This window comes from Flavobacterium hydrophilum, assembly GCF_003202405.1.
In the GTDB taxonomy this organism is placed as follows: domain Bacteria; phylum Bacteroidota; class Bacteroidia; order Flavobacteriales; family Flavobacteriaceae; genus Flavobacterium; species Flavobacterium hydrophilum.
Genome location: NZ_QJHL01000001.1, coordinates 922,600 through 980,270 on the forward strand (window position 1 = coordinate 922,600; position 57,671 = coordinate 980,270).

Genomic DNA, 57,671 nt, shown 5'->3' on the forward strand with positions numbered 1-57,671 from the left:
AGAAATGTAATCACTTTTAATCTGGATGAATATTATCCAATGTCAAAGGAGAATAATCAGAGCTATCACTATTTCATGCATCAGCATCTTTTTAATCATATTGATATCGATCCGGAGAATGTTAATATTCCTGATGGTACCGTTGCAATTGATGAGTTGAATCAATATTGTATCGACTATGAAATGAATATCAAACAAGCCGGAGGCCTTGATTTTCAATTATTAGGTATCGGACGTACAGGTCACGTGGGCTTCAATGAACCGGGATCGCACATTAATTCCGGAACCAGAATTATTACACTGGATCATATTACAAGGGTAGATGCTTCATCTGACTTTAATGGTATAGACAACGTTCCAAAAAGAGCAATCACCATGGGGGTTTCGACCATTATGAGATCGAAGAGAATTGTACTAATGGCCTGGGGACAAAACAAAGCAGATATCATCAAGAGAACCATCCAGGGTGATATCAGTTCTGAAGTTCCTGCCACATTTTTACAAAATCATCCTAATGCAACTTTCGTTTTAGATCAGTCTGCAGCGGTAGAATTGACACGTTTCAAAACGCCTTGGTTAGTTGGAGAATGTATCTGGACACAGGAATTAAAAAGCAAAGCGATTGTTTGGTTGTGCCAAAAAACAAAACAGTCGATTTTAAAATTAACAGACCGTGATTACAACAACAACGGAATGTCTGATCTTCTCGCACAGGAAGGTTCTGCGTACGATTTGAATATTAACATGTTCAACGTATTGCAGCATACTATTACAGGATGGCCTGGAGGAAAACCTAATACGGATGATTCACATCGTCCTGAAAGAGCCAATCCTGCAAAAAAACGAGTGATTCTTTTTAGTCCGCATCCTGATGATGATGTGATTTCTATGGGAGGAACTTTTTCAAAATTAATTAAACAGGGGCATGATGTACACGTAGTATATCAAACCTCAGGAAATATAGCGGTTACCGACGATGAAGCACTAAAATTTGCTGAAGTATGTAACGATTTTGTTGGAGATATTGATGCTAAAATTAATTTCAAATCAGTTATTAAATTTTTGAACAACAAATCTGAAAATCAGGTAGATTCATTAGAAGTTCGAAAATTAAAAGGATTGATTCGCAGAAGAGAATCGTATGCAGCCACAAGATACATCGGACTAAAAGATGAAAACACCCACTTTTTAGATCTTCCTTTTTATGAAACCGGACAGGTAAAGAAAAACCCGTTAGGTCCTGAAGATATTGCAATCGTAAAAGATATTATTGCTCAAATAAAGCCACATCAGGTGTTTGCAGCAGGTGATCTTGCGGATCCTCACGGAACGCATGAAGTTTGTCTGAATGCCATATTTGCTGCAATGAAAGAACTGAAACCACAAAAATACATGGATGACTGCTGGTTATGGTTGTACAGAGGTGCATGGCACGAATGGGACATTCACGAAATTGACATGGCTGTTCCGCTTTCTCCATCTGAAGTATTACTGAAGCGTCATGCGATTTTATATCACCAGTCTCAAAAAGACAGGGTTATGTTTCAGGGGAATGATTCAAGAGAGTTTTGGGTTAGGGCAGAAGACCGAAACAAAAATACAGCCATTCTGTATGACGAATTAGGTTTGGCAGAATATGAAGCTATTGAGGCTTTCAAACGTTTTGATTACTAAGATTATTTTTAGGATTTGATTTATAGCGAATCAAATTACCAAATTCAGATTGATTTCATACTGATAGTGAGGATCAATAGAGAGATCATTCTGGATTTTTTATCTATTTATTAATGTTGTCTCAGGATAACCATTTTTCAAGCGCCATAAAATGAAATATATATTAGTCCTACTATTAGCAGGTTTAACTTCTAGTGCTCAGATTAAAAAAGAGCAGCTAAATCTTATGCCCTGGCCGCAAAATGTTGTTTTAAATGACGGAAGTTTTACTTTGAGTAAAAATTTTAAAGTAAATATTACCGGCAATCCAAATCCGAGAATTTTTGGAGGGGTAACTCGTTTTTTACGCCGCTTAGATGGCAGAACAGGTCTTTTTTTCGGACAGGATTTTGTTACAAAACTAAACGAAGTTCCAACAGCAGAACTTCAGATAAATTGTACCAAAAGCGGAAAAATTGGTTTGTATGAAGACGAAAGTTACCATTTAGATATCAAACAAAACAAAATTACAATAGAGGCAACCAGCGATCTGGGAGCTTTACACGGTCTTGAAACGTTATTGCAGCTGTTGCAGAATAATAATAAATCATTTTATTTTCCGAAAGCACAAATTTCAGATTTTCCAAGATTTACATGGAGAGGTCTGATGATTGATGCCGCAAGACATTTTCAGCCGGTAGACGTAATCAAAAGAAATCTTGACGGATTGGCTGCTATGAAAATGAATGTTTTTCACTGGCATTTAGTAGATGATCAGGGCTGGAGAATCGAAATGAAGAAACATCCAAAACTAATTGAATTAGCTTCGGATGGAATGTATTATACACAGGAAGAAATTAGAAATATCGTAAAATATGCTGATGAACGCGGTATTTTGATCGTTCCGGAAATTGATGTTCCGGGTCACGGAACTGCGATATTGACGGCTTATCCTGAAATAGGAAGCAAAGTCATCGCACTAAAAGGCGGAGCAGAAAAAAATATTCAGGGAACAGCAATTACAACCTATACAGTTGAAAGAAACGCAGGCATTTTTACGCCAACATTAGATCCCACAAACCCAAAAACATATCAATTACTAAGCGAGATTTTTGATGAGGTCTGCCCATTGTTTCCAGGAGATTATTTTCACATTGGAGGAGATGAAAATGAAGGGAAAGACTGGGATGCAAATCCTAAAATTCAGGAATTTAAAAAGAAAAATAAGTTAGCCACAAACCACGAACTGCAGACTTATTTCACTATGCAGCTGGCTCCGATGCTTAAAAAACACGGAAAACAATTAATGGGCTGGGAAGAAATTTTAACCAAAAATCTTTCAAAAGAAGCAATCGTTCATTCGTGGAGAGGACCAAATGAAGGTGTTCTGCCAGGCCAGTCTTTAGCAGAAGCAGTAAAAAAAGGATACAAAACAGTATTGTCAAACGGATATTATATCGATTTGATGTATCCAATTGAAAGTCATTATCTAACTGATCCAATGCCGAAAGGAGTTGAGTTGACAGTAGAAGAAAAAGCAAGGATTTTAGGTGGAGAAGCCCCAATGTGGACAGAATTGGCGACTCCGGAAACAATAGATTCCAGAATTTGGCCAAGAACCGCTGCAATTGCAGAAAGACTTTGGTCAGCTGAAAATATTACAGATGTTGCCGATATGCGCAGACGTCTTGAAACCATTTCATTCCGATTAGAAGAACTTGGTCTGACACACATTCGTAACAAAGATGTGATTCTAAGAAATATTGCCAACAACCAAAATGTAAAATCTCTTAGCGAATTCTCAAATGTTTGCGAACCGTTAAAAGGGTATACACGAAATAAGGACGGAACCGAATATCAAACGTATTCTCCGTTCACACTTTTTGCAGATGCCTGTACACCTGATGCAAAAGATGCATTGGCTTTTGATGATGCCGTAAAGCAATATTTAGCAAGCAAAACACCTGAAAACAAAGCAAAGGTTGCCGAATTTTTCAACAAATGGATTACCCTGAATAAAGAATTAAATGACTTAAGTGCCAACGCGCCATTAGTACAGCCAATTCTGCCCCTGGCTAAAAAGCTGAGCGATGCATCTCAGGAATTGTTGCAGGTTTTAGATAATAAATCAACTTTAAAATCACAGGATTTGAAAAGTTTGATCGAGCAATGCAATACAAAAGACCATGCCGATGTAGAGCTGGCAGTGTACGCAAGCCTAAAAAAAATGATATGAAGTTAATTTTTGAAGTAGTTAAGTTAAGTTAGTCACGATTGGTTTAGAGTATAATTATCTCTGCCGGAAATTCTGGTAGAGATAATTATCAAACTTTACAAAACTTTTTCAGCATTCAGATAAAAATAAATTATTAAAAAATAGCCAATTAGAGAGTATTAACCTTTTAAAACCAAATAACAGAATAAGAAGAATGACAAAAAAATAGAATTTTAGATTGATGAATTAGCGCCCCAAATTTATCGGTTTTTATTTAATACAATTTTTTAAAAAGAATTATACATAAATATCAATCACATACTATTTGCTAATGATTATGGACAATCAGTAATAGTATAATATTTATTTATAGAAGTAAAAATTAAATTTCCAGTGAGCTGCAGAATTTTCAATTTGCAGTTTATTGAACCCCAGCTGTTCTGTTTGTATGTTGGATTCTGACATGTAATGCAGTGCAATTGGAATATTTATTTTCTATTAACCAATATTAAACAATTATGAAACATTATTACAGATTACTTTTTTTGTTACTGTTTCCCTTGCTCGTGTCAGCCCAGCCTGCTCACGGTAAAAAAGTAGTGGGATACTATGCACAATGGTCTATTTATGCACGGGATTTCAATGTCCCCAAAATAGACGGAAACAAATTGACGCATTTGAATTATTCTTTTTATGGGACAACTTTCGATCCTGCCCATCCGGAGAATACAAAGCTTAAATGCCTGGATACCTATGCTGACTACGAGCATATGGAAGGCGGAATTCCGTGGGATGCTCCTGTTAAAGGTAACTTTTATGACTTAAAAAAATTAAAAGAAAAGTATCCGCACCTTAAAATTTTAATTTCTGTTGGAGGATGGACCAAAGGTCAGGATCTTTCTCCAATTGCAGCAAGTCCGGTGGCAAGAGCTGCTTTGGCTGCAGATATGGCCAACTTTATTACAACTTATCCTTTTATTGACGGATTCGACATCGACTGGGAATATCCTCTTTCAGGTGGAACTGATGGAACTGAGATTGTTAATGGCTCTCCTGTTCCACCACAAAAATACAGTCCGGATGACAACAAAAATTTGGTTTATTTATTGAAAGCAATGCGTCAGGCAATGCCAAATAAACTAGTTACAATTGCAGCTGGAAATAACGTTCGTAAAGTGGGTTCTCAGTATTTAGGTCCGAATAACAGATCACAATTCGGAATGACAGAAGACATTTCGACTTACTGTGATTATATTACCTATTTTGGATATGATTTGGGAGGTAACTGGTATGACAAAACATGTTACAATGCACCATTATATGCAAGCGGAAATCCAAATGATCCGTTATATGGCGCAACACAATCAGAATCATTAGACGAGTTAACGAATCAATTTCTAAATGTAGTCGGTTTCCCTGCGAATAAATTAATCATGGGATTGCCTTTTTACGGAAAAAAATTCGATAATGTTTCTGTAAATTCAACCAACGGATTATTTGTTTCGGCACCAAGATATGTAGTTCCCGGATGTACAAATCCTCAAAATCCAACTGGAACATGGGATGGTTCCGGAGCCTGTGAAAAATCAGGAAGTATTGAGATTTGCGATTTAGTTGGTAATCCGGTTACCAATTCACATGCTTATTTAGATCCAAATACGATGTTGGTAACCCCAAGTGCTGCTGCTGCTGGATGGGTTCGTTATTTTGATAATACAACAAAAGTTCCTTATCTATATAACAATACACTGAAACAGTTTATTTCTTATGAAGATAAACAATCTACGGATTTAAAAGTACAATACATTAAATCAAGAAATCTTGCCGGTGGTATGATTTGGGAATTATCCCAGGATACAAGAGGTGCTGTTCCTAATTCGTTATTAAATCAGGTAGATACTTCATTTGGAGGCGCTGTTATAGGATCTGTAAGTATTGCAGGTTCCGTAAAAAACGGTTCGACTTTAGTTCCGGATGTTACAGTAGAGTTACGTAATTTAAGCAATGTTGTATTACAATCTATTGTTTCTACAGGAGGTAATTTTACTTTCGCAAATTTACCTTCAGGACAAAATTATACACTAACGGCCTTAAAATCGACCTATACATTTGCTCCGGTAACTTTAACCAATGTTACGGTTAACCAAACAGCAGTTGTTATTAATGGTACTCAACCTTTGTATACTGTAAGCGGAACAGTTCTTGACGGAACAACTCCAGTTTCAGGAGTAATGGTTTCAGCAACTTCAGGAGCAACAGTTTTAACAGCTGTTTCTAATGCAAGCGGCGTTTACAGTGTTGCAGGTTTAGCAGCAGGATTGAATTTTACAGTTACAGCAGCAAAAACAGGATTCTCTTACACGCCTGCATCAACAGTTTATAATACAATCGATGCAAACAAAACGTTGAATTTTACTCAGGGTGCGGCAGTTGTTAATTACACAGTAAGCGGAACTATTTTAAATAATACAACTCCGGTTTCCGGTGTAACTGTTACAGCATCTTCAACAGGTGGAAATTTCACAGCTGTTACCAATGCGAGCGGTGTTTATTCACTTAGTTTGCCTTCTGCTGGAAATTATACAGTTACAGCTGCTTTAGCTGGACAGACATATACGCCGGCTTCGACAGTTTATTCTAATTTAAATGCCAACAAAACATTAAACTTCTCTCAGGATGTTGTGGTTATTGGGACCAATAAAATTAGCGGAACAGTTAAAAACGGAACAGCTCCGGTATCAGGTGCAAAAGTAGAATTGGTATTACCATGGACTGATAATACACATAGCTGGAAAAGTGTTTTTGCCACTACAGATGCACAAGGAAAATACAGTTTTGATAATGCTGTAGTAAATGGATACATTACAATTTCAAGTTTAAAATTAAATGCCTGGGAAAACGGAGATGTTACTTATTTACCATCAAATCTAACTAACTTTCCGGTTCCTACGAATCCGACTGTTTATGATTTTAATACTACAACTGTAACCCCAACATATTATACGGTAAGCGGAACAGTTTTAAACGGAACAACTCCGGTTTCAGGAGCAACAATTTCAGTAGTTTCAGGAGCAACAACTCTTACAGCTGTTTCAGATGCTTCGGGAAATTATAGTGTTGCTAACTTAGTTTCAGGATCAGATTATACGGTAACCATTACAAAAACAGGAGTAACATTTACTCCGGCGTCAACGGTTTATACGGCTATAAATTCTAACAAAACGTTAAGTTTTACTCAGACAGTTGTTAATCCAATATACTATACTGTAAGCGGAACAACCAAAAATGGAACAATAGCAATTGCTGGTGTTATAGTTTCAGCCACTTCAGGAACTACAACTTTAACAGCAGTTTCAGATGCTTCTGGAAATTATAGTATTGCCAATCTTGTTGCAGGATCAGATTACACTATAATGGCTTCAAAAACAGGAGCGAGTTTTACTCCGGCTTCAACAGTTTATTCTGCAATCAATTCAAGTAAAACATTAAACTTTACGCAGAATGTTGCCAATGGGTATTTAATTAGCGGGACTGTTAAAAATGGAACGGCTCCAGCAGTTGGAGTAAAAGTGGATTTAATTTTACCTTACACTAATGATACTCACGGATGGGTTAACTTATCAACATTATCTGATGCGCAAGGAAATTATCATTTTGAAAATACTGCCATTAGTGGTTACAATACTTTTTTAAGCCTGAAGATTAATGCATGGGAAAATCAGGATGTAGTTTATTTGCCATCTTATCCGCAAACAAACCTTCCAACGTCACCACAAGTATTTAATTTTAATACTCAAACCGTAGTTGCTACAACTCCAGTGGTTACAATTACTGCACCAACAAGTTCAGCGATTTCTTTAAATTTAGGAACAGCAGTTAATTTTGCAGCAAGCGTTGGATTAAGTGCTAGCGATGCCACTACAATTTCATCAGTTGTATTTAGCTTAGATGATCAGAATTTGAGTGTTACAAATGCTGCAGGCAATTACAATGCAAGTTGGACACCAGTTGCCAGTCAATTTTCAGCTAGTCATACGTTAACTGTTACGGCTACTGCATCAAACGGAACAACAGATTCAAAAACCTATAGTTTTACATTAAGTTGTTCAGGTGCAAACTGCCCTAATGCATTGCCGGTAATTACCTGGAATTCACCATCGAATACTACTGTAAACCAAAGTTCTTTCCAGGTTGTGCCAATTTCAGTTACAGCTGTTGATAGTGATGGATCGGTTTCAGGTGTTACCATTACAATTAATGGAGGCACTTTTAACATGGCAGCAGGTGCAAATAATATCTATACATATAATTTTACACCAACTGCTTATCAGGATTATGCAGTTGTAATAAAAGCAACCGATAACAAATCCGGCATAACTACTTTAAACAATACCATAAAAATTGCTACTATCAGCAGTAACAGGTTTATCCCGCTTCCTGCAAAGGTACTTTTGGGTTATGCTCACTCCTGGGAAAATTCTTCTGCTCCATTTTTATATTTTTCTCAAATGGTAGGAAGCAAGTTTAACGTCGTTGATTATTCTTTCATAGAAACCGTTAATCGTGATGGTTACACTCCAGTACTGACTACAAATGATACCCGATATTTAACCAATGGTGTTTTCAACAAACAATTGCTGAAAAATGATATTCAAAGTTTAAGAGCCAGCGGCGTTCCTGTTATCATTTCTATTGGAGGTCAAAATGGTCATGTTGTTTTAGATAATGTAGCTCAAAAAAATATTTTTGTCAATGGTCTAAAAGCCATTATTGACGAGTATCAATTTGATGGAGTTGATTTAGATTTTGAAGGCGGATCGATGAATTTTAACGCAGGAAATTTAAGAGATATTTCGTATGCGGGAATCTCAGCTTATCCAAGATTAAAAAACATAGTAGATGCCTGTAAAGAATTAAAAGCGCATTACGGAACTGGATTTTTATTAACTGCAGCTCCGGAAACGCAATATGTACAAGGTGGATATTCAACCTATAATGATACTTTTGGATCCTTCCTGCCAATCATTCAAAACTTACGTAATGAATTGGATTTGCTAGCAGTACAATTGTATAATACAGGCGGAGAAAACGGATTAGATGGTCAGTACTATGGTTCAGCTAAAAGAGCAAATATGGTGACTGCCCTAACGGATATGCTTGTAAAGGGATATAACATTGGTACAACGGGAATGCGTTTTGATGGTTTACCACCTTCAAAAATCCTTATAGGATTACCCGCTTGTCCAAGTGCAGCAGGTAGTGGTTATATCACTCCGGCTGAAGGAATTAGTGCATTGCATTATTTAAGAACAGGAACCACTTTTACAGGAAGAACGTACACGATGCAGCCTGGAGGTCCTTATCCTAATTTGAGAGGTTTAATGACATGGTCTGTTAACTGGGATGCATCTTCGTGTGGTAATTCGTCTGAATTATCTAAGGCTTATGCGGCTTATTTTGCATCACAATCCACAGCAAAAAAGTTTGCTGAAAAAATTGAAGCAAATAGCAATACAATTGTGTATTTCAAAAACAACTCTTTATCTGTTACAAATGAAACTGAAGATATTACTCAGGTAGATGTTTTTAATACAATTGGACAAAGTCTGGTAAGTCATAGAAACTTCCAGAATAATAAAGAAATACTGCTTCACAGTCAGAGTTTCGCTGTAAAACAATTGTTTATAGTGGTCGTAACATACAAAGCAGGAAGCAAAAAATCATTCAAAGTAATCAATTTCTTAAACTAGAATGTAGGTTACAATGATTAAAATAATTTAGAAATAAAATTGGGATGGTTAAAATTGAGTTTGGTTATTTATTTTTTAATCTGATTTTATATTTCTAATAAATGTGTCGAGTTGAGGTGATTTGTTATTTGGTTTTCACCTGAAGGAGCGCATTATAGACCCGGCAATTTATTGTCGGGTTTTTTTGTCACTTAAATGGAAAGTGAAATAATAATGATTTTCAGGAGCTGTTTCCTGCTATTCGCTTAATCTTTTATGTTTTTAAAGAAAAAACACAAAAGGATATCGCTGCTATCAGGGCTAGGTCTCTAGTTTTTCATAAGAATATTTACAATAATTTATCAAATAAAAAATCTGCTTAAATCCCCATAATCTGCGTGAAACATTATTTTTTAATTACTTTTGAATCCTAAATTATTCGATAAAATTCATGAAGAAATTCATCTGCTTACTAATACTTCTTTTTATTTTTTCTCTAAGTTCGGCCCAAAACAAATTCGGAAATCCCGAAGTCGATCCAATTCAAATTCAGAAAACCTTCAGTGATTGGTCGGCTTATAACAAAAAGATAATGTTATCCAGAGATTTTACCGCTCTGGATTCTCAGTCAAAAGAGATCTCAAAAAAAGCATTTTTGAATGCCTTAACAAACGAAAATTTCATCCCAATCCGATTAAAATCAATTGATTCCGTTTACTATTATAAGCTGTTTGAAATCCTTCCAAAATCAGATACCAGTATCAAAGCAACCATTAATCAGGAAGCTTTTGATGCCTTAAAAAATTACGAGATGGAAGGAAAGCCTTTTCCCGAATTCGCCTTTAAAGATTTAGACGGAAATATAGTTTCAAATGAATCCATCAAAGGTAAAATTATTGTAATCAAATGCTGGTATATTCACTGTGCAGCCTGTATCAAAGAATTTCCACAAGTCAATGCCCTAGTTTCAAAATATAAAGACCGAAAAGATATTATTTTTATAAGTCTTGCCGAAGATACTCCCGAACAATTAAAAACATTTTTAGCAAGAAAACCGCTTTCGTATTCTGTTGTTCCAAACATGAAGGGGTATATGAATGAAAAACTGGATTTGAATGCTTTTCCGACGCATTTTATTTTGGATAAAGCAGGATTAATCAAAAAAGTGGTTTCTAATTTCGAAAGCTTAGAAATAGCTTTAGAGAAAGAAAGTAAATTGTAATATGGTTAGAAGTTAAAAGTGAGATGTTAGATGTTTACTTGTTTGTAGTGAAAAAGCATTTTACAATTCACATTTTACATCTTACAAAATCAAAAAAAACTTAGCCCCTTAGTACCTTTGCAACTCTGAACCTTTTTCCGTACTTTTGCACCAAATTAATAAAAAAGACATTCATGTTAACAGTCAATAATTTATCAGTACAATTTGGCAAACGAATTTTGTTTGACGAAGTAAATACTACATTCACACACGGAAATATTTACGGCGTTATTGGAGCCAATGGTGCTGGAAAATCTACATTTCTAAAAATCATTTCAGGCGATATGGACCCAACTTCGGGGCATATTCACTTAGAACCGGGAAAACGTATGTCAGTTTTAACCCAAAACCACAATTTGTTCGATGAACATACTGTTTTGGAAACCGTTTTGATGGGAAATAAAGTTTTGTACGCTGTTAAAAAAGAAATGGATGAACTTTATTTAGACTACAACGACAAAAATGCCGACAGAATAGGGGAGCTTCAGGTTCAGTTCGAAGAAATGAACGGATGGAACGCCGATTCTGATGCTGCAGCGATGTTATCTAACTTAGGAATCACAGAAGCAGATCATTACACTTTAATGTCAGATATGGAAGGAAAAATGAAAGTACGTGTGCTTTTGGCGCAGGCACTTTTCGGAAATCCTGATGTATTGATTATGGATGAGCCTACCAACGATTTGGATTTCGAGACAATCGCATGGTTAGAAAACTTCTTAGCAAACTACGAAAACACTGTAATTGTGGTATCTCACGACCGTCACTTTTTAGATGCGGTTTGTACACATATTTCTGATATTGATTTCGGAAAAATAAACCATTACTCAGGAAACTATACGTTCTGGTACGAGTCCAGCCAATTAGCGGCAAAACAACGTGCTCAGCAAAACAAAAAAGCAGAAGAAAAGAAACAGGAATTAGAAGAATTTATTCGTCGTTTTAGCGCGAACGTTGCAAAATCAAAACAAGCAACTTCCCGTAAAAAAATGATTTCGAAACTGAATATTTCTGAAATCAAACCATCCAGCCGTCGTTACCCTGCGATTATTTTCGATCAGGATCGTGAAGCTGGAGATCAAATCTTAAACGTAGAAAACTTGTCTGCTTCTGTAGATGGAGAACTGCTGTTTAAAGATATTAATCTGAACATGGCAAAAGGCGATAAAATCGTGCTGTTCTCTAAAGATTCACGTGCAACAACCGCTTTCTACGAAATCTTAAACAACGAACAAAAAGCAGATGCTGGAACTTTCGACTGGGGAATTACAACCAATCAGGCATATTTACCGGCTGAAAATCATAAATACTTCGAAAATGATTTAACCTTAGTAGACTGGTTACGTCAGTACGCTAAAACGGAAGAAGAGCGTGATGAGGTATTTATTAGAGGTTTCCTGGGGAAAATGATTTTCTCCGGAGAAGAAGCTTTAAAAACAAGCCGTGTGTTATCCGGAGGAGAAAAAGTACGTTGCATGTTATCCAGAATGATGATGGAACGCGCGAATATCTTAATGCTTGACGAGCCAACAAACCACTTAGATTTGGAATCTATTACCGCTTTCAACAATTCATTGAAAAACTTCAAAGGATCTGTGATTTTTACCACACATGACCACGAGTTTGCACAAACTGTCGGTAACAGGGTTGTAGAGCTTACACCAAATGGAGTAATCGACCGCTACATGACATTCGACGAATATCTTGATGATGAAAAGATTCAGGAACAGAGAAAAAAGATGTACAATCTTTAATAGTTAAGACACACAGCTATGTTTTTTTGTAAAAAAGTGAAACGCCTTTTTTAAGTTCAAAAAACTATGTCCCTATGTGTTTAGAAAACAAATCCCCGTTATAATGATAACGGGGATTTTTTATGTTTTACCTTTTGAAGACTTTGGCAAAGATCCAGATAATGATTGCTATTATGAAAATCACGATAAAGATCCCGACTCCCATTCCGGCTTTAAAAATGTCTCCAACTAATTCGCAGCTTGTAAATGAAAATAGTATAAACAATACCATTAACAATTTTGTAATTTTATTTTGCATGATTTTGAGTTTTTAAGTTCAGGAATAAAATTACTTAAGCAATAAAGAAAATATGTTATACAATTTTTGGGAAAAGTTTTAGGATTTGGATTTGATTTAAAAAATTGAAAAAGACTGACAATAAAGCCATCGGCTCGGTCAAATATTGTAGGGACGGATTTTAATCCGGTTTATGAATACGGGAATAGGAATAAAGAGCTGTAGGTTCGATACATATTACGCGTTTACATGAACCGTTCCAATGGAACTTTTTTTATGGTCATTCAATTTTATAACGGATTGAAATCCGTTGCTACAAAATATTTATTCCTACGGAATTTTTAAATTACAATTGTTGCTTTATTGTCTTTATTTCCAGAAAAACAATCCCGGCAATTACTGCTATTTCTCCTAGAAAGTAAGCAATTCCATAAATCGAAATGATTTGATAATGGTAAAATAGAAGCCCAATTGTTAAAACACAATAAAGGATGTTTGCAGTGCAGATTATTTTTAAAAACAACTTCCAATTATCGCTTACTAAGAAATAACAGGAAACAGAATAGATTGAAAATATCAGCGCTAATGCAGCAAGATATTCCAAAATGTTTTGTGATAAACCAAAGAAGTCATTGAAAGTCCTAAGAACAAAAAAAAGCAATAGAGTAGTAAATAAAGCACCAAAACCATCTAATAAAAATATGTTTTTAGGTTTAATTATAAAATTTAGGATACTTTCTTTCATTACTTTTTAGATTTGGTAAATACTTTTGATCATGAATAATTCCAGTCTTCACTTCACCAGCCCGTTTATAACTAACAGCAATTACACCGCTTGGCGTAGCCGTACTTTCAATTAATGTAAATGCCGAAGGAACCGCACCATCATCAAATAATTTCTTGCCTTTGCCCAAGATAACAGGATAAATTAAAAGTCCAAGTTCATCAACTAAATCCTGCTGAAGCAAAAGCTGAACAAGTGTGGCGCTTCCCCAGACTTTAATATCGCCGCCTTCTGAATTTTTGAGTTTTTTGATGTCTTCTATAGTCGAAAGGAATTTGGTGTTTTCCCAATCAGAGTTTTTTCTGGTGGAAGACAAAACGTATTTGGTAACCTCATTAATTCCCGGCCAGCCTTCTGCATGTTTGGGCCAATAGTCTTCAAAAATATCAAATGTTTTTCTGCCTAAAAGAATATCGGCCGGTTTCATTTGTTCCTGCATGACTTTGCCATATTCTTCATCTCCAAAAGGTGCCACCCAGCCTCCATATTCAAAACCGCCTGAAGTATCTTCTTCAGGCCCTCCCGGTGCCTGCATTACACCATCAATGGTAATCATGGTTAAAACGATTATTTTTCTCATGATGTTTGGTGTTTTTTTGTTTTACTCAAATATAAGGAAAAATCGTGTACGGAAAGAATTTCCTCGCAATCGTTGCGTATATCCGTGTTATTGGGTACAAATGATTAATAGAAGCACAAAACCCGACATTTTTTCAAACTGACTATTGCACGCTTGCATTTTTTGAACAAATACAAACTACGATTCTTCATCAATATTAAAGTCCTTTACTTGGAGCTTCAAATTTTTAATCCATTTTGTCCACATTCTTAAAGATAATAGAATAAATTGAATCGCAACAACTACACTAAATATCAATATTAGTCCTTTTTCTTTTGTAAAATTTATTATTGACGTAAAAAAAATAACTATTGAGATGCTATATAGAGATGTGATAATTACTGAAGAAATTGATAGTAGCTTTATTCTCATCAAATAATTCTGGAGGGATAGTTTTAAATTAGCCTCTCTGATAGGTCTTGTTATGGAAATATAACCAATGACATCATTGAAAATGTATAATAATAAGCCAACTACTAATGACAGATTCGCATAAAATGGTTTTTTGTCTCCATCGAACCAGTCATAATAAATAAATAAAAAGAATGATAGGACAATTACCTCAATAATCAATTTTGTTCTTATTTTTTTTATTGATGGGTGATTGACAATCTTAGTCATTAGTCGCAAGTCTGCTTCGCTTTTGAAATCTTCACCAGCGTTTTTCCAGTCTGATTTTAAGTCATTTAGTTCCATGATTTTTATTTTAGTATTTGTTTCAATTTATTTTTAATTCTGTTTAATCGTACACCTACATTAGTATCACTTAGTCCTGTTATTTCTGCAATTTCCTTATAATTGAAGTCTTCCAGATAAAGAGATATGACCGCTTTCTCCGAATCATTTAATTTTCGCAAAGCCCAAAACAATCGTTCCTCATTTTCTGAAATTGTCCTTTCGGAAGAAGGATGAATATGTTCGGGGAATTCTTCATAATAATCAATAGATATTTTTGATTTTCGATAAGTAGCGATAGCAGTATTTAAAGCAATCCTGTATATCCAAGAACTTACTTTAGATTCTCTTTTGAAGCCTGGATAAGATTTCCAAAGTTGATAAACGATCTCTTGAAATAAGTCTTCTTGGTCTTCTTTACTATCCCGATATAATTTGCAAATCTTATATATTATTTTTTGATTTTCATGGATCAGTCCTAAAAATTCCGTTTCCATATTATCGTTTTTTTTTTAGTCATTAAGAATTTCTTCATACCGTTTTGAAATTAAGTTATATAATGCATAAGTTGCTTAATTTGCGGAAAATATTACAAGGGTTATAAAATAAATTTTAGTGTCTAAAAATGAGAGTGAGCAATTTTACGTCCACTACAACTATGTGAGTCAATTAATGAGACTTTTTGGCGAAGACTTTATTGAGGTGCAGGGTGACAGTTTAAAATAGTCTGCAACTTATATCTGTATGATAAAGTCACACATATTCAATTTTTTTTAAAATAACTTTGGATGACATATTTCAGTTCAGCTAAAATAGAAAAGTTTTCATTGATTAAGAGAAACTTCCAACCATAGATACGTACCAATTTCAAATAAAAATATTTCCAGCTACAACACCCCAACAAATAAAATCAGATTCCGTATATTTGCCCAACCAAACATCACACTTAATTATGAGCCAAAAAGTATTACTTAATTCAAAAGAAGTTACTATCATACTCCATCGTTTGGCTTGTCAGTTAATCGAAAAACACCTTGATTTTTCAGACACTATTTTAATCGGGATTCAGCCGAGAGGTGTCTTTCTTGCGGAGCGTTTAAAACAAATTTTAGAGAGCGAATACCAAACACCTGAAATTTCACTGGGTTATCTGGATATCACCTTCTTTAGAGATGATTTCCGCAGAACCGATAAACCGCTTGAAGCCAATAAAACTCAAATCAATTTTATAGTCGAAAACAAAAAAGTCATTTTTATCGATGATGTATTGTTTACCGGAAGAAGCATTCGTTCTGCCTTAACCGCAATTCAGTCTTTCGGGAGACCTTCAGAAATTGAATTATTGGTATTAATCGACAGACGTTTCAGCCGTAATTTACCAATTCAGCCCGATTACCGCGGTCGTCAGGTAGATGCGATTAATGGCGAAAAAGTAAAAGTGAGCTGGAAAGAAAATGATGGCGAAGATGTGGTACATTTGGTTACCAATTAACTGAATTTTAAAAAATTGAAAATACAATCATGACAGAAAACGAAGCGTTTATTTATGAGTCAATTTTTAATCAGGTAAGAATGGGATTTCTTTCTGTTGATGAAATCAAAGAAAACATTATAGAAGAAATTGAAGATAACGAATTCGAAGACGAAATTTCAGAAGATTGGGCTTTCGAAAAAATAGATCAGGAATACAAAAAATTACTTTTAGAAAGTAAACAATGGAAAACTCCAACAGATACTGAAAAGCTTATAAAAGCGTTTGATGAATTAGCAGACGAAAACATCATTGCGCTTCATAATGCAGGATACACAACCAGCGACGGTGAATATGAAGTGGTTGAGGTTGAAAGAGAACTTCAGGAAAACGAAGTAGAATCTGATGGGTATTGCTTTTACCATGAACAGGATTTAGCGAGAGCTATTGATATTGAAGATCCCGGTTTGTATATCGCTTTTCAAAAAGTGGATAATTCAGATGAGGAAACTACAATTAGCGTTGGGAAAAAAGTTGCTGAAGTACTAAGAAACAATGGTTTTGAAGTAAACTGGAATGAATCTGCCAAAACGAAAATTGAAATTCCGGGTTTCAGATGGCAAAAGATTTTTGATGAAGATGCCAGAGATTTGCAGGATTATAGTGAAGTCGTAGACAGAATGATCCAATAGAGTAGCTGCTCTTTAAACAAGCGTTGGATGCCGAACATTTCGCCATTCAGAAATTGACCAATAATATTAAAGAAACAAAAATGAAAGAATTAAGCGTAAATCATTTATTAGGAATTAAATATATCAACGAAAATGATATAAACCTGATTTTTGAAACGGCAGATCATTTTAAAGAAGTCATTAACCGACCAATTAAAAAAGTTCCTTCATTACGAGATATTACCATTGCCAATATTTTCTTTGAAAACAGTACCAGAACCAAACTTTCTTTCGAATTAGCGCAGAAACGTTTATCTGCTGATGTAATCAGTTTTTCTGCGGCTCAGTCATCGGTTAAAAAAGGGGAAACACTTATTGATACTGTAAATAATATCCTTTCGATGAAAGTGGATATGGTTGTCATGCGCCACTCCAATCCCGGAGCAGCTTATTTTTTATCTAAAAATGTCAAAGCCAGTATTGTAAACGCAGGAGACGGAGCACACGAACACCCAACTCAGGCTTTGTTAGACAGTTATTCGATCAGAGAAAAACTGGGCGATGTTGCCGGAAAAAAAGTAGTTATTGTGGGTGATATTCTGCATTCCAGAGTTGCTTTATCCAACATATATGCTTTGCAGATGCAGGGCGCAGAAGTTAAAGTCTGCGGGCCAAAAACACTGATTCCAAGATACATTGAATCGCTTGGTGTTACGGTCGAACCGAATTTGCGCAAAGCGCTGGAATGGTGCGATGTTGCGAATATGCTTCGCGTACAAAACGAACGTATGGATGTAAACTTCTTCCCGTCAACTCGTGAATACGCACAGCAATACGGAGTGGACAAACCGCTTTTGGATTCGCTTGGAAAAGAAATTGTAATCATGCACCCGGGACCAATCAACAGGGGAGTAGAAATCACTTCTGAAGTTGCTGATTCAGATCACTCTGTAATCTTAAATCAGGTAGAGAACGGAGTAGCAATCAGAATGGCAGTTATTTATCTTTTGGCTTCTAAAATTCAGTAGTTTTTTAGTTTCAAGTTTAATGTTTCAAGTTGTTGAAATGTGATGTCACCCTGAGCGGAGTCTAAGGGCTTTTGATTGAGAACGTAATTAGTAACGAGGACTTCGACTCCGCTCAGCCTGACAAACGTGCAACTTCAAACGTATAACTTCAAACGTATAACTTCAAACCTGAAACCCGAAACATCAAGCCCAAACCCCAAACAACAATAAAAAAAACTTCGTACCTTTGCGTTCAGAAATATCAATTTTTATATAAGCCCCACAAATTATAAAATGAAAGTAGATCAAAAAGGACATACCGTTACTATTAAAGATACTCAGGGAGATTTTAAATCTTTCCTTGATAAAGTCACGCAGCAGTTTAAAACCTTTGAAAAACAAAATATTATTATCGATTTAACTTCGGATTCCAATTTATCTGAAAGTGATGTGAAGCTTTTTTTACCGCTTTCCAAACAGCAAAAAAAAGCAAAGAAATCATTTGTAATTGTAGCTTCTGAGCTTGATTTCAATGCCATTTCTGATAAATTAACTGTTGTGCCTTCTCTTTTAGAAGCACACGATATTATCGAAATGGAAGAAATAGAAAGAGACTTAGGCTTCTAAGAATTCGTTATTCTTGTTCATTCGTTTATTTGTTTAGCTGTTTAACCGATTCCGGCTGATTTGCATTTGTTGATTAACCAATTTCCTAAATAAATTAATATGCTAAATTTATTTAGCTGTTTTATCGATTTTTATCTAATTTAGTCCTTGGCGATTAAATAATTTACCCCAATAAACGAATAGATAAAAAATTGAAGCTAACTATACTTGGCTGCTACGCGGCTACTCCCAGAACAATTACCAACCCGACTTCGCAGGTTTTAGAAATTAAAAACAGATTGTTCTTAATTGACTGCGGCGAAGGAACCCAGGTTCAGCTTCGGAAAAATAAGATTAAATTTTCAAAAATTAATCACATTTTTATTTCCCATCTTCACGGAGACCATCTTTACGGATTAATTGGAACTGTTTCGACTTTTTCCCTTTTGGGAAGAACTACCGATTTACATATTTATGGTCCAAAGGGAATTAAAGAACTTATTCTTCTTCAGTTGAAATTGACCGAATCGTGGACCACTTACAGTTTGTTTTTTCATGAATTAGAGTCAAAAGAAAGTGAAGTTATTTTTGAAGATAAGAAAGTTGTAGTAAGAACGATTCCGTTAAAGCATCGTGTTTATACCAATGGTTATCTCTTTACAGAAAAACCGGACGAAAGAAAATTAAATGTTGAAGCGGTTCAGCGTTATGATATTCATGTTGCTTATTATCAGAAAATAAAAAATGGAGGGGATATTACGCTTGATGACGGAACTGTAATCGAAAACGAAAAACTGACTTTTGATCCAATTCCACCAAAAAGCTATGCTTTCTGCTCGGATACTGTTTACAATGAAAACATTCTTCCGATTATTGAAAATGTCGATGTTTTATATCACGAATCTACTTTTTTAGAGTCAGAAGCAACTTTAGCCCAAAAAACATTACATTCGACAGCGAAAGAAGCAGCAACAATTGCCTTAAAAGCGAATGCAAAGCAATTGGTTTTGGGACATTATTCAACAAGATACGAAGGGATTGAGTCTTTTAAAGAAGAAGCTGAAACCATTTTTTCAAATGTACTTTTAGCAGATGACGGAGTTTCGTTTGAGTTTTAGTGATGGAAAGTAAAAAGTAAAAAGTAAAAAGTAAAAAGCGAAATGTAATATTTTTTTAGTTTTACTGTTATTATTTTGCATTTCACATCTTACAATTAACTTGTAATAAAAATAAAAAATGAATGATTTAAGCAATTATAGGAAATCTTATGAGAAAAGTGAATTATTGGAAGATTCTATTCCTGATGATCCAATTAATCTTTTTAACCGATGGTTTCATGAAGTAGAAAATTTTGGCGGAAGCGGAGAAGTAAATGCCATGACCGTTTCGACCATTGGCTTAGATGGTTTTCCAAAATCAAGAGTAGTTTTATTAAAGAAATTCTCTGAAGAAGGATTTGTTTTTTATACCAATTATAATTCTGAAAAAGGAAAAGCGATTGCAGCAAATCCGCATGTATGTCTGTCTTTTTTCTGGCAGGAAATGGAACGTCAGGTTATTATAAAAGGAATTGCTCAAAAAACTTCTGAAAATATATCAGACAATTATTTCGATTCACGTCCTGACGGAAGTAAATTAGGAGCTGTAGTTTCTAATCAAAGTGAAGTGATCCCGTCAAGATCTTTTTTAGAGGAAAATTTAAAAAAGCTGGAAAATGCTTTTGAAGGCAAATCGATATCAAGGCCTGAACATTGGGGAGGTTATTTAGTCACTCCATTAGAAGTTGAATTTTGGCAGGGAAGAGCTAATAGGCTGCATGACAGAATTAGTTATAAAAGCCAGTCTGATTTTAGCTGGTCGATTCAAAGATTAGCGCCTTAATTGTAAGAATTTTATATATTAATTAAAAATAGTAGTGCATTTCATCGATTAAATTTGTCATTTAAACGATAATTTTGTTTTTTTGAAGTGTAAATTAATAATGTTCCAATATTAAAACGAATTTGTCCCAAATTCTGCTTTGTATTTAACCTGATTATTTTATGAAGAAATTGCTTCCGACAATGCTGCTTTTAGCTGTTGTCTATTTTTTTGGTTCTTGTTCATCAGATTCAGTTGAAAACAGTAATGTCTCTAAATCTGAACTTGTAACAGAGTATAATTACAATGTTTCTGAATTAGAAGTGTTGCAATTAATAAACGAATATCGTGTGAGTATTGGATTGAATGCCTTAGTAACAGTCAATCACATCTCTTTTAAATCAGAGGAACACGATAATTATATGATTACAAATAAAGTTGTAAATCATAATGATTTTGTAGCCCGCTCAGAGAATATCATTGCTGTTCTGGGGGCCAAAAAAGTCGGAGAAAATGTTGCATATAACTATCAAACCGCCGAAGGTGTTTTAAGAGCCTGGTTAGATAGCCCAACCCATAAACAAAATATCGAAGGAGATTATACTCATTTTGGTATTGCTGTTAAAATTGATGCAGAAACCGGTAAAAAGTATTATACCAATATTTTTGCAAAAATTTAAAAAGAGAGTTAGTATTCAGGTTTAGTTATTAAGTCGTTGTAAAGTTCATAATATTTACAACGACTTATTTTTTTTAAAAAAAAGCTACCCCGAAGGGTAGCAAAGGTGAATTGGTTTTTGGTATTTTAATTTTTACAAAGCTGTAATAATAAATTCGCTTCTTCTGTTTTCCTGATGTTTTTCTTCACTACATTTTACCCCATCAGAGCATTCATTTACAAGTTCAGTCTCACCGTAGCCTCTGCCGGTTAAACGGTTTTTTGCCACACCATTCGTAATGAGCCATTCTATGGTAGATTTAGCTCTTCTGTCTGACAAAGCTTCGTTGTATTTATGACTTGCTCTGCTGTCTGTGTGTGAACGAATGTCCAGTTTCATTTTCGGATTTTCATTTAAAACGTCTAGTATTTTTTCTAAATCCAAAGCAGCTTCTTCCCGGATATTGGATTTGTCAAGGTCAAAATAAATCATTTTTATACCGAAACATTTTCCTAAATCATCCCCAATGGTGACTTTGCATTTAGCACTTTCTAAAGCAATTGGAAGATTTGTTTTGCCGGTTTTGTCAGGAATTTCAATGCTTACTTCTTTGGTATTATATTCCGGTTTTTCTGCCCTTACATAATACGTTTCTTTACATTCAACCTTAAAATTATAATTTCCTGTGTCGTCAGCATAGATGGTGCTTTTCAGATTTAATTCCCGATCATATAAACTAACTTTTGCTCCGGGTAAAATTATTCCTGTAGCTTCATCAGTAATAAGACCGTATAGTTCCTGACTGCATTTTAATCTTCGTGTTTCCAGAAATTTATAAATATCGTCAGAACCCCGGCCGCCATCTTTGTTGGAACTAAAATAACCTTCTCTTGTGGCAGTATCAATTGTGTAAGCAAAATCATCTTTAGGTGAATTGATGTCGGTACCTACATTTTGGATATCACTGATACTTCCGTCAGGATCAATCTGACCTACAAAAACATCCAGTCCGCCAAGTCCGGGATGACCGTCTGAGGCAAAATAAATTTCGTTTTCATTGCTCACATACGGAAATGTTTCTTTGCCTTCTGTATTAATTGATTTACCTAAGTTTTGCGGTTTACCATAATCACCGTTTTCATTGATACTAACCTTAAATATATCAGACTGACCAATACTTCCGGGCATATCAGAAGCAAAATATAAAGTTTTTTCATCAGGGCTAAGTGCAGGATGAGCAGTACTGTAATTGCTGCTGCTGAAGGGAAGCTCTCTAATATTAGTCCATTTGTCATTTTCAAGAGTCGCTTTGTATATTTTGATAAAAGTAATTTTGTCTTCATTTTTTCCTTTTTTTCCATCTATATAATTATTACGTGTGAAATAAATTGTTTTTCCGTCTTTAGTAAGCACTGGAGAAGATTCATGAAATTTAGTGTTTAAGGCAGTTTTGAATTTTTTGACTTTTGCTGAATCTCCATCTGTAACATACAAATTGGTAAAATATTCGCCTGTCCATTTGTGTTTGCGTTGTGAAAAATTACCGGTATCCCTTGCTGAAGCAAAATAGATTTTGTTATTGGATACAAAAGTGCTGTAGTCAGAATATTGAGAGTTGATTCCGGCATCCTCAATATTATAGCGGCCTGAATTGGCTTTGATCTTATCCAGGTAATTTGTGTTTTCTTTGTAAAGTTTACCACGGTTGTCATTCGGATATTTAGAGTTAAATTCGTTAAGAATTTTATTAGCCTGATCCGCTTGTCCTGTTGATTTTAGAGATTGGGCATATCTGTAATAAAATTCAGGTTCAGGATTTTTATTCATGGCAAATAACTCGCCGTACCATTTTGCAGCCCCTTCAAAATCTGAATTAAAATAATAGGAATTTCCTAGTTTTTTAAACATATCTTCAGACTTGTATCCTTTCCGGGCTACTCTCTCATAGGTCTTTATGGCATCGATATAAGCATAGCCATCGTATTTTTTATCAGCAGCGTTTACTTTCGATTGTTGGGAATAACATTTGAACGAAAAAACACTTACTATTGTGAAGCAAAGGAGTATAAAACTTTTCATAATAACTATTTTTAAAAGAAACGAGGAGTTGTCATTTTACCATTTTTAGTAACGAATTCATAACGCAGGAATATTTCATGGGATCCTGAGTTGTAATTGTTTAAGTTGGTGGTTTCACGATCGTAGCCATATCCCAGATAAAGACCGTCAGAAATTTGAAATCCAACCATAGCGCTTAATGAAGCACTCCATCTGTAAGCAACACCTACTACAAATTTGTCGATAAACATAAAATTGGCTGATGCATCTACTTGTAGTGGAGCTCCTTCTACCATTTTGGTCAAAATGGCAGGTTTGAATTTTATATATTCATATTTGTCCAGATCGAAAACATAACCGGCCATAAAATAGTAATTGATTTTATCTTTATAAATGACAATATCATTGTCGTTATAACGATTCGTTTCAATAAAATTCGGTACTGATAAACCTAAATATGCTTTATCTGAATGCCAGTAAACTCCGGCACCTACATTTGGAGAGAATTTATTGTTGAAATCCTGAAATTGCGGATCTCCTGAAACATCCGGATTTAGTTTATTCACATCCAGATTGAACATGTTTGCTGTTCCTTTGATACCAAAAGATAATTTAAAATCTGCCGATGTCTGAACGGTATAAGAAATATCAACAGAGAAGTTAGTCTCATTTGTAGGGCCAATTTTATCATTGACTAACGAAGCACCAATTCCTAAATTACTGTTGTTTATTGGTGTATTGACAGACAGGCATCCTGTTTCCGGGGCACCATCTAATCCAACCCATTGTGTACGGTATAAGCCGAAAACGCTTAAAGCTCCACGGGAACCTGCATAAGCAGGATTGATGTTTATGGTATTGTACATGTATTGCGTAAATTGAGCATCTTGTTGTGCAAAACTTACCATGGATACAAACATAAGGGCGAAGGAAAATAATTTTGTTCTCATAGTAGCTATTTTTTTGCAATTATTACTAATGATTTTTATCAATGAAAATCCTTAACAATAAGCCCTATATTCACTTACTCAAACAAGGATTTTTTTATTAATTATTGTAATTCGGTGTAAACAACTTACACCGAATTACAAATTGTATTTATTTTGATAAATAAAGAAAACCGTCTTTTTTGTTAGATTGAGAGTTATTATTACCATCTAAAGATTTGTAAGTGATAATGTAGAAATAGGTTCCTGTAGGCAGTCCTTCAGATTGCTTAATAGTGGTTCTGCCTCTGGAAGTTCCGTCAAAAGCGTTTGTAGTGTTATTGTAATTAGTAGTTTCAAATACCAATATTCCCCAGCGGTTATAGATTTCTACAGTATTTGTAGGATAACAGGTTGTCAGATCAATATTGTCAATTTTGAAAAAATCATTGATACCGTCACCATTAGGAGAGAAAGCATTATGAACTAATACATTTTCGCAGGCTAATACTCTGCAATCATCATTTACAAGCAGGTTCAATGAAACACTTTTTGGACAATCTTCGTTAGTTGTTTTGTATTCAAAAGTATAACTGCCTAATGCAAGACCAAAAACATTCAGAATACTTCCCTGTAACGCATTTGTACTATTTGTATCAGTCCAGATTCCTGTTGTAGAAATGTTTTCCGGCAATAAACTGGATAAGTTTAGAGGTGATGAATCAGCATTACACGCTTCATCATTAATGTTAATAACAACATTTGAAGGTTGCGTGATAGTCACGGTTGCTGTTGCTGAACATACCAGATTGTTATTGTTTACTGCTGATGTTGCTGTAAGGGTATAGACTCCGGCACGTAAACCGGTGCTACCCACAACTTCATTGTTTGCATTTGTAATAACTACTACAGAACCAGGGCTGTTCGTTATTAAAATAGAACCGTTATTGCCTTCAAAACAGCTAACATTTGAAGCCGTCCCCATTACAGAAATTTTATTTTCAACAGTAAATTTTTGTACCAATTCAGTTTTATTACCAGCACAATCTGTTAAGGTATAAGTTCTGGTTAAAACAAATGCATTTCCTTCGCAGCCGCTTCCTCCATTATTCGAATCACTTATCGAGATGTTTACGCTTTCACTGCAGTTGTCTGATGCATTTATTATGTCTTGAGGGCTTCCGGCAGGAATAGCAGCTACATTTTGTAAGTTTGTTACATCTGCAGGTGCTGTACCTGTTGGAGGTGTTGTATCTCTTACAGTTATAACCTGAAAATGAGAAACTGTATTTCCGCTGCAATCACTTGTTGACCACGTACGTGTTAATGTGTAATTGCTTGCACATTCATTCTCAATACCAGTTTTTACTTCTGAGAATACGATTGGTAAATTTCCGTTGCAATTATCAGAAGCTTCCATAACTGCCGGTTCAGGAACAGCATCGCAAGAAACAGTAATATCTGTTGGAAGAGTTCCTGTAAACATAGGAGGTGTTGTATCTTCGATAGTGATTACCTGATTGAAAGTATCGGAAGTGTTTCCACAATCGTCTTTTACAGTCCATGTGTTGGTGTAAGTTCCGGCATTTCCACAACCTTCAGAAGCCATAAACTGACCGCTTACTTTTACGATATTGGATACATCGGTATCACAAAGATCAGAAGCTGTTGGAAACATTGCCTGAGCGTTTTCCAATCCTGAAAGGTCGCTGCATTGTAAAGTCACATTCAAAGAAGCAGTTTCAGTAGCCCAAGTAGGTGCAGTGGTGTCTTCGATTGTTATTACCTGAGTGAAAGTATCGGAAGTGTTTCCACAATCGTCTTTTACAGTCCATGTGTTGGTGTAAGTTCCGGCATTTCCACAACCTTCAGAAGCCATGAACTGACCGCTTACTTTTACGATATTGGACACATCGGCATCACAAAGATCAGAAGCTGTTGGAAACATTGCCTGAGCGTTTGCCAATCCAGAAAGATCGCTGCATTGCAAAGTCACATTCAAAGAAGCAGTTTCAGTAGCCCAAGTAGGCGCTGTGGTATCTTCGATAGTAATTACCTGAGTGAAAGTATCAGAAGTGTTTCCACAATCGTCTTTCACGGTCCATGTGTTGTTATAGGTTCCGGAATTTCCACAACCTTCAGAAGCCATAAACTGACCGCTTATTTTTACGATATTGGATACATCGGTATCACAAAGATCAGAAGCTGTTGGAAACATTGCCTGAGCGTTTGCCAATCCTGAAAGATCACTGCATTGCAAAGTTACATTCAAAGAAGCAGTTTCAGTAGCCCAAGTAGGCGCTGTGGTGTCTTCGATAGTGATTACCTGAGTGAAAGCATCAGAAGTGTTTCCACAATCGTCTTTCACGGTCCATGTGTTGGTATAGGTTCCAGAGTTTCCACAAACTTCAGAAGCCATAAACTGACCGCTTACTTTTACGATATTGGATACATCGGTATCACAAAGATCAGAAGCTGTTGGAAACATTGCCTGAGCGTTTGCCAATCCAGAAAGATCGCTGCATTGTAAAGTCACATTCAAAGAAGCAGTTTCAGTAGCCCATGTTGGCGCAGTGGTGTCTTCGATAGTGATTACCTGAGTGAAAACATCAGAAGTGTTTCCACAATCGTCTTTTACAGTCCATGTGTTGGTGTAAGTTCCGGCATTTCCACAACCTTCAGAAGCCATGAACTGACCGCTTACTTTTACGATATTGGACACATCGGCATCACAAAGGTCAGAAGCTGTTGGAAACATTGCCTGAGCGTTTTCCAATCCTGAAAGGTCGCTGCATTGTAAAGTCACATTTAAGGAAGCCATTTCAGTTGCCCATGTCGGAGCAGTGGTATCTTCGATAGTAATTACCTGAGTGAAAGTATCGGAAGTGTTTCCACAATCGTCTTTCACGGTCCATGTGTTGGTATAGGTTCCAGAGTTTCCACAACCTTCAGAAGCCATAAACTGACCGCTTACTTTTACGATATTGGATACATCGGTATCACAAAGATCAGAAGCTGTTGGAAACATTGCCTGAGCGTTTTCCAATCCTGAAAGGTCGCTGCATTGTAAAGTCACATTTAATGAAGCCATTTCAGTTGCCCATGTTGGAGCAGTGGTATCTTCGATAGTAATCACTTGAATGAAACTATCCGTAACATTTCCACAATCATCTTTTGCAATCCATCTATTGGTATAAGTTCCTGCATTGGCACAGCTTTGAGAAGCTGTGAATTCGCCGATGGTTTTAATATAAGTAACTATAGTACAATTTGCAGTTGCAGTTGGAGCCTGATTTTGAGCAGCTAGTAATCCAGAAGTGTCGCTGCATTGTAAAGTAACATTTAAATCACCTGTCTGTGTAATCCATGTTGGTACTGCATTATCTTCAATGGTGATTACTTGTGTAAAAATAGTAGAAGTATTTTGGCAAATATCTTTTGCTTCCCAGGTATTGGTATAAGTTCCTGTACTTCCACAGTTTCCTTTTTGTAATTCTCCGCTTGTTTTGGTATAAGTTACAGTTCCTCCGCAATTATCGGTAGCTACCGGAGCCTGAGCCTGAGCTGTTGCTAAGCCTGCAGTGTCACTACATTGTAAAGTAATATTCAAGGAAGCTGCAACTGTTGTCCACATTGGCGCAGTTGTATCCTGAATAGTAATGGTTTGTGTAAATATGGTTGAAGTATTCAAACAAATATCTTTTGCTTCCCATGTATTGGTGTAAGTTCCGGAGTTGATACAGGAACCAGCCATAAAGCTTCCGCTTGTTTTGGTGTAGGTTACAGTTCCTCCACAATTATCAGTAGCTATTGGCGCTGCTGCCTGAGCAGTTGCTAAAGCGGAAAGATTACTACACTGCAAAGTCACATCTAGAGAAGCTGCAGCAGTTGTCCATGTTGGTGCTGTGGTATCCTGAATAGTTATGATTTGCGTAAAAGTTGTAGAAGAATTGTTACAAATATCTTTTGCAACCCAGGTATTGGTATAAGTTCCTGATTTTACACAAGATCCTGCGGTAAATGCTCCGCTTGTTTTGGTATAAGTCACAGTTCCTCCGCAATTATCGGTTGCGATTGGAGCAGTAGCCTGAGCGTTTGCCAAAGCAGAAAGATCACTACATTCCAGAGTTACATTCAAAGCATTAGCAGCAGTTGTCCACATTGGCGCAGTTGTATCCTGAATAGTGATGGTTTGTGTAAATAAGGTTGAAGTATTCAAACAAACATCTTTTGCAACCCATGTATTAGTGTAAGTTCCAGAGTTTACACAGGAACCAGCCATAAAGCTTCCGCTTGTTTTGGTATAGGTTACAGTTCCTCCGCAATTATCGGTTGCGATTGGAGCAGTAGCCTGAGCGTTTGCCAAAGCAGAAAGATCACTACATTCCAGAGTTACATTCAAAGCATTAGCAGCAGTTGTCCACATTGGCGCGGTTGTATCCTGAATAGTGATGGTTTGTGTAAATAAGGTTGAAGTATTCAAACAAACATCTTTTGCTTCCCAGGTATTAGTGTAAGTTCCGGAGTTGATACAAGAACCAGCCACAAAGCTTCCGCTTGTTTTGGTATAAGTCACGGTTCCTCCACAATTATCGGTAGCTATTGGTGCAGCTGCCTGAGCGGTAGCCAAACCTGAAAAATCACTACATTGTAAAGTTGCATCTAAAGAAGCTGCAGCAGTTGTCCACATTGGCGCAGTAGTATCCTGAATAGTGATTGTTTGTGTAAATATGGTTGAAGTATTCAAACAAACATCTTTTGCTTCCCAGGTATTGGTATAAGTTCCGGAGTTGATACAGGTACCTGCCACAAAGCTTCCGCTTGTTTTGGTGTAGGTTACAGTTCCTCCACAATTATCGGTAGCTATTGGTGCAGCTGCCTGAGCGGTAGCCAAACCTGTAAGATCACTACATTGCAAAGTCACATCTAGAGAAGCTGCAGTAGTTGTCCATGTTGGAGCAGTAGTATCCTGAATTGTAATTACCTGAGTGAAAGTAGTTGATGAATTGTTACAAACATCTTTAGCTACCCAGGTGTTCGTATATGTTCCAGAGTTTACACAGGAACCAGCCATAAAGCTTCCGCTTGTTTTGGTGTAGGTTACAGTTCCTCCACAATTATCGGTAGCCACAGGAAATAATGCCTGAGCTGTTGCTAAACCTGTTATATCACTGCATTGCAAAGTCATATTTAAGGCATTTGCAGTCGTTGTCCAGATTGGTGCCGTTGTGTCGTTAACAGTAACTATTTTTTCACAAGTAGAACTGCATCCATTTAAAGTAGTAGTTAATAATAATTTAAACGTTGTATTACAAGTAGAACCAGCTAAAACAGTTACGTTTTGTGCATTTGCAGCAGATGTGATTGTAGCACCATTTGCAGTTGCTGAAGGCAAAGACCACGCATAAGTAGTCATATTGGCTGGAGCTGTATAAACATTAGAAGAAGACAAACATACAGGACCAGAAGTACCTGCAATGGAGCAACCAATAGGGGCATTTACCGTTACGGTTGCTTCACTTGTAGCAATAGCATTTCCAGAGCATAAACCTGAATTAGAAAATATTGCTCTGAATAATGTAGTTTCTGTTAAATTACCTGTATTATAAGCTGTTAAACCTGCAGTATTAGGGATATCTACCCACACTGAAAATGGAGCAACAGATGATTGCCACTTACTTACAGTAGAATTAGCATTTAGACCGGTTATTGTTAAAGCGCTGCTAGCCCCTGAACAAATAGTCGTGTTTGGTCCAACTGTTCCTTTTAGCGGAATTCCAAAAGTAAGCGGAGTATTAATACATTGGCTTGAATTAGGAGAGTTACCGCTAACAGATGCTAATTTTGTAACATTGATTATGCCAGGGTTATTTGGATCACAAATATTAATTCCCAAACTACCAAAAGGAATATTAAACTCTAAAAATGTAGCACCAGAATTACAATTTGCGTTACCTGCCTGCACAGCAAGGCCTGGAGGGATAACGTTAGTTTGAGTTTTAACATTTCCATTTCCTGTATATAAAGTAAAACCATTTCCGTTAGAATTAATCTCTAAGATATATTCAGCACCAGCTACACTAATAGTACCTCCAAATGAGTCTGATGTTAATCCGGTCAAAGGATTATTATTGGTATCTAAGTACAATCTAAAAAGTGCTGAACCACCATTACCAATGTCCATACCTAACCTTAATACTTGATTTTGAGTGTCAACTTTAGCGTGAATCGTTCCAATTTGACACGTTGAAGAAGGACTAGCTAATAATACTTTGCTATAAACAGTGCCAGTTGCATATTCATCACCAACTGTACTGGGACCTGGGCAATAATCTCCATCATATGTGTTTTGAGAATAGCCATTTGTAATAAATATTAAAAGTAACGCTATCAAAACGCCTTTAATATTGATATTTTTAAAAAAATAAGTAATGATTTCCATAATCTCTAATTTTATTAAGTTAGGATTAAAATGTTTTGGACTTCCTATCTTTTAATGAATTTTTTGGGTTATTCAGTTAAAGGACATTTTAGATCAAGTGATTTGAAATAATTTGGCATTGCGATTATCTCAAATTTTTAACAGAAATTATATGAATCAAAATTATATACATTGGTTTAATTATGTTTTTTTTATCTGTAACTAACCTGAAAAAACGTTTAAGTGCGTTTTTTTGTTAAATAACTATCTTGAAATGGTTTTTTTTAATAGAATTATAACAAGTTAAAAATGATTTTTTTTCGTTTTTTAGAATGTTTTTTATAATTGAGTTTGTGATGTATGTTTTTGTAAGTCAATATTTTGTGTTGTTTTGTTTGCTTATTCGAACACATCGATTAAGTGATTATTTTGACAGATGAATAACACGTTTTTTTAATAAACAATTTCATCTTAAAATTTTATTTCTGTTAAAACTTACTTTGAAATGTTAACAGAATAAAAAAAACATAGGCTATTGAAATATCTTTTGTAAATTAGAAATTGAATAACTTCTATTGGTATCTATTCTTAAAAATATATTTTATGAAAAATTTAATTTTAATACGACATGCAAAATCTAGTTGGGAAGCCCCTTTAAAGGATTTTGACAGACCTTTAATGAAAAGAGGTATTTTAGATGCTCATAGTGTTTCAGCAGCTATTTCGAAATTTCTCCCAAAAACCTATACAATCTGGAGCAGTACTGCTGCCAGGGCCTTAGAAACGGCTATCATTTTTGCCCAAAATTTATCATACCCATTAGAAAGCATTTTATTCAAAGACGAATTGTACACGTTTGATGAAAGACATCTGGAAAAAGTTATTAAATCATGTGATAATAGTTTAGAAAGCGTTATTCTTTTTGGACATAACGAGGCTATTACAAATTTTGTTAATAAATTTGGGGATGTTTTTATAGATAATGTCCCAACTGCTGGTTTTGTATCACTGCAATTTGATTCAGAAAGCTGGGACCTGATAGATAAAGGCAAAACCCAAAAAACAATTTTCCCCAAAGATTTAAAATAAATAACGTGCACGAACAGAAATATATCGACAGAGAAAAAAGCTGGTTAGCATTTAATGCAAGAGTACTTCAGGAAGCCGCAGATAATACGGTTCCGCTTTTAGACAGACTTCGTTTTGTTGGAATTTTTTCAAACAACCTAGATGAGTTTTTCAGGGTTCGATATGCTGCCATCCGCAGACTGAGCCTTTCCGGAATTTCCGGAGAAAAATACCTTGGAGGAGTTTCTGCTCAGCAATTAATTAAAGATATTACCGAAATCGTGATTCAGCAACAATCTGAGAGCTTACGTATTTTAGGTAATATTGAAGCTGAACTTGAGGCAGAAAACATCTTTATCATCACCGAAGATGAAATTACAAAAGAGCAGGAAAATTATTTGAAAGACTTTTTTGTTCAAAAATTAAGTCCTGAATTAGTAACGATTATATTAAACGACTTAGCAGAATTTCCCGTTCTTAAAGATACTTTAGGATATTTGGCCGTTCGACTGGAAATGAACAAAAATGATGAAATTCGTTATGCTATAATTGAAATTCCTAAAACAATAAACAGATTTGTTGTCCTGCCTTCAAATGATGAAAAACATTATGTTATTCTAATCGATGATGTCATTCGCCATAACCTGAAAAATATTTTTAATATTTTCGACTACAAAAGTGTTTCGGCACATATGATTAAAATTACGCGCGATGCACAGTTGGATATAGACAGCGATTTGAGTAAAAGTATGCTCGAAAAAATTGCATCTTCTGTTAAAGACAGACGAATTGGTGAACCGGTTCGTTTTATTTATGACAGTCAGATTGAAGACGACACACTGCATTTCTTTCTGGATAAAATGAAAATCGTAGAAACAGATAGTATTATTCCGGGCGGAAGATATCATAATCGTCGTGATTATATGAGTTTTCCTAATTTAGGAAGATACGATTTACTTTATAGACCTAATGAACCATTACCAATTCCGGGATTAAGTTTAGGAGGAAGTATTCTGGAGAAAATCAGTAAAAAAGATTATTTGCTGCACGCTCCTTACCAGTCATTTTCTTACCTGACAAAGTTTTTGCGTGAAGCAGCTTTAGATCCAAAGGTGACCAGCATCAAAATTACTTTATATCGTTTGGCTAAGAATTCCCAAATTATCAGTTCGCTGATAAACGCAGCTAAGAATGGTAAAAAAGTGACAGTTCAAATCGAACTTCAGGCCCGTTTTGATGAAGCAAGCAATATTTCCTATGCGGAACAAATGCAAACAGAAGGAATTGAGCTTATTTTTGGAATCAAAGGCTTAAAAGTACACAGTAAAATTTGCGTAATTGAAAGAGCGGAAGACGAAAAAATGCGTCGATACGGTTTTATTTCAACAGGTAATTTTAACGAAGCTACAGCTAAAATTTACACTGATGTAACCCTTTTTACCTGCAATCAGGGAATCTTAAAAGACATTTCAAAAATATTTGAATTTTTTGATATCAATTACAGGGTTCATAGGTATAAGCATTTAATTGTGTCACCACATTATACGCGTACCAAGTTTATTAAGCTGATAGACCGTGAAATTTTACATGCTTTGGCAGGTAGAAAAACACATATAAAGTTAAAAATGAATAGTTTGTCTGATTTTAAAATGATCGACAAACTATATGAAGCTAGTAATGCAGGAGTTAAAATTCAGCTTCAGGTAAGAGGAATCTGTTCTTTGATTCCAGGCATTCCGGGCATGAGCGAGAATATTGAGGCAATTAGTATAGTTGATAATTATTTAGAACATTCAAGAGTATATATTTTTGGAAACGCCGGTTTAACCGAAGTGTACATTTCGTCTGCTGATTTTATGACCCGAAATCTCGATGGAAGAGTAGAAGTTACTTGCCCAATTTATGATTTGTCTATTAAAAAAGAGTTGATAGATAATTTTAATATTGCCTGGAAAGGAAATGTAAAAGTGAGATACCATTCTTATAAACTAGACAATAAGTACAAACCCCGAAATCATCATGCTCCTTTCAGGGCACAATTGGAAACGTATAAATATTATCAAAATAAGACAGAAATAGCAGAAGAGGCTGTTCAAAAAACAAATTAATAACTACACAAATTTTAAATTTCAAATCATAAAGTGAGCATGATTAAAATAAAAAAATACGCAGCAATAGATATTGGTTCAAATGCTATGAGGCTTCTGATATCGAATGTTGTAGAACAAGAAGGCAAAGAGCCTCAGTTTAATAAAAGTTCACTTGTTCGTGTGCCAATACGTCTGGGGCAGGATGCCTTTACGGTTGGTGAAATTTCGGCTGAAAATATAGACAGAATGGTTGATGCTATGAAAGCATTTAATCTTTTAATGAAAGTTCATAAAGTAGAAAGATATATGGCTTTTGCAACTTCAGCCATGCGTGAGGCATACAATGCTAAGGAAGTGGTAGAGCTGATTAAGAAAAAAGCGGACATAAAAATTGAAATTATTGATGGAAAAAAAGAAGCGGCTATTATTGCTTCTACAGATTTACATCATTTGCTTAGAACAGACCAAACCTACCTTTTTGTAGATGTAGGTGGCGGAAGCACCGAATTTACCCTATTTTCTGATGGAAAAATGATTACTTCAAGGTCTTTCAAAGCGGGGACAGTTCGTTTGCTGAATAATATGGTTCATGATGTGGTTTGGGATGAAATTGAAAAATGGATCAAAACCAATACCAAAGATTATGAGGAAGTTACGCTTATTGGTTCTGGAGGAAACATCAATAAATTGTTTAAAATGTCTGGAAAGCAACAGGAAAAACCACTTTCATACATTTACATCAATTCTCAATATGCTTTTTTAAACTCTCTGACTTACGAACAAAGAATTGCTGAATTAGGTCTGAATTCTGACCGTGCCGATGTAATTATCCACGCAACCCGTATTTATCTGAATGCGATGAAATGGAGTGGGGCACGCCAGATTTATGTTCCAAAAATCGGACTTTCTGACGGAATCGTAAAAGCAATGTACTACGGTAAAATTTAATTTAGAATTTATTAAATGAACAAAACAAGACTTGAAGCTTTCAGTGATGGCGTTTTAGCTATTATCATTACTATTATGGTTTTAGAAATTAAAGTACCGCACGGACATGAGTTTGCCGATTTAAAACCGCTTATTCCTAAATTTTTGAGTTACATCCTAAGTTTTATATATGTTGGGATCTATTGGAATAACCACCATTACTTGCTTCATGGATTGTCTAAAGTAAACGGAAAAATTCTTTGGGCAAACATGCATTTGCTTTTTTGGCTTTCCCTTATCCCGGTAGCTACAGGCTGGATGGGAGAACATAATTTTGCAAAGACAGCTATGGCTTTGTATGGTGCTATATTGCTTTTATCTGCGATAGCTTATTTCATCCTGGAGCGAATTATAATTATGGCTGAAGGGAAAAATTCGGTATTGGCAAAAGCAATTGGATATGAAATTAAAGGGATTTTTTCTGCTGTTTTGTATATCCTTGGGATAGCTTTTTCTTTTTATAGCGAATGGATTTCAGGTGCTGCTTATTTCATTGTAGCCCTGTTATGGCTCATCCCTGATAAAAGGATTGAAAAGGTTTTTGCTTCAAAAAATTAATTCACAAGCTGATGAAAGCTGTTTTTCAGTCCATTCAGAATTTCTCTGCAGACGAATTAAATCTTTTAGATGATTTAATTACGTTTAGAACACTCAAAAAAGGTGGTTTTTTACTGAAGGAAAATGAGGTTTGCAACGAAATCGTTTTTATCAAAAAAGGAATTCTGCGTTCCTTTTTCGTTAATCATAAAGGAGATGAAATTACGAATTGTTTTGCTTTTGAAAATGAATTTATGGCATCATTTTCGAGTTTTATAACCGAAGAAAAAGCAGAAGAAAATATTCAGGCTTTGACCGATACAGAGGTGCAGGTTCTAAGTAGGAAAAGTTTGAAAAAGCTGTACGAGTCAGGTTACAACTGGCAGGAAACAGGAAGAAAATTAACCGAAATAGAATTCGTAAACCTGAACAAAAGAATGATTTCGTTTCAGAAATTATCAGGCGCACAACGTTACGAAGAACTTTTTCAGCATCACCAAAAATACCTGCAGTTAATTCCACTGCAATATTTAGCCTCTTATTTAGGAATCACACCCAGACATTTAAGCCGAATTAGAAAAGCGATTTTATAGACTTTAATTTATTCAATTTTTCTGTTTCACGCAGATTTAAAAAGATTTAAGCAGATGATTTGTTTGAATTAATTTTACTGAAAGTTTTAATTATTTTTTAAAAAATCTGCGTAAATCTTTTTTTAGATCAAAAAGCAAGGTGAATCTAATCCAATCTGGGTGAAAAATTAAGTCCCCAGAAAAAACTTGTGATAAGATAGTATCAATATTTTTTCAGGACATTTGTCCAGTAGAAAAAAAACGTCTGATAGTATTTTTGGAAAAAAGATTCCAATGAAAAAAATACTGATTATAAACGGACATCCAAATTCCGAAAGCTTTAATTTTGCGATAACAGAGCAATATCAAAAAGGAGCACTTGCTTCCGGTGCAAATGTAGAAAGCATTACAATTGCATCTTTAGATTTTAATCCGAACCTGCAGTTTGGTTACCAAAAAAGAATTGAATTAGAACCGGATTTGTTAGACTCCTGGGAAAAAATCCAAAGAGCTGATCATTTGGTTTGGGTTCATCCGGTCTGGTGGGGAGGTTTGCCTGCAATCACGAAAGGTTTTATAGATCGTTTGTTTTTACCCGGAAAGGCATTTCAATATCGCGAAAATTCGGTTTGGTGGGATAAACTCTTAAAGGGGAAAACAGCGCATATCATAATGACTTTAGATCAGCCCGGATGGTATTACCGATTGATTTATGGAAGACCAAGTGTGAATCAGTTAAAGAAATGTACTTTAGAATTCTGTGGAATAAAACCTGTAAAAGTAAGTTATATTGGAATCGTAAAAACGGCTAATGAAGTGCAAAGAGAAAAGTGGTTAAAGAAAATTTACGATTTCGGATTAAAAAATAAATAGTTGTATTGCTGGAATTGTAACAATAATAAGCAATAAAAATAGAAATAGGAAATAAATAGTATTAGCTTGGTAAGTCCAATCCAAATGTTGAACGCAACAGTTCAATATTTGGGTTGATTTCTAATAAACGATTGTAGCGATCCTGATCGTTAAGATTTCGTTTGCTTTCAACAGCTTCGTTTACAATAATCTCAATTGTAATATCGTGATTGTGCAAATGGCCTTTCAGATGTCCCAAAAGACCAGGGAGCTGGCTTTCAAAATCTAATTTGGACCCTTCATTAGGTAATTCTAAGGTAATTACTGTACCGTTTAAAGTTGGATCATTAATCAATAATAACGATTCCATAATTTTAGAACCTTTTTCACCAAGGCGCTGTGCATATTTGTTCCATTGCAGCAGCATATCCGTTTCGTTAAATTCTTCTGTAAGCAACGCCGAAGTAGGTTTTACATACAATTTGCTGTTTGCTTCCAGTTCTTTTTTCTTGCGTATGCTTGCCAAAGAAAAAGCAGAAACTTTAGGTTCATCGCTGGAAGGAATGTTATTATTTAACAGTTTTTCGTTTTGTGTTTCAGCCTGTGGAATAGTATGCGAAATTTGAGAGGCTACATTAGCATTGACATTGGATTTGTCATTGTCATTTTTCTCAGTATTTAGACTTTGGCTTTCAATTTTGGACTTTGGACTTTGGACTTCAACAATAGAATACCCTCCGTTTTTAAAATAAACAGGCGGAATTATGAATTGCTCAACTTTTTTTTTTCTCCATCAAAATTGATAGAGGCCAATTGCATCAGGCATAATTCAACCAGAAGACGCTGATTCTGACTCAATTTGTATTTTAAATCGCAGTCGTTGGCAATATCAATTCCTTTTAGTAAAAATTCCTGAGAACATTTCTGGGACTGAACTCCGTACATTTGCTGTGCTTGTTCCCCAACTTCCAATAAAGAAATTGTCGAAGGCGTTTTACTTACCAATAAATCTCTAAAGTGAGAAGCCAATCCGGCAATAAAATGATGTCCGTCAAAACCTTTTGAAAGAATATCGTTGTAAGCCAGTAAAAGCTTTGGGATTTCATTTTCTAAAAGTAAATCGGTAATGGAGATATAGGTTTCGTAATCTAAAACGTTTAGGTTTTCAGTTACAGCCTGGCGCGTTAAATTAGTTCCGCAATAGGAAACCACACGGTCAAAAATTGACAAGGCATCACGCATGGCACCATCAGCTTTTTGAGCAATAATGTGCAAAGCATCGTCTTCAAAATTGATTCCCTGACTTGCAGCAACGTCAGCCAAATGTTCTTTGGCATCTTTTACCGTTATTCTTTTGAAATCAAAAATCTGACAGCGTGATAAAATCGTTGGGATGATTTTATGTTTTTCTGTTGTCGCTAAAATGAATATAGCATGTTTTGGCGGTTCTTCCAATGTTTTCAAAAAAGCATTAAAAGCAGCCGAAGACAACATATGAACCTCGTCAATAATATAAACTTTATATTGTCCGGTTTGTGGTGGAATTCGAACCTGATCAATCAGGTTACGAATGTCATCAACCGAGTTGTTTGAAGCGGCATCCAACTCAAAAACGTTGAAAGCAAAATCTTCATTTGGATCATCATATCCCGGCTGATTTATTTTACGTGCCAGAATACGTGCGCACGTAGTTTTTCCAACACCACGCGGTCCTGTGAACAAAAGTGCAGAAGCAAGGTGATTGCTTTCTATGGCATTTAGCAAAGTGTTTGTAATGGCTTTCTGTCCCACAACATCTTTAAATGTCTGAGGGCGGTATTTACGAGCCGATACTACAAATTGTTCCATATTCTGTTTTATTCGATAGCAAATATAGCGTATAATTAAATGAATTAAAAATTTAAAAATTGAAAGATTTTTAAGTTACTGAATAGGACTAATTTGAGAGATTTATTTAAAATCAATTAATACGATTATAGGAATTGTACAAAACAAAAAAGCATTATTTTAGCCATAACCAAAAATCATTTTTAAATAAACTAACCAACTTTGTAATGGAAAAAATAACTTCTAAAGTTCTTAATCTAAAACCAATAACCTTAATATTTCTATTCATCATAATCCCTTTTATTTCATGTATCGTAACCGGAATTATACAGTTTATTGGTATTTTTGCCAATTTTGAATTTATCTTTCCGCTAATTTTAATTACACTAACTATAGCCGGAATAATTTATTTTGTCTGGGTTTGGGGAGTCATGTATCATATTGAAGAAAAAGTAGCATTAGATAAAAAGTATTTTAAAATTGCCTATTGGATATTCTTCTCTCACGCTTTAATTAGATTTATATTAAGTCTGGAAATGGACATTACAAAGAATCCAATTTTATTAGAAAACACAACCTGGACAATTCTTGAAACAGCAGGAAGTTTTTACATGATGTTTGTGTTTGCGAGTTACATTTATATAAGTTATTTTGTGGGTAAAAAAATCCACTCATTGCAAGAGAACAGCCGTACACATGAACTGCTTTATTTCGCTGCAGCATGGTGTTTTCCTATTGGAATTTCTCTTTTACAGGCCAGATTATTAAAGCAGAAAACAATTTTTGATATCATTTCTAAGTAAAAAAAGGAAAGAAATTAAAAACGTGTTAATTGATTGTAAAACATGTTGTTAGGTAGCTTCTTTTTCATCTTGAAAATTATTTTTTCTAAGATTCATTCCATAAGTGTAATTTGTAGAAAGAATGACATCATTACAGTCAAAATGCTTGATAACTCCATTTTCTTGCAAAGCTACAACCCAACATGTATTCTGATGCATTCCGTAATCGATAAGAAAAATGGCCTGACCAGTTCCAAGCGGTGTTTCTACTAATATTGAAGGTTTTAATTGATGTATCATAATATAATTTTTTTATATAAAAATATAATTGATTAGAAATAAACAAGTTATATTATTATAGAAATGCTTTACAGAATTAATAGAGTATGCTTTAGTAATTTTTGATTTTTAGAATTAAACTACTGGAAACCATATAAATCCTTAACGAGAATAATATAAAATTTTGATCATTAGCCTGTTTAATTTTAAAACAGTTAATTATTAAAAAATAGTGTTATGAAATTCAAATCAATTGTATTAGGAATGAGTCTTACTCTTTCGTTACTGGCTTGCACGCCTAAAGATGCAGATATCCAAAAAGAAATTAATGAAAAATTAGCAGATACACCGGAAGTGCAGGCTAGGGTTCATGAAGGTGTTGCTACCATAGTAGGTACTTGCGATGACGAAGCTTTCAAAAAAAATATTGAACGTTCTGTGAAAGCGGTTAAAGGAGTAAAATCGGTGGTGAATAATTGCCAGATTCCTCAGCCTAATGTAGAACCTGCTGCCGCGGCTGTTATAATTAATTCGGATGCAGAATTAGATAAATCGGTTGGCAAAGTGGTAAAATCCTATGATGGTGTGAGCGCTACGGTTGTGGGTGGCGTGGTTACTCTTTCAGGAGAAATTAAAAGAAGCCAATTACAGTCTTTGATTCAGAGTGTTCAGGAATTGAAACCTCAAAAAGTCGATAATAAATTAATTATAAAATAAAACAGTTATGGGTTTAGAAGAAAAATACAGAGACCTAACCAGTTTGGCTACTGATTTAGGAATAACCGATTTACAGGTAAGAGAGCAGAATAGTGTATTGTATATTGACGGAACAGCAAAATCAGCAGCAGACAAAAATAAGCTTTGGGAAGTGTATGGAAGAATTGATCCTGATTTCAGAGCAGCGGATGCGGTTGTAAATATTGCAGTTACTGAGGGAGTTTCAAGAGAATATACAGTAGAAAATGGCGATTCGCTTTCAAAAATAGCAAAAGCATACGGAATTTCATGGCAGGATATTTTTGAAGCCAATAAAGATATTATTTCAAATCCGGATTTGATACAACCGGGATGGAAATTGAAAATACCAACCCTGTGATTCATTCTATGGTCTGTTTAAAAAAGTCTGTCATTTATGATGGACTTTTTTATGCCATTGCGAGGAACGAAGTAATCACATTGCTGAATCAATTTACTTTTGATCCTGTTTTTTGCTTTGTTTCTCGCAATGACTTAGATTGCTAAATAGTGAAGAACAAATTTTCTTTTGAAACCTAAAGCCCTAGCGCTGATGGGAACGGCATCCTTTTGTGCCCGTCCCGATAGCTATCGGGAGGCAAAAAAGATACAGTGAACAGCAGGAAACAGCTCCTGAAGATTACCTTCCCCTAATGCTTAGATCAAATAAAAATTTAGCGGTTTCCTGATCTGAATCTGCAGAAAAACCAGCTACATACACCCCTTTTTTACCCGTGGTTGATTTAATTCCGTATACAACTGCCTCATCGCCCGGGTCTGATTCCCCTTCGTATCGATACACATGAACAATTTCAAATTTCTCAGGATTTTTTTTAATCGCGTCTGCATTCCGATTAAAATCGCATGTAAATCCTTTTTCATTTAATTGATCTAAAGCCTTTGAAACAGTTGCGTAATGATACATTCTTTTCATAATAAACTGAATTTAAAATTATAGAATCTTAAAGATAACCAATTTGAAATTAATGGATTAAGAAATTGTAAGGAAATCTGAAATTTATATTTTAGCTTCTTCGGTGATAAAGTGTTACTTTTGCCGCGCAGACCGCCTTATCGTCGTTCCGTTTATCGGGAGGGAGGAAAGTCCGGACACCACAGAGAAGCATAGCGGGTAACACCCGTCGGTCTTAGCAATAAGGCAAGGACAAGTGCAACAGAAAGTATGTACAGGTAATGCTGTAGTGAAACCAGGTAAACTCTATGCGGTGAAATACCAAGTATATCAGCATTTAAGAGCTTCTCGTTCGTTGCTGAAGGGTAGGTAGCTTGAGTTCCGAAGTAATTCGGAATCTAGATAAATGATAAGGTATTGTTTCGTTTCGGCGGGACAAGAACAGAATCCGGCTTACAGGTCTGCATTTTTTATATATTTGTGAAAGCTCTAACTCATTTTCATGAATATAAGTACTCACAATTCTTCTTCAAAAACTAAGAAAACACTTTTTTGTTCTGTAATTACTAATCTTACCTTTTGGGTTTTAATTGCCATTATTGCAGGGATTTTGCTCGGACATTTTTCGCCTGAAAATGGTGTAAAAATGGAAGTTGTTGGTAAAACTTTTGTCGATATTATCAAACTTTTTATTGGCCCAATTATATTTTTAACGATTGTTTTGGGAATTTCCGGTATGGGGAATCTTAAGAAAGTGGGACGAATTGGTGTAAAAGCTTTGGCTTATTTTGAGGTTATTTCGACCATAGCGTTGGCAATTGGCGTAGGAGTTGCGTATTTTTTTCAGCCAGGCAAAATTGATAAATCGGGATTGACTTTGCAGGATGCGAGCAAGTACACGAATCATGCGGCAGAAAACTTCTCGTGGCTGCAGTTTTTCTTTTCTAATTTCACGCTTCAGGTTCTTTTGGCTGCTATTGTTTGTGGTATCCTTTTGAATTTTTATAAAAAGAGAGAGCAGACGATTTTGGTTTTGGAACGTTTTTCAAAAGTTGTTTTTACCGGATTAAAATATGTGATGTATCTGGCTCCGTTTGGGGCTTTTGGCGGTATGGCGTATACGATTGGAAAATTTGGTTTGGAGACTTTAATTCCCCTTGGGAAATTGATGTTATGTGTTTATCTGACTATGGCTTTATTTGTATTTTTGATTCTGGGGAGTCTTTTGAAATATTACAAAATCAATATCCTGTCGATTTTAAAATACATTAAAGAAGAACTTTTACTGGTTCTCGGAACTTCATCTTCTGAGGCTGCTTTACCAAGTATTATGGTAAAACTGGAACAAATGGGCTGTAGTAAATCGGTTGTAGGATTGGTAATTCCTACGGGCTATTCATTTAATCTCGACGGAACATCAATTTATCTTTCGATGTCAGTTATTTTTCTCGCTCAGTTATATGATGTGCATTTGAGTTTTTTTGAAATCCTGACCGTAATCGGAATTCTGATGATTACTTCAAAAGGTGCTGCGGGAGTAACGGGAAGCGGATTTATTGTTTTGGCTTCGACTTTAACGGCATTGCATAAAATTCCGGTTGAAGGACTGGCTTTCTTATTAGGCGTTGATAAATTTATGAGCGAAGCCAGAGCAATAACCAATCTGATTGGAAATACAGTCGCAACGATAATAATTTCAAAAACCGAAAGGGATTTTACAGAGCTGAATCTCAATCCTGTTAGCGAGGAATAAAGATTTTGTTTTTATAAATACACAAAGCGCCATGCTTTAATACGTTTGTATCTGCTTAAGCGCTTCGTGATTTAAAAGTGTGGTATTTAAAATCTAGGATTCGTCTTTGGTTGTACGTACTAAACTAATTCCCGACATGAAAAACACAATACCGAGTATTCCGTAAATAATCAGTGATTTAATATCTCTTGTTTCGCCTGATGTGCCGGCAAATATAACTGCTGTATAGATTAAGCCTACAATACCAAGAATGGTAAGTAATCCTCCGAAAAATCGTTTAAGGTTCATAATTGTAATGTTTATTGGTTCATCACAAATTTATCTTTAGAATTGTTAATTGTTGTTATACAATTGTTTATGAAATTTATATGATTTAAAGGAATTTTATTTGCATTTGTATCAGATAATATTGTAAGATTTTATAGACTCACGTTGTTTAAATACTATTTTTGCCTGCTATTAATTTTAGAGTCAGAATGAAAAAAAGCATTTTTATATTTTTTATCTTATTTAAAGTCTTAAATAGTAATGCGCAGCAAGTGCGACCTTTTGCCGGTATAGGAGGTTTTGTTCATTTGTATTCATTTGAAAAAGATTTACAATCATCACCTGCTATTAGCCTTTCTGCAGGAGTAGAATACAAAGCGACAGGTTTTTTATTACCGGAAATAGAAATAAATTATATGTATGGCAGGTATAAGAATAAGGTAGATTCAAGTGATTTGGATAATATTTTAAATGCTTCAGACAGATCATTTTCTGCTGTGAATTTTAGTTTCTCCCCTAAAATACTTTTGGGAGATTATGATGATCCTTCCAGTAGTTATATACAAATCCTTCCAAAATATATGTATTCATTAATTAATGTTACAGAAACTAATGGTAATAACACAATAGGCTCTCCTCTTACCGAAAGAAATTTAGCAGTTTCAACCCATAATTTTGGACTGGGGGTAGGAGTTGTTATTAATTTCGATACTTGGTATTCAAATTCTTTGGCAATTAACCTTTGTTATAATACTATTCGTGTTTCGAATTCTTTTGATGAATTGAATCCAGGTAAAGAACCAACAGATAATATGGGGGTTTATGGAATAGAATTTAAATACTATTTTGGAGTCAAAAGACTTAAATAATATGGTTTTACATTTAATATGCTGTTTATATGAACAGAATTTGTTCTCTTAGAGAATTTTACTTTGGGTTGGGTAATCGGAAAATAATTTAGTAATATCATAAAACCTTGACGAATCAAGGTTTTTCTATTTTAAATTCCAATCCAATATTTCGAACACTTTCAATACTGATTTTTGGATCTGAATTAAAATATTTTCTGAGCCTGCTGATGAAAACGTCCATGCTTCGACCAGAGAAATAATCGTCTTTTTTCCAGACAGACATTAAAATTTGTTCTCTCTTTAATAACTGGTTATGGTTTAAATATAAATATTCAATAAGGGATGCTTCTTTCTCGGTAAGCTGCTGAACGTGATTTTTATTATTGAGGGTTAAACGTTCGTTGTCAAAAATATAGGAACCAATTTCAATAGTATTATTTTCGTTTAAAGTTCTTTTTTGCTCTATTCTCTTTAGTATATTCTGTAAGCGGAGAACCAGTTCGTCGACTTCAAAAGGTTTCGCGATGTAGTCGTCTGCACCCAGTTTCAATCCAATGATTTTGTCTTCTTTTAATTTTCTTGCAGTTAGAAAAATAAATGGAATGTCCGGATTGATTGTAATTATTTTTTCGGCTAATGAAAATCCGTCCAGTTTGGGCATCATTACATCAAAAACACAAATATCAAAAGTTTGGTTTTTAAAATAGTCTAAAGCTATTTCGCCATTTTCTGCCCAAATCACTTCGAATTGATGCAGTTCTAAATATTGTTTTAGAATCGCAGCAAAATCAAAATCGTCTTCGGCTAAAAGTAATTTTTTCAAAATAAGGTGATTAAGCTTTTAATAAAATAGTAAACAGTGTTCCTTTCCCTAAATCACTAATAACGTTAACAGAACCCTGATGCGCTTTTATGATTTGATCTACATAATACAAACCTAGGCCAAGGCCTTTCGTATTATGTAGATTGCCTTGTTCAACACGATAAAATTTCTCAAAAAGAAGCGGCTGTTTGTTTTTTGCAATGCCAATTCCGTTATCTTCAATACTGATAGAAAACTGCTCTTCAAATTGTTTTGTTCTTATAACAATCGTATTCGAACCATATTTTACAGCATTTTCCAAAACATTTAAAATCGCCGTTGTCAAATGAAATTTGTCTAAAATCAGATTTGTTTTTTGAGTTTCAAAATGAGTTATAATCTTTATTTCAGGATAAGTGATTTTAAAATCGTTTACAATCGTTTGCAGGAAATCTTCGGTTTCAATTTTTTCTTTTTGTAGTTCTATTTCATTCTCAGCAAGAGAATTAGCCATAACCTGATCGATTAAATTTTGAAGACGATTGTTCTGACGTGAAATTGTACTGACAATTGAATTGAAATTTTCATCGTTTTCACGAATGTTTTTCTGTTCTAAAATTTTTGTAGAAATACCCAAAGTAGCCAAAGGTGTTTTGAGTTCGTGGGTAATATTGTTGATAAAATCCGTTTTGACATCGCTGACCTTTTTTTGTTTGATTAAAGCTTTAAGTGCAATTATAAACAACGTTATCAAGGTAAGAATTGATAATAAAGATAAAACCAGAATAAAGGTCATTCGTCTTAAAATAATCATTTCCCAATCGATGACAGAAACGTACATTGAATCTTCTGTCAAAAGCTTATACTCCTGATTTTTAAAATTTCCATTTGTTGTCCCTACGTAACTGCGAACCAGAAAAGCATGATTTAAAGACGCTAAATTGCCGTACAATTTATTTTGGATAAAAGGCTTTTCAGAGAAAATTGTATCTGCCTTTTTTGTGTTTTGGTATAAAATGAATTTATTGAGAATTATGGCGAAATCAATTTTGAAATTAGGAAGATCCCTTTCGAATTTTCGCTGAATTTCCTGCGTTAAAGCACTTTGATATTCATTTCGTAAAACTTCATTTTTAATCTCTAATCTGTTTTTCCTGCCCAGAAAATAAGTCTCTGATAAATTTTTATAAAGTGCCTCTTTTTTAGAAACTAAAACAGAATCAATATCACTGTAATTATTCGTAATCTGCGCAATTTCATTTTTGATCTGTGTATGGAACTGTGCCACTTTATAGTCGTAAGTGGTTTTTACCAAATAACATTGCACTGCTGATAAAACAACAAGGGCCACAACAGAAAATGCTATTAATAAATTGATTCTTTGTTTCATACCATTCGAAATACATTCGCAAAAATAGCGCTTTTGTGCTACATTTTGCCCTTTAACCCTGCATTAACCTCCAATTAACTTTCCGAATAGTTTTTTAGAAGCATTTTTGCATCTCAATCTAAAAATCTTTATAGAATGAATGTTTATCTGCCCTTAAAACTGCTCATATTATTGTTGCTCTTTTTTCTTTCTTTTGCAGCCAAAGCCCAAAATGAAACACCGAAAGACAGTATTTCAAATAAATTAAACGAAGTTGTAGTCACTCAAAACAAAAAGACTTTTACAAATACAAATGGAAATATTAAGGTTGATGTGGCTAATTCAGTTTACAATTCAATTCCAAATACAGTCGATTTATTAGCCAAATTGCCAACAGTTCAAATTAGTTCTGACCGCGAAAACATTTCGGTTATAGGTAAAGGCAATCCGCTGATTTATATTGATAATCAAAAAGTAGGCATGAATGATTTGAATGTTTTGGCTGTAGCCGATATCAAAACGATTGAAATTATCCAGAACCCGTCTGCAAAATACGAAGCCGAAGGGCGCTCAGTGATTTTGATTACAAGGAAATTCAGTAAAAAAGACAGCTTTCAAACCGAAATTTCTGAAGTAGCTTCATTTAAGAAAAATTACAACAATTATCTCGGATTTAATTCCAGTTTAAAAAAGAACAAACTCGAATGGAAAGCCAATTTTAATTACAACCAACTACAGTCCTGGGAAAGTCATAGTATTGATTATCAGATTCAAAATGCTGACATAGTTTCAAATTATGATGTGGAAGCGCATACCAGGCGTAAGCAGTTTATTTTTGGAGGAGCTATGTTTTATAAAATAAATGAAGACGATTATTTTTCGGTAAACTTTAGCAGCAAATTGCAAAAAGATACTTTTCCTATCCATACAGAAACCTTCAACAAAAAACAGGATGTCGAAAATAATGTTTTAACATTAAGTGATAATGACAGCAAAAAGAATTTTGTAAATTCATTTCTGAATTATTCCAAAAAGATAAAATCCATAAATACACAGGTTTTTACCGGAATGCAATATTCTAATTTTGATCAGGGTTTATGGAGCCTTGTAGAGAATAATTACAATGAAACTCAGTTTGAATTAGCTCAGGATCGTGATCAGAAATTTAAGGTAAATGTTTTTTCCGGAAGAATTGATATGGATAAGAAATTTAAAAATGATGCAAAATTAGAAGTAGGAGGATTATATCTGAATGCAGATTCAAAATCAGATTTTGCTGTTTTGGATTATCGAAATGATGAAACAGAAATAAGTCATTATGATTTTAAAGAACAAAATACGGCGTTATATTCGCAATTTTCAGGAAAAGTTAAAAAGATAGATTTTTCGGTTGGTTTTCGTGTTGAAAATACAAATGTAAAAGGCAAATTCCAGTCAGATCTTTTGCCATTGATTGATAAAAATTATACCAGTTTTTTTCCGAAAGCACAGTTAGCATTTGCAATTGACAGTGTAAAAAATATTAGTTTTAATTATGCGAAAAGTATTTTGAGACCCAATTATTCGTCTTTAAGTCAGGGAACAACCTATATAAATCCCTATTTTTTATACGGAAGAAATATTAATTTGGATCCAACTTTTACTGATGAGATTTCGTCCACTTTTCAATATCATGATAAGTCGGTCAGGCTGAGTTATTATCAAAATAAAAATCCTGTTTATAATAGTTTTAGTTATGATGAAGATAACTATATCATGACTTTTCAGGAAGTAAATTTAGATAAGGAATCGGGTTTGAATCTGGATTTTGAACTTCCATTCAGTTATAAATTCTGGTCTACAAACAATTCAATAGTTTTTGTTCTGGAAAAAATTGAAGATACTTCGGCAGTATTTTTAGCTTCTAAGCCCTATATTTATTATTATTCGAATAACGAATTTAAATTTCCCAAAGAATATACTTTTGTTTTGAACTGGTGGGGAGCAACAAAGCAAAGCAAAGGCATTTTTGAACGAGGTGCCAATTTTGTAATGAATATGTCTGTTTCTAAAAAAATCAGAAATTGGAATTTTACTGTGAATTGCAATGATATTTTTAAAAATTCAATTTATAAAGAACACTTCACAATTAATGAAGTTAACTCAAAAGCAAAATATTTGGTTGATGCCCGTGAGATTTCAATTTCAATAAAATATTCCTTTGGGAAAATAAAAGAAACGGAATTTAAAGAGAAAAGTATTGATGAGAATGAAAACAGGATTAGATAAAAAACAAATTCCCCTTGAATCTTAAGGGGAATTTTATAATTGAAAAAGAAAATTATCCTTCGTCTTCTTCTGTTGCTTTTAAGGATGAATCGCCCGGAAGTTCTTCGTCATCATCCGTGGAGTTCAATTCAAAAAAACTAAAAAATGAACCTCCGTAGCTTTTCTGGAATGAAAAATTACTTAAATGATCCATTTTGGTATATTTTGAATGTTCGATAATCATCATGCCATCATCTTCCAGTAAATCCTTTTCGAAAACCGTTAATACTATTTTTTCAAAAGCAGTCTGATCCAAACCATAGGGAGGATCAGCAAAAATGATGTCATAAGAAGTTTTGCAGTTGTCCAGAAATTTATAAACATCACTTTTTGTGGCAGCAATATCAAAATCATATTCTGAAGAAATTTGTTTTATGAATTTTACGCATCCAAAATCACCGTCAACAGAGGTTATTGGAGCGCTTCCGCGTGAAGCAAATTCATAACTGATATTGCCCGTTCCTGCAAATAAGTCTAAAACTTTTAAGCCCTCAAAACTAAAATGATTGTTCAAAACATTAAATAATGCTTCTTTACTCATGTCAGTCGTTGGTCTTACAGGAAGGTTTTTTGGCGGAAAAATGCGGCGTCCTTTGTATTTTCCAGAAATGATTCTCATGATTGAAATAAGATATAATGTTTTTGATTTTCGGCAGTTGAGAAGCTGTTTTTTTGCTGTAAGGCGCTTACATCCAAAAAGGATATATTACGTATGTATTTATAAGCAATCGCATAAAAAGGATCTTTTTTGCTGATTGTACCTAATAGTTCAAGAGGAAAAACTTCCGGATTTAAGCTTAATTGTTCGGCTGTAAAAAGCAGATAATAAATAAAATCCTCAGGAGTCTGATATTCAAAAGAATTAAAAAACAATAATTTTTGATTCTGAACAACAATAAGCTCAAAATGAACCGGATTAAAATTGACGATCATTTTTTTATCGTCATTGTTTTTTGAAGCCTCAAGGATTTTTTCGACTAAAATGCTGTTAACATGTTTGTAATCAAAAGAACCAACATTGTCTATCAGGAAATTATTGATGTTTACATACGGAATGTAAACAGCATTCATTTCGTAATTTGAAATTTTATCGTAGGTAAAAAAATCAGTTTCAAAAACTTTTGTTGTGTATTGTAAATAGCTCCCAAGGTAATCTTCGTCAAAAAGGGCTTCAGGAACAAAAGTCGAAAGATTGTTATTATGGATAACCATAATTTCATCATAAGTATCTTTCAGTTCCGGATATTTTTTGAAGGCTTCTGCGTAGGATTCTTCTATTTTAGTCGTTTTTTTTGAAGTGTCAAATTGAACTTCATTAAAAGTAGTTATAATGTTATTCAAAGTATCAAAACAACAAAAAGAAAACCCGGTCAGGGAAACCTGAATAGAAAGTTTTTTATAAAGTTTTGATGTAATATTAGTATTGTGCAATGCCATAATGTGATTTACAATTCCTTACCGTAGTATTTTGGAAAGAATTTTATTCGAACACAAACTTACAAATAATAATTTCAATATCAATTTCAAAAATCAATGACAATTTCAAAAATCAATTTCAATGGCAAAAGGCAATAAGAGTTTATAAAAATCAATTTCAAAGGCAATGATAATTTAAATTTATTACCATATGAGGCTTAAAATTAAATTTAGTCATTGTGTATTTTTAATTTCAACACAAACACATTAAAATTGATTTTTGAAATTGATTTTTGATATTGCCATTGATATTGCCATTTAAATAAACGAACTTTGTTCCTCAATTTCACCTTATGAATTCAGCATTATTTTATGGCATTCTGCAAAAAAGATTTCCTTTTGCACCCACTTACAAACAGGATGTTTTTTTTCAGAAAATCGCGATTTTTTTGACCGAGCCTGATAACGATACCATTTTTGTGCTGAAAGGATACGCTGGAACGGGTAAAACAACCGTGATTTCGACCATAGTTAATAATCTTGGAGATATTAATAAAAAGTTTGTTTTGCTGGCACCAACAGGACGTGCAGCCAAAGTAATTTCCAATTATTCAAATACAGCTGCATTTACCATTCATAAAAAAATATATTTTCCTAAAAAATCATCAGGCGGGGGAGTGGCCTTTACCAAACAGGTCAATAAGCATAAAAACACCATTTTTATAGTCGATGAGGCTTCGATGATTTCAGACAGTACTTTGGATAGCGGTTCTCTTTTGGATGACCTGATTAATTATGTGTATTCAGGTACGAATTGCAAAATGATTCTTTTGGGTGATACAGCCCAGCTGCCTCCGGTAAATCTGGATATTAGCCCCGCTTTGGATATTCAGACTTTGGGAGTTCACTATGATAAAGAAATCGAACATATTGAACTCGACGAGGTAATGCGTCAGGAAGAAAGTTCAGGCATTTTATTTAATGCTACCGAATTGCGTGAACTATTGAAAGAATCTTTTATAACCGAATTCAGGTTTAATGTAAAAAAGTTCAAAGATATCGTTCGTTTAACCGATGGTTATGATATTCAGGATGCTATAAATACCGCTTACAGTAATTATAGTATTGAAGACACTGCTTTTATTGTACGTTCTAATAAAAGGGCAAATCAGTACAATGAACAGATCCGAACCCGAATATTGTTTAAAGAAAGTGAGCTTTCAGTTGGAGATTTTCTGATGGTGGTAAAAAATAATTATTTCTGGCTAAAGGAAACTGATGAAGCCGGATTTATCGCAAATGGAGATATTATTGAGGTTCTGGAACTTTTCGGAATCAAAGAGTTATACGGATTTACTTTTGCAAAAGTTAAAATCAGAATGGTCGATTATCAGAATCAGAAGCCATTTGAGACAGTATTAATTTTGGATACCATAAAAAGTGAATCACCGTCTTTAACGTATGAAGAGTCAAATCGTTTGTATGAAGAAGTGATGAAAGATTATGAAGATGAAACCACCAAATACAAAAGATTCCAAAAAGTAAAAGAAAACGAATATTTCAATGGTCTTCAGGTAAAATTCTCTTACGCCATAACTTGCCACAAATCACAGGGAGGACAATGGAATACCGTTTTTATAGAGCAGCCGTATTTACCAAACGGAATTGACCGCGATTATATCAGATGGCTTTATACGGCAATGACACGTGCTAAAAATAAGCTATATTTGATAGGTTTTAAAGATGAAAGTTTTGAGGAATAAAAGACGATTGATTTTAGATTAGGATTAGTGAAAATTTGTGCAATTTGTGTTTAAATTTATTTACAATGACAACACTAAACGATTTACATTCGATTTCATCAACGTTTTCGAATACAGATAAAATGCCGGTTCTGTTTTTGGGGCATGGCAGTCCGATGAATGCAATTGAAGAAAATCAGTTTGTGACCGGTTTTCGCAATCTGGCCAAAACATTGCCGCAGCCCAATGCTATCTTATGTATTTCGGCGCATTGGTTTACAAAAGGTACAAAAGTGACTTCAATGCAGATGCCAAGAACAATTCATGACTTTGGAGGTTTTCCACAGGCGCTTTTTGATGTGCAGTACCCTGCAAAAGGAAGCCCGGAACTTGCTTTGGAAACCCAAAAAATATTAGATCCGGTTCAGGTGGATTTAGACGAACACTGGGGTTTAGATCATGGAGCTTGGAGCGTAATTAAACATTTGTATCCAAATGCTGATGTTCCGGTAATTCAGTTGAGTATTGATTACACTAAGTCTGGACAATATCATTTTGAACTGGCAAAGAAACTGCAGTCGCTTCGTTACAAAGGTGTTTTAATTATCGGAAGCGGAAATATCGTTCACAATTTAAGATTGGTTGATTTCAGGAATTTCGATAAAGATAATTACGGTTTCGACTGGGCAGTTGAAGCTAGGGAAACGGTGAATAATTATCTGTTAGACGGAAATTTTCAACCCTTGATTGATTTCGAAAAAATGAGTAAAGCCGTGCAATTGGCAATTCCGACTCCGGATCATTATTTACCTTTGCTCTATACTTTAGGATTAAAAGACAAAACTGATGAATTGGATTTGTTTAATGATAAGTTATTAGCCGGTTCGTTGAGTATGACTTCCGTAAAAATCATGTAAAAAAAACTTTGTGAATCTCTGTGAAATTTGGTGAATCTCTGTGAAATAGTTATTGCACAAAGTCGCACAAAGATTTCACAAAGATTCGCAAAAGAAAAAATAAATTAATAATGAGGATGATTAAATTGCGCTCAGTTCGCTGCGCTTGAGTACATGTTCCTCGCAATGACATAAAAAATGAAAATAATAGCTGTAATTCCGGCGCGATATGCATCAACACGTTTCCCTGCAAAACTAATGCAGGACCTTGGTGGTAAAACGGTAATTTTAAGAACGTACGAAGCTTCTGTTGCTACAAAATTATTCGACGATGTATTTGTCGTAACCGATTCTGATTTGATATTTGATGAAATTGTTTCGAATGGAGGTAAAGCCATTATGAGTATCAAAGAGCATGAATCAGGAAGTGACAGGATTGCAGAAGCAGTAGCAAATCTGGATGTAGATATCGTGGTAAATGTTCAGGGAGACGAACCTTTTACAGAAGCCGGACCTTTAGAGCAGGTTTTGTCTGTCTTCAAAAATGATGAAGATAAAAAGATTGATCTGGCTTCGCTAATGCGTGAAATCACAGATGAAGAAGAAATCAATAATCCGAATCACGTGAAAGTGGTTGTTGATCAGTCGCAGTTTGCGTTGTATTTTTCACGTTCTGTAATTCCGTATCCGAGAGATAAGGATGTGGGAGTTCGTTATTTTCAGCATATCGGAATTTATGCTTTTAGAAAACAAGCTTTGTTAGATTTTTACAATTTACCGATGAAGTCATTGGAAGCTTCTGAAAAACTGGAACAGCTACGTTATTTAGAATTCGGTAAAAAAATTAAAATGGTCGAAACAACCCATGTTGGAATCGGGATTGATACGGCTGAGGATTTGGAAAAGGCGAGGGCTATACTTAAGGATATTTAATTGATTTCAGATATTAAAAACGCTCCAATTGGAGCGTTTTTAATATCTGAAATATTTCTTAAATCTTTAGTATAAACTTGGAAATTTATCAGGATTAACTTCATTCATCATTTCATAAACCTTTTCAAAAATATCTTCGGCAGAAGGTTTTGAAAAATAGTCGCCATCAGTTCCGTACGCAGGTCTATGTGCTTTTGCAGCCAATGTTTGTGGTTTGCTGTCCAGATATTTATATGCGTCCTGCTCATCAATAATTTGCTGTAATATGAACGCTGAAGCTCCACCTGGAACATCTTCGTCAATTACTAAAAGGCGATTTGTTTTGGCGATACTTTTTACAATATCCTTATTGATGTCAAACGGAAGCAATGATTGAATATCAATAACTTCGCAATCAATTCCTAATTCTAATAATTCTTTAGCGGCTTGTTCAACTAATCTTAAAGTTGATCCGTATGAAACAAGTGTAATGTCTGAACCTTCTTTTAGGGTTTCAACTACACCAATTGGCGTTTTGAATTCACCAAAATTCAAAGGTGTTTTTTCTTTTAAACGGTAGCCATTCAGACATTCAATTACTAAAGCCGGTTCATCAGTTTCTAAAAGTGCATTGTAGAAACCTGCAGCCTGAGTCATATTTCTCGGAACCAAAACGTGAATACCACGAATAGCATTAATGATCATTCCCATTGGAGAACCGGAATGCCAGATACCTTCTAAACGGTGTCCACGGGTTCTGATAATTAAAGGCGCTTTTTGTTTTCCTACTGTTCTGTATTGCAGCGTTGCCAAATCATCACTCATAATCTGGATAGCGTACAATAAATAATCCAGATACTGAATCTCAGCAATTGGACGTAATCCCCTCAATGCCATTCCGATTCCCTGGCCAATAATAGTCGCTTCACGAATCCCGACATCGGCAACGCGAAGTTCACCGTATTTTTCCTGCATGCCTTCAAGCCCCTGGTTTACATCACCAATGTTTCCAACGTCTTCACCAAAAATTAAGACCTCAGGATACTTAGTAAATAAAGCGTCGAAGTTATCACGCAGAATCATTCTTCCGTCTAAATCCGGTTTAGCATTTTCAGCGTACTCAGGAAGAACTTTTTCAACCGAAAAGACATTTTTGTCTGATTCAGAATATAAATTACTGCTAAATTTGGGTTGTGTTATTGCAATATAATTGGTAATCCACTCTGATAGTAAAGCTTTACTATTCGGAATTTCGATAAAACGCAATATTTTACGGGCTATAACGAGCATTTCTTTTTTCAAAGGAGCTTTTATTGCTTTTAATTCAGAGATATACTTTTGAATTTTATCCTTATGATTAATACTGGCAGTAGAAATTTGCTCTAATAAAACCAAAAGATTTTTTTGGTCTTCAATAATTGGATTAATGAAAAGGTTCCAGGCTTCTTTTTTAGCTTCAAGAACTTCATTTTTTATCAGGGATTCCATTTCGTCCAGTTCTTCAGGAGATGCAATATTGATGGCAATCATCCATAGGCGCATCTGACGGATACAGTCGTAATTTTTCTCCCAACCCAGTCTTTCTCCGTTTTTATAGCGCTCATGAGATCCTGATGTGGAGTGGCCTTGCGGTTGTGTCAGTTCATTCACATGAATTAAAACCGGAATATGCTGTTCGCGTGCAATGGCACCGGCTCTTTCATAAGTAGAAACCAGCTCGGCATAATCCCATCCTTTTACCCTGAAAATTTCATATCCTTCAGAATCTTCATCACGTTGGTATCCTTTTAAGATTTCAGAGATGTTTTCTTTTGTTGTCTGATGTTTTGCGTGTACAGAAATTCCGTACTCGTCATCCCAAACGCTCATTACCATTGGAACTTGCAGAACTCCGGCAGCATTTATGGTTTCAAAAAACAAACCTTCAGAAGTACTTGCGTTACCGATAGTTCCCCAGGCAACTTCATTTCCGTTTACAGAGAATTTGTCTTTGATATCGATTCCGTCAACATGTCTGTAAATTTTTGAAGCCTGTGCTAATCCTAATAATCTTGGCATTTGTGCGGCTGTAGGAGATATATCTGCGCTTGAATTTTTTTGTTTTGTCAAGTCTTTCCAGGAACCGTCTTCGTTTAAACTGTGCGTTACAAAGTGTCCGCCCATTTGTCTTCCGGCAGACATTGGATCAAAATCCAGATCGGTATGGCCATATAAACCTGCGAAAAATTGTTTAGGAGTAAATTCGCCAATAGCCATCATAAAAGTCTGGTCACGGTAGTATCCTGAACGAAAATCCCCGTTTTTAAATGCTTTTGCCATAGCGAGCTGCGGCACTTCTTTCCCGTCACCAAAAATTCCAAATTTGGCTTTTCCTGTCAATACTTCTTTTCTCCCTAAAAGACTGCATTCCCGACTGGTAACTGCAATTTTATAGTCATTTAATACTTCAGTTTTAAAATCCTCGAAGGTTAATGTAGTATTGCTTTTTTCTGTAATCATAATCTGGAATGGTCATGTTTAGGTTGCGAAATTACTCAAAATCTACCAATAATCATAATTCATTAAAATAAATATAATTTAATTATTTGTAGTTAAAATCAAAAAACTACGTATTTTTTTTGAGTAATTTTTATTAAAAACAATATTAATCTAATAATAATTTACGTTTTTGTCTAAAAACTAAATAATTAAAACCATTTTCGGGTAAAAAGACTGACTAATGTTTTGGGAGACAAGGTGATAACAAACCTGATTTTTTCATTATATTTTGTTTGAGAAATTTCCCAGCCATTATTAGAGTAAACAGGGAAATAAATCTCAAAATAGTCAGGAAGCAGATTTAAGCGAATACCACTATCATAAACAAAGTGTTCATTTTGTTGCTTACTTTTCGTAAAACCTAAATCACCATAAGCTTCAATCCAGTTCCAGATAGAATAACTTGCGTTCAAAGTAGTCATCCACTGGTTAGCATATCTGGGTTCGATCATCGATTTAAATCCACCTTCGGCGATCATATACTGCTGGCTAAAAAAACCTTTGCTCTCAGATCTTCCGTAAAAATTGTAGTCAAATAAATAGTCAGTTGGACGGTCTAAACCAAAGCTGAAATAGTCTGAATTAGTTGTATTGTATAGAAAACTTCCGGCATACAATCTCAAATTTAATTTGCGATTATTTTCAAAAAGCCTTCTGTATTCAATTTCTCCGGATAACTTTCCAAAATCTCCCGAAAACTGTACATCTGTCATGAAATTAAAATGATTAATCAGTTCAGTTTTTGTATTCATATAACGAAGATTGAATACAGAATAGTTGGGAGTGGAGTTATCTGTTATATATTCCGTTGCTTCACGATTTACTATTACCTGTCTGGCGATAATAAATTGTTTTCGGTTGTCCCTGAAATCTTCTTCCCGAATTCTAAATTGTACCATCGGATTTAATCTGAAATAGGTGGCATCCGGTGCATAATGAAAATAATTTTGACTAATAGAATAGCGTATGTTGTAAAGTTTGCTGTCACGATAATAATGATTCAGTGAAAAAGCAGATGATCCCGATAGAGTTCCTGCTTTAAGTGAATAAGCCGGATTGATATCGAAGGTAAACGGCTTGTCCAGTATCGTTTTGTTATGAAAACGAATTCCGGGAGCAAACCCATCATAATAATTATAAGCAAGCGTTGGTACGTATAATATTTGATTGTAGTAAGGATCTTCTAAATCTTTTGCAAAATTAAATTTGATGGGACGATTTGTAATGACCAGACTTTTTAATGATTTCCAGTTGTCACGCTGATTGTATTCGGGAACTTCATTGTCATAATTCAAAACAATTTTATCTGCATTTTTTCTTTCGAAAATATAAACAGAATCATTGTCTTTAGGCTCAATCCATTCTTTGAAAACGATGTTGTTCTTTTTAAGGCCGTAAACCGGAACCGGAACGTAATTTTCTGTTTTGTTTTTTATCGAAAAGCGAATACTGTCTTTAGTTCTGGAAACATTTGAAAACTTATAATCAATAATTTCACGGGAATCAATAATGGTTTCAAAAAACCAATCG

Annotated in this window: 46 protein-coding genes and 1 other RNA gene (2 of these 47 only partly in view); 28 read left to right on the forward strand and 19 right to left on the reverse strand. The window is 34.8% G+C overall.

The annotated features are described in order from the left end of the window. The 5 genes from nagB to DMB68_RS03740 all read left to right on the forward strand — a co-directional run. Positions 1–1,674, forward strand: the 3' portion of a protein-coding gene (nagB, locus tag DMB68_RS03720; protein WP_110345312.1) for a glucosamine-6-phosphate deaminase. Its footprint begins 264 nt before the window's first position; only the last 1,674 of its 1,938 coding nucleotides appear in the window; its start codon lies off the left edge, out of view; it ends in the stop codon at positions 1,672–1,674. Positions 1,675–1,825: 151 nt separating this feature from the next. Beyond that, positions 1,826–3,889 carry a beta-N-acetylhexosaminidase gene (locus tag DMB68_RS03725; protein ID WP_110345313.1) on the forward strand — a complete coding sequence of 688 codons (2,064 nt, stop codon included), beginning with the start codon at positions 1,826–1,828 and terminating at the stop codon, positions 3,887–3,889. A 497-nt stretch (positions 3,890–4,386) separates the two neighbouring features. Next, positions 4,387–9,618, forward strand: a complete 5,232-nt coding sequence (locus DMB68_RS03730) for a glycosyl hydrolase family 18 protein (protein ID WP_110345314.1) — start codon at positions 4,387–4,389, stop codon at positions 9,616–9,618. A gap of 430 nt (positions 9,619–10,048) precedes the next feature. After that, complete coding sequence (locus DMB68_RS03735) at positions 10,049–10,819, forward strand: TlpA family protein disulfide reductase (protein ID WP_110345315.1); 771 nt, start codon at positions 10,049–10,051, stop codon at positions 10,817–10,819. A 173-nt stretch (positions 10,820–10,992) separates the two neighbouring features. Further along, positions 10,993–12,612 carry an ABC-F family ATP-binding cassette domain-containing protein gene (locus DMB68_RS03740; protein ID WP_110345316.1) on the forward strand — a complete coding sequence of 540 codons (1,620 nt, stop codon included), beginning with the start codon at positions 10,993–10,995 and terminating at the stop codon, positions 12,610–12,612. 127 nt (positions 12,613–12,739) lie between these two features. On the opposite strand, the gene DMB68_RS23300 is transcribed toward DMB68_RS03740, so the two are convergent. The 5 genes from DMB68_RS23300 to DMB68_RS03760 all read right to left on the reverse strand — a co-directional run bounded on the left by DMB68_RS23300 (position 12,740) and on the right by DMB68_RS03760 (position 15,464). Continuing rightward, a complete protein-coding gene (locus tag DMB68_RS23300) occupies positions 12,740–12,910 on the reverse strand; it encodes a hypothetical protein (RefSeq protein WP_165830089.1) in 171 nt (56 codons plus the stop codon). Positions 12,911–13,235: 325 nt separating this feature from the next. After that, the gene (locus tag DMB68_RS03745) at positions 13,236–13,634 is read right to left on the reverse strand and encodes a hypothetical protein (RefSeq protein WP_110345317.1); all 399 of its coding nucleotides are present in this window, start codon (positions 13,632–13,634) and stop codon (positions 13,236–13,238) included. Further along, the gene (locus DMB68_RS03750; RefSeq protein WP_110345318.1) at positions 13,603–14,253 is read right to left on the reverse strand and encodes a dihydrofolate reductase family protein; all 651 of its coding nucleotides are present in this window, start codon (positions 14,251–14,253) and stop codon (positions 13,603–13,605) included. The genes DMB68_RS03745 and DMB68_RS03750 overlap by 32 nt, the downstream gene beginning before the upstream one ends. Before the next feature lie 177 nt (positions 14,254–14,430). After that, positions 14,431–14,988, reverse strand: a complete 558-nt coding sequence (locus tag DMB68_RS03755; RefSeq protein ID WP_110345319.1) for a hypothetical protein — start codon at positions 14,986–14,988, stop codon at positions 14,431–14,433. Positions 14,989–14,993: 5 nt separating this feature from the next. Next, positions 14,994–15,464: an RNA polymerase sigma factor gene (locus DMB68_RS03760; protein ID WP_110345320.1), complete on the reverse strand. Its 471-nt coding sequence runs from the start codon at positions 15,462–15,464 to the stop codon at positions 14,994–14,996. A 455-nt stretch (positions 15,465–15,919) separates the two neighbouring features. On the opposite strand from DMB68_RS03760, the gene pyrR reads away from it, so the two are divergent. The 7 genes from pyrR (at position 15,920) to DMB68_RS03795 (ending at position 21,262) form a co-directional block, all read left to right on the forward strand. Then, positions 15,920–16,459, forward strand: a complete 540-nt coding sequence (gene pyrR, locus DMB68_RS03765) for a bifunctional pyr operon transcriptional regulator/uracil phosphoribosyltransferase PyrR (protein WP_110345321.1) — start codon at positions 15,920–15,922, stop codon at positions 16,457–16,459. Between the two features lie 29 nt (positions 16,460–16,488). Beyond that, positions 16,489–17,130 carry a DUF6891 domain-containing protein gene (locus tag DMB68_RS03770; RefSeq protein WP_110345322.1) on the forward strand — a complete coding sequence of 214 codons (642 nt, stop codon included), beginning with the start codon at positions 16,489–16,491 and terminating at the stop codon, positions 17,128–17,130. A gap of 80 nt (positions 17,131–17,210) precedes the next feature. Then, entirely contained in the window at positions 17,211–18,137 is a 927-nt protein-coding gene (locus DMB68_RS03775) for an aspartate carbamoyltransferase catalytic subunit (RefSeq protein ID WP_029273654.1), read from the forward strand. Between the two features lie 273 nt (positions 18,138–18,410). Next, the gene (locus DMB68_RS03780) at positions 18,411–18,743 is read left to right on the forward strand and encodes a ribonuclease Z (RefSeq protein ID WP_110345323.1); all 333 of its coding nucleotides are present in this window, start codon (positions 18,411–18,413) and stop codon (positions 18,741–18,743) included. Positions 18,744–18,934: 191 nt separating this feature from the next. Beyond that, positions 18,935–19,840, forward strand: coding sequence for a ribonuclease Z (locus tag DMB68_RS03785; protein WP_110345324.1), 906 nt, complete (start codon positions 18,935–18,937; stop codon positions 19,838–19,840). A gap of 118 nt (positions 19,841–19,958) precedes the next feature. Continuing rightward, positions 19,959–20,603 carry a pyridoxamine 5'-phosphate oxidase gene (gene pdxH, locus DMB68_RS03790; protein ID WP_110345325.1) on the forward strand — a complete coding sequence of 215 codons (645 nt, stop codon included), beginning with the start codon at positions 19,959–19,961 and terminating at the stop codon, positions 20,601–20,603. 161 nt (positions 20,604–20,764) lie between these two features. Next, a complete protein-coding gene (locus DMB68_RS03795; RefSeq protein ID WP_110345326.1) occupies positions 20,765–21,262 on the forward strand; it encodes a CAP domain-containing protein in 498 nt (165 codons plus the stop codon). A gap of 132 nt (positions 21,263–21,394) precedes the next feature. Here the strand turns inward: DMB68_RS03795 and DMB68_RS03800 are convergent, their stop codons facing one another. The 3 genes from DMB68_RS03800 to DMB68_RS03810 all read right to left on the reverse strand — a co-directional run bounded on the left by DMB68_RS03800 (position 21,395) and on the right by DMB68_RS03810 (position 30,667). Continuing rightward, positions 21,395–23,320 carry an OmpA family protein gene (locus tag DMB68_RS03800; RefSeq protein ID WP_110345327.1) on the reverse strand — a complete coding sequence of 642 codons (1,926 nt, stop codon included), beginning with the start codon at positions 23,318–23,320 and terminating at the stop codon, positions 21,395–21,397. Between the two features lie 11 nt (positions 23,321–23,331). Beyond that, a complete protein-coding gene (locus DMB68_RS03805) occupies positions 23,332–24,249 on the reverse strand; it encodes a PorP/SprF family type IX secretion system membrane protein (protein ID WP_110345328.1) in 918 nt (305 codons plus the stop codon). Positions 24,250–24,397: 148 nt separating this feature from the next. Further along, the gene (locus DMB68_RS03810; protein WP_110345329.1) at positions 24,398–30,667 is read right to left on the reverse strand and encodes a gliding motility-associated C-terminal domain-containing protein; all 6,270 of its coding nucleotides are present in this window, start codon (positions 30,665–30,667) and stop codon (positions 24,398–24,400) included. Positions 30,668–31,249: 582 nt separating this feature from the next. Between DMB68_RS03810 and DMB68_RS03815 the strand changes: the two genes are divergently transcribed. The 6 genes from DMB68_RS03815 to DMB68_RS03840 all read left to right on the forward strand — a co-directional run bounded on the left by DMB68_RS03815 (position 31,250) and on the right by DMB68_RS03840 (position 36,773). Beyond that, positions 31,250–31,735 carry a SixA phosphatase family protein gene (locus DMB68_RS03815; RefSeq protein WP_110345330.1) on the forward strand — a complete coding sequence of 162 codons (486 nt, stop codon included), beginning with the start codon at positions 31,250–31,252 and terminating at the stop codon, positions 31,733–31,735. 5 nt (positions 31,736–31,740) lie between these two features. Next, positions 31,741–33,822 carry a polyphosphate kinase 1 gene (gene ppk1, locus DMB68_RS03820; RefSeq protein ID WP_110345331.1) on the forward strand — a complete coding sequence of 694 codons (2,082 nt, stop codon included), beginning with the start codon at positions 31,741–31,743 and terminating at the stop codon, positions 33,820–33,822. Between the two features lie 39 nt (positions 33,823–33,861). After that, positions 33,862–34,752, forward strand: coding sequence for a Ppx/GppA phosphatase family protein (locus DMB68_RS03825; protein WP_110345332.1), 891 nt, complete (start codon positions 33,862–33,864; stop codon positions 34,750–34,752). A gap of 15 nt (positions 34,753–34,767) precedes the next feature. Next, positions 34,768–35,349: a TMEM175 family protein gene (locus tag DMB68_RS03830; protein ID WP_110345333.1), complete on the forward strand. Its 582-nt coding sequence runs from the start codon at positions 34,768–34,770 to the stop codon at positions 35,347–35,349. 11 nt (positions 35,350–35,360) lie between these two features. Beyond that, entirely contained in the window at positions 35,361–35,921 is a 561-nt protein-coding gene (locus DMB68_RS03835; protein ID WP_110345334.1) for a Crp/Fnr family transcriptional regulator, read from the forward strand. A 273-nt stretch (positions 35,922–36,194) separates the two neighbouring features. Further along, positions 36,195–36,773 carry an NAD(P)H-dependent oxidoreductase gene (locus tag DMB68_RS03840; protein WP_110345335.1) on the forward strand — a complete coding sequence of 193 codons (579 nt, stop codon included), beginning with the start codon at positions 36,195–36,197 and terminating at the stop codon, positions 36,771–36,773. Positions 36,774–36,834: 61 nt separating this feature from the next. On the opposite strand, the gene DMB68_RS03845 is transcribed toward DMB68_RS03840, so the two are convergent. After that, a complete protein-coding gene (locus DMB68_RS03845; RefSeq protein WP_231131576.1) occupies positions 36,835–37,278 on the reverse strand; it encodes a DNA polymerase III subunit gamma/tau in 444 nt (147 codons plus the stop codon). Between the two features lie 236 nt (positions 37,279–37,514). Continuing rightward, positions 37,515–38,600 (reverse strand): DNA polymerase III subunit gamma/tau, encoded by a 1,086-nt coding sequence (gene dnaX / locus DMB68_RS03850; RefSeq protein WP_110345336.1) that lies wholly within the window; start codon positions 38,598–38,600, stop codon positions 37,515–37,517. A gap of 206 nt (positions 38,601–38,806) precedes the next feature. On the opposite strand from dnaX, the gene DMB68_RS03855 reads away from it, so the two are divergent. Beyond that, positions 38,807–39,382: a hypothetical protein gene (locus DMB68_RS03855; protein WP_110345337.1), complete on the forward strand. Its 576-nt coding sequence runs from the start codon at positions 38,807–38,809 to the stop codon at positions 39,380–39,382. Between the two features lie 48 nt (positions 39,383–39,430). On the opposite strand, the gene DMB68_RS03860 is transcribed toward DMB68_RS03855, so the two are convergent. Continuing rightward, positions 39,431–39,661, reverse strand: a complete 231-nt coding sequence (locus DMB68_RS03860; RefSeq protein WP_165830090.1) for a hypothetical protein — start codon at positions 39,659–39,661, stop codon at positions 39,431–39,433. A 216-nt stretch (positions 39,662–39,877) separates the two neighbouring features. On the opposite strand from DMB68_RS03860, the gene DMB68_RS03865 reads away from it, so the two are divergent. Continuing rightward, positions 39,878–40,357, forward strand: coding sequence for a BON domain-containing protein (locus DMB68_RS03865; protein WP_110345339.1), 480 nt, complete (start codon positions 39,878–39,880; stop codon positions 40,355–40,357). Between the two features lie 7 nt (positions 40,358–40,364). Next, entirely contained in the window at positions 40,365–40,736 is a 372-nt protein-coding gene (locus DMB68_RS03870; protein WP_110345340.1) for a LysM peptidoglycan-binding domain-containing protein, read from the forward strand. 279 nt (positions 40,737–41,015) lie between these two features. On the opposite strand, the gene DMB68_RS03875 is transcribed toward DMB68_RS03870, so the two are convergent. After that, positions 41,016–41,309 (reverse strand): SH3 domain-containing protein, encoded by a 294-nt coding sequence (locus DMB68_RS03875; protein ID WP_110345341.1) that lies wholly within the window; start codon positions 41,307–41,309, stop codon positions 41,016–41,018. Positions 41,310–41,433: 124 nt separating this feature from the next. Here DMB68_RS03875 and rnpB point away from each other — a divergent pair. Both rnpB and DMB68_RS03885 read left to right on the forward strand, forming a co-directional pair. Next, an RNA gene (gene rnpB, locus DMB68_RS03880) (RNase P RNA component class A) lies at positions 41,434–41,760 on the forward strand. Positions 41,761–41,790: 30 nt separating this feature from the next. Beyond that, positions 41,791–43,041, forward strand: coding sequence for a cation:dicarboxylate symporter family transporter (locus tag DMB68_RS03885; protein WP_110345342.1), 1,251 nt, complete (start codon positions 41,791–41,793; stop codon positions 43,039–43,041). Between the two features lie 93 nt (positions 43,042–43,134). Here DMB68_RS03885 and DMB68_RS03890 read toward each other — a convergent pair whose 3' ends face one another. Next, a complete protein-coding gene (locus DMB68_RS03890) occupies positions 43,135–43,329 on the reverse strand; it encodes a hypothetical protein (protein ID WP_008467912.1) in 195 nt (64 codons plus the stop codon). A gap of 188 nt (positions 43,330–43,517) precedes the next feature. On the opposite strand from DMB68_RS03890, the gene DMB68_RS03895 reads away from it, so the two are divergent. Beyond that, entirely contained in the window at positions 43,518–44,177 is a 660-nt protein-coding gene (locus DMB68_RS03895) for a hypothetical protein (protein ID WP_110345343.1), read from the forward strand. A gap of 115 nt (positions 44,178–44,292) precedes the next feature. On the opposite strand, the gene DMB68_RS03900 is transcribed toward DMB68_RS03895, so the two are convergent. Further along, positions 44,293–44,982, reverse strand: coding sequence for a response regulator transcription factor (locus DMB68_RS03900; RefSeq protein WP_110345344.1), 690 nt, complete (start codon positions 44,980–44,982; stop codon positions 44,293–44,295). A 10-nt stretch (positions 44,983–44,992) separates the two neighbouring features. Continuing rightward, positions 44,993–46,351: a sensor histidine kinase gene (locus DMB68_RS03905; RefSeq protein ID WP_110345345.1), complete on the reverse strand. Its 1,359-nt coding sequence runs from the start codon at positions 46,349–46,351 to the stop codon at positions 44,993–44,995. 135 nt (positions 46,352–46,486) lie between these two features. Here DMB68_RS03905 and DMB68_RS03910 point away from each other — a divergent pair, with 135 nt between their 5' ends. Next, positions 46,487–48,598, forward strand: coding sequence for an outer membrane beta-barrel family protein (locus DMB68_RS03910; protein ID WP_110345346.1), 2,112 nt, complete (start codon positions 46,487–46,489; stop codon positions 48,596–48,598). Between the two features lie 52 nt (positions 48,599–48,650). Here the strand turns inward: DMB68_RS03910 and DMB68_RS03915 are convergent, their stop codons facing one another. Both DMB68_RS03915 and DMB68_RS03920 read right to left on the reverse strand, forming a co-directional pair. Beyond that, positions 48,651–49,256, reverse strand: coding sequence for an RsmD family RNA methyltransferase (locus DMB68_RS03915; protein ID WP_110345347.1), 606 nt, complete (start codon positions 49,254–49,256; stop codon positions 48,651–48,653). Continuing rightward, a complete protein-coding gene (locus tag DMB68_RS03920; protein ID WP_110345348.1) occupies positions 49,253–50,074 on the reverse strand; it encodes a DUF3822 family protein in 822 nt (273 codons plus the stop codon). Before DMB68_RS03920 ends, DMB68_RS03915 begins: the two co-directional genes overlap by 4 nt. Before the next feature lie 332 nt (positions 50,075–50,406). On the opposite strand from DMB68_RS03920, the gene DMB68_RS03925 reads away from it, so the two are divergent. The 3 genes from DMB68_RS03925 to kdsB all read left to right on the forward strand — a co-directional run bounded on the left by DMB68_RS03925 (position 50,407) and on the right by kdsB (position 53,624). Further along, entirely contained in the window at positions 50,407–51,816 is a 1,410-nt protein-coding gene (locus DMB68_RS03925; protein WP_110345349.1) for an ATP-dependent DNA helicase, read from the forward strand. Between the two features lie 65 nt (positions 51,817–51,881). Next, on the forward strand, positions 51,882–52,712 hold the full coding sequence (gene ygiD, locus DMB68_RS03930) for a 4,5-DOPA-extradiol-dioxygenase (RefSeq protein WP_110345350.1): 831 nt from the start codon (positions 51,882–51,884) through the stop codon (positions 52,710–52,712). Between the two features lie 177 nt (positions 52,713–52,889). Beyond that, positions 52,890–53,624: a 3-deoxy-manno-octulosonate cytidylyltransferase gene (gene kdsB / locus DMB68_RS03935; RefSeq protein ID WP_110345351.1), complete on the forward strand. Its 735-nt coding sequence runs from the start codon at positions 52,890–52,892 to the stop codon at positions 53,622–53,624. Positions 53,625–53,690: 66 nt separating this feature from the next. Here the strand turns inward: kdsB and DMB68_RS03940 are convergent, their stop codons facing one another. Next, positions 53,691–56,102 carry an alpha-ketoacid dehydrogenase subunit alpha/beta gene (locus tag DMB68_RS03940; protein WP_110345352.1) on the reverse strand — a complete coding sequence of 804 codons (2,412 nt, stop codon included), beginning with the start codon at positions 56,100–56,102 and terminating at the stop codon, positions 53,691–53,693. Positions 56,103–56,290: 188 nt separating this feature from the next. Next, positions 56,291–57,671, reverse strand: partial view of a gluzincin family metallopeptidase gene (locus DMB68_RS03945; RefSeq protein ID WP_110346337.1) — the 3' portion only. 1,370 nt of this gene lie beyond the right edge of the window; only the last 1,381 of its 2,751 coding nucleotides appear in the window; the start codon falls outside the window, past its right edge; the stop codon is at positions 56,291–56,293.

What these genes read in the sequence shown, in the direction of transcription:
- DMB68_RS03725 (WP_110345313.1), top strand. Translation starts at nt 1,826, where the DNA reads ATGAAATATATATTAGTCCTACTATTAGCAGGTTTAACTTCTAGTGCT.
- DMB68_RS03730 (WP_110345314.1), top strand. Translation starts at nt 4,387, where the DNA reads ATGAAACATTATTACAGATTACTTTTTTTGTTACTGTTTCCCTTGCTC.
- DMB68_RS03735 (WP_110345315.1), top strand. Translation starts at nt 10,049, where the DNA reads ATGAAGAAATTCATCTGCTTACTAATACTTCTTTTTATTTTTTCTCTA.
- DMB68_RS03740 (WP_110345316.1), top strand. Translation starts at nt 10,993, where the DNA reads ATGTTAACAGTCAATAATTTATCAGTACAATTTGGCAAACGAATTTTG.
- DMB68_RS23300 (WP_165830089.1), bottom strand. Translation starts at nt 12,910, where the DNA reads ATGCAAAATAAAATTACAAAATTGTTAATGGTATTGTTTATACTATTT.
- DMB68_RS03745 (WP_110345317.1), bottom strand. Translation starts at nt 13,634, where the DNA reads ATGAAAGAAAGTATCCTAAATTTTATAATTAAACCTAAAAACATATTT.
- DMB68_RS03750 (WP_110345318.1), bottom strand. Translation starts at nt 14,253, where the DNA reads ATGAGAAAAATAATCGTTTTAACCATGATTACCATTGATGGTGTAATG.
- DMB68_RS03755 (WP_110345319.1), bottom strand. Translation starts at nt 14,988, where the DNA reads ATGGAACTAAATGACTTAAAATCAGACTGGAAAAACGCTGGTGAAGAT.
- DMB68_RS03760 (WP_110345320.1), bottom strand. Translation starts at nt 15,464, where the DNA reads ATGGAAACGGAATTTTTAGGACTGATCCATGAAAATCAAAAAATAATA.
- pyrR (WP_110345321.1), top strand. Translation starts at nt 15,920, where the DNA reads ATGAGCCAAAAAGTATTACTTAATTCAAAAGAAGTTACTATCATACTC.
- DMB68_RS03770 (WP_110345322.1), top strand. Translation starts at nt 16,489, where the DNA reads ATGACAGAAAACGAAGCGTTTATTTATGAGTCAATTTTTAATCAGGTA.
- DMB68_RS03775 (WP_029273654.1), top strand. Translation starts at nt 17,211, where the DNA reads ATGAAAGAATTAAGCGTAAATCATTTATTAGGAATTAAATATATCAAC.
- DMB68_RS03780 (WP_110345323.1), top strand. Translation starts at nt 18,411, where the DNA reads ATGAAAGTAGATCAAAAAGGACATACCGTTACTATTAAAGATACTCAG.
- pdxH (WP_110345325.1), top strand. Translation starts at nt 19,959, where the DNA reads ATGAATGATTTAAGCAATTATAGGAAATCTTATGAGAAAAGTGAATTA.
- DMB68_RS03795 (WP_110345326.1), top strand. Translation starts at nt 20,765, where the DNA reads ATGAAGAAATTGCTTCCGACAATGCTGCTTTTAGCTGTTGTCTATTTT.
- DMB68_RS03800 (WP_110345327.1), bottom strand. Translation starts at nt 23,320, where the DNA reads ATGAAAAGTTTTATACTCCTTTGCTTCACAATAGTAAGTGTTTTTTCG.
- DMB68_RS03805 (WP_110345328.1), bottom strand. Translation starts at nt 24,249, where the DNA reads ATGAGAACAAAATTATTTTCCTTCGCCCTTATGTTTGTATCCATGGTA.
- DMB68_RS03810 (WP_110345329.1), bottom strand. Translation starts at nt 30,667, where the DNA reads ATGGAAATCATTACTTATTTTTTTAAAAATATCAATATTAAAGGCGTT.
- DMB68_RS03815 (WP_110345330.1), top strand. Translation starts at nt 31,250, where the DNA reads ATGAAAAATTTAATTTTAATACGACATGCAAAATCTAGTTGGGAAGCC.
- DMB68_RS03825 (WP_110345332.1), top strand. Translation starts at nt 33,862, where the DNA reads ATGATTAAAATAAAAAAATACGCAGCAATAGATATTGGTTCAAATGCT.
- DMB68_RS03830 (WP_110345333.1), top strand. Translation starts at nt 34,768, where the DNA reads ATGAACAAAACAAGACTTGAAGCTTTCAGTGATGGCGTTTTAGCTATT.
- DMB68_RS03835 (WP_110345334.1), top strand. Translation starts at nt 35,361, where the DNA reads ATGAAAGCTGTTTTTCAGTCCATTCAGAATTTCTCTGCAGACGAATTA.
- DMB68_RS03840 (WP_110345335.1), top strand. Translation starts at nt 36,195, where the DNA reads ATGAAAAAAATACTGATTATAAACGGACATCCAAATTCCGAAAGCTTT.
- dnaX (WP_110345336.1), bottom strand. Translation starts at nt 38,600, where the DNA reads ATGGAACAATTTGTAGTATCGGCTCGTAAATACCGCCCTCAGACATTT.
- DMB68_RS03855 (WP_110345337.1), top strand. Translation starts at nt 38,807, where the DNA reads ATGGAAAAAATAACTTCTAAAGTTCTTAATCTAAAACCAATAACCTTA.
- DMB68_RS03860 (WP_165830090.1), bottom strand. Translation starts at nt 39,661, where the DNA reads ATGATACATCAATTAAAACCTTCAATATTAGTAGAAACACCGCTTGGA.
- DMB68_RS03865 (WP_110345339.1), top strand. Translation starts at nt 39,878, where the DNA reads ATGAAATTCAAATCAATTGTATTAGGAATGAGTCTTACTCTTTCGTTA.
- DMB68_RS03870 (WP_110345340.1), top strand. Translation starts at nt 40,365, where the DNA reads ATGGGTTTAGAAGAAAAATACAGAGACCTAACCAGTTTGGCTACTGAT.
- DMB68_RS03875 (WP_110345341.1), bottom strand. Translation starts at nt 41,309, where the DNA reads ATGAAAAGAATGTATCATTACGCAACTGTTTCAAAGGCTTTAGATCAA.
- DMB68_RS03885 (WP_110345342.1), top strand. Translation starts at nt 41,791, where the DNA reads ATGAATATAAGTACTCACAATTCTTCTTCAAAAACTAAGAAAACACTT.
- DMB68_RS03890 (WP_008467912.1), bottom strand. Translation starts at nt 43,329, where the DNA reads ATGAACCTTAAACGATTTTTCGGAGGATTACTTACCATTCTTGGTATT.
- DMB68_RS03895 (WP_110345343.1), top strand. Translation starts at nt 43,518, where the DNA reads ATGAAAAAAAGCATTTTTATATTTTTTATCTTATTTAAAGTCTTAAAT.
- DMB68_RS03905 (WP_110345345.1), bottom strand. Translation starts at nt 46,351, where the DNA reads ATGAAACAAAGAATCAATTTATTAATAGCATTTTCTGTTGTGGCCCTT.
- DMB68_RS03910 (WP_110345346.1), top strand. Translation starts at nt 46,487, where the DNA reads ATGAATGTTTATCTGCCCTTAAAACTGCTCATATTATTGTTGCTCTTT.
- DMB68_RS03915 (WP_110345347.1), bottom strand. Translation starts at nt 49,256, where the DNA reads ATGAGAATCATTTCTGGAAAATACAAAGGACGCCGCATTTTTCCGCCA.
- DMB68_RS03920 (WP_110345348.1), bottom strand. Translation starts at nt 50,074, where the DNA reads ATGGCATTGCACAATACTAATATTACATCAAAACTTTATAAAAAACTT.
- DMB68_RS03925 (WP_110345349.1), top strand. Translation starts at nt 50,407, where the DNA reads ATGAATTCAGCATTATTTTATGGCATTCTGCAAAAAAGATTTCCTTTT.
- ygiD (WP_110345350.1), top strand. Translation starts at nt 51,882, where the DNA reads ATGACAACACTAAACGATTTACATTCGATTTCATCAACGTTTTCGAAT.
- kdsB (WP_110345351.1), top strand. Translation starts at nt 52,890, where the DNA reads ATGAAAATAATAGCTGTAATTCCGGCGCGATATGCATCAACACGTTTC.
- DMB68_RS03940 (WP_110345352.1), bottom strand. Translation starts at nt 56,102, where the DNA reads ATGATTACAGAAAAAAGCAATACTACATTAACCTTCGAGGATTTTAAA.